The following is a 56,411-nucleotide window of genomic DNA, read 5'->3' on the forward strand; positions in this document are numbered from 1 at the left end:
CTTCTTGAACAGGTGACCGATGCCGCCCGACAATTGCTTGGCCACGCCGCGCGAGCGGTCGACGACCTTGTCGATGTCATAGCCGATCTTGTCGGCGGTCAGGCCGAAATCCTTGGCGCGTTCCATCAGGTGGAACACTTCGGCGCTGCGCAGCAGGGCCTTGGTCGGGATACAGCCCCAGTTCAGGCAGATACCGCCCAGATGTTCACGCTCGACACAGGCCACCTTCAGCCCCAGCTGAGACGCCCGGATCGCGGCAACATAGCCGCCCGGTCCTGCGCCGATCACGACCAAATCGAAATTCTGGGCCATCTTTCTTCCCCCGTATGACAGACGCTAACAATTGGTTTAGCGTTAAACAAATTACTTTAGGTCAGCAAGCGACAGCTTGCCACTGACCAGCGCGCCATAGCCGCCGGCCTCCATCACCTTGGTTTCCGCTGCGGTCGGTTCACGCCCCAATGCCTCGTTTCGCCAAGGAAAACGGCCAAAATGGGCGATCGTGTCTCGGTGCCATTTGGCATGCAGCAGGTTTTCGCCGGGCATGCGTTCGGTGAACAACTCGACGGCGCGGTCCTGATCGGCCAGTTCCTCGGAATGCTCATATGGCAGGTAAAAGAACTGCCGCTGAGGTTCTGGCGTGTCCATGTCGAAGCCCTGCTCGATGGCCTGATCGGCGATCCGGCGCGCCAGAGGATCGGTGGCAAAGCTGCGCGGGTCGCCGCGAAAGATATTGCGCGGGAATTGATCCGTCAGGATCAGCGCGGCCAGCGCACCCTCGGCATTGACCGACCATTCCGCAGCCAGAACATCGGCGCGTTCCCATGCCGACATGAAGCGGTTGCGGATCGTCTGATCGACCGCATCGGATTGCTCGTACCAGCCCTTTGGGCCGATCTCGTCCAGCCAAAAGGCGTTGACCTCTTCTGAAGTGACCATATTTCGCTGCTCCACCAGACATCGTTCTCGTGATGATTGCAGATGCCCCGCGGGCAGACAAGCGGCGCTTGCATCCCTGACGCCACCGAATTGGTTGACCTTGATCGCCAAGACCCTCTTGATGCGCAAAAGACCTTTCCCGATGGAGAACACAGTCATGAGCAAAACCATTCTTGGCCTCTCAGGCAGCCTGCGGCGCGGATCGTTCAATGCGGCGCTGCTGCGCGCAGCCGCCGACCTCGCGTCAGAGGGCACGACAGTCCAGATCGGCGCAATTGACGAGGTGCCGCTTTACAATGCGGATGAAGAGGAGGCCAACGGCCTGCCGGCTGCCGTTGAGACACTGCAGGCGCAATTGCAGGCGGCCGATGGATTGCTGCTGGTCACGCCGGAATACAACAACGGCATTCCCGGCGTGTTCAAGAACGCCATCGACTGGATGTCGCGCGGGCCGGGGCTGAAAATGTTCGTGGGCAAGCCAGTGGCCGTGATCGGCGCGTCGCCGAGCGGGTTTGGCACGCTGCTGGCGCAGACCCAGTGGCTGCCGGTTCTGCGCACGCTGAAAACGCGGCCCTGGTTCGAGGGGCGGATGACGGTGTCGCGCGCGGGCGGTTTGATCGATGAGAACCACAAGCTGACGGATGATGATACCCGCGAGCAGTTGTCCAAGTTCATGGCGGGGTTTTCCAAGGTCCTGTGACGCGGTTGCGGCGGTCCCGTGGATGGTTCGGGCCGGCGCAGGCTCGGCCCGAACCGCCCGTCACTCGGTCCCCAGACGCGGCTTTTCACCGGGTTTCGAGGTAAACAGTTCCTGCCATTCGGGATGCCGGGCATATTGCGCCCCGACGAAGGGGCAGATCGGGATGATCCGAAACCCGCTGGCCCGCGCGTCCTCGAGCATGAACGCCAACAGCGCCTTGGCCACGCCCTTGCCGCCCATGTCATCGGGCACGCCGGTATGATCGGCGCTGATGATATCCGGCCCGCGATGGGTAAAGGTGATCTCGCCCTCGGCGTCGATACCCTCGATGCGCGCCACGTAGCGCCCGCGGCGGTCGCCGTCCTCTTTGGTGATGGTGATATCGCTCATGATTTGTCATCCTTTCCATGGGCGGCCAGCCAGGTGGTGGCCACGGTCAGATCCTCGTCGGCCAACTCATGACCGGCGTTGATGGTTCGCGCGTCCAGATCAGCGCCGCCTTCGGTCAGCGCCTGTTCCAGCGCCGGGGCCATTCGCGCAAAGGGATCGCGTGCGCCGGTCAGCAGCAGTATCCGCGCATCGTTCAGGTCTGCCTCGGGCGGTTGTTCCAGCGCCTGAATGCCGCGCAGCAGGATCGCGCGCCGCACGACATCCGGATGCAGTTGCAAGATCGCGCCCAGCAGGTTGGCCCCGTTGGAATAGCCAAGATAGGTCATGCGCCCCGCGTCAAGCCCATAGCCGCGCACGGCGCCCGCCACGAAACCGGCAAAGGCCTCGGCCTCGGACCGGATATCGGCCTGATCATAGGTGACGGCATCAAAGCGGCGGAACCAGCGATTTATGCCCTCTTCGCTTGACCGGCCCCGCACCCCCAGCAGCGTTGCACGCGGGTTCAACCGGGCGGCCAGCGGCATCAGATCGGCTTCGTTGCCGCCGGTGCCGTGCAGCAGGACGATCACCGAGCCATCGGGGTTTTCGGGCGCGTGAAAGCGATGGGTGAATGGCAGGTCGCGCATGGGCATCCTTTCCTCGCCCGGTCGGGCAAATTGCGGCAGCATGGTTTTCAGATCTTCGGCGCGGGCGGCATCGCCGGGCGGTGCCATCAGGGTATCGCCCAGATGCCCGGCCTCTTCGTCGACGGTAAATCCCGGCGCATCGGTGGCGTATTCAAACAGCGTGCCCGCAGGTTCACGCACGTAAAGCGACAGGAAATACTTGCGATCATGCACATTGGTCAGCCCGTCATGTTCACGCAGATCCAGCCGCATCTGCCGGACCGAACCCGCATCCGCCGCCCGAAAGGCAACGTGATCGAAGGTGCCGGTGCCGGGAATGGCGGGGAAATAGCCCTTGGCATCCCGGATATCCAACACATCGCGATCCGATTGCAGCCGCCGGATCGCACCCTCTTCACGAAAGGGGCGATAGCCGAACCGGGCCGCGAAATCAGCGGTGGCGGCGGCGTCTTCGGTCAGGATTGTCACGCCACGGATGCGGGTTGGCGCGAGCGGGTCCGGCAGGGGCGCCATGGCCGGCAGGTCCACGCCGACCAGCTTGACGATCACGCCATCCGGATCGCGCAGGCGCAGTACCGTCTCGCCCATCTCACGGGTAGGACCTTCGACCGGAACGCCAGCGGCCATGGCCCGTTGCAGCCAGTCGCCGATGCTGTCCGGCGGCACCGCAAACGCGATCTCACCCAATTGGCCATGGCCCACGCGGCCCGGCGCACCGTCCTGCCAGACCAGAAACGTGACAACCGATCCGGGGCTGCCCAATTGGTCGCCATAGAACAGATGCAACTGCTCGGCATCCTCATAGCCGCCGGTCTGCTTGACCAGCCGCAGCCCCAGAAAGCCCGCGTAGAAGTCGACATTCTTCTGCACATTTCGCGTGATGGCGGTGACGTGATGGATGCCGCTGGTCACAACGCGGCCTCGCGCGATTGGGCCGCAGCTTGCAGCGCCGCGACAGGCATACTGACCCATTCGGCGGTGATATGTGGGGCAACCGTCGCAAGATCACGGGGGTCACGAGAATCACGGTGCAAGGTCATCTGGTTCTCCTTCTGCTTGTGTGAATGTCGGGCCGGCGCGCGGCAATGTCCAGTTGGCTGAGCCGAAACCTGCGTTCGATCAAAGCGAACGATATCGGTATTGTTCGTTCTGTATCTCTGACCTATCATGCAGGTTGAACAGGAGGCTATGACATGAGCTGGAACCCCGCCCTTTCCCCCGGAAATCCCGATGAAATCGGCATGGATGCGATTGAAACGCTGATCATTCCGCGCGCCCGCGACCTGGGCGGGTTCGAGGTCAAGCGCGCCCTGCCCGCCCCACAGCGGCAGATGGTCGGGCCGTTCATCTTTTTCGATCAGGCCGGCCCGGCCGAGTTCCTCACGGGTCAGGGCATCGACGTGCGCCCGCATCCGCATATTGGGCTGGGAACCGTGACCTATCTCTATCGCGGCGATTTTCATCATCGCGACAGTATTGGCACCGATCAGGTGATCGAACCCGGCGCGGTGAACTGGATGGTGGCGGGCAAGGGCGTGACCCATTCCGAACGCACCAGCGCCACGGCGCGCAGCGGGCCGCATAGCCTTTATGGCATCCAGACCTGGATTGCCTTGCCCGAAGAGCAGGAGGAAATGGAGCCGATCTTCGAAAACCACGGCAAGGACACCCTGCCCGAGATCGAGGCAGAGGGCATCAATGCCAGGCTGATCCTGGGGCATGCCTACGGTGAAAAGGCCCCGGCGACGCTGTATTCCGATACCTTCTATCTGGATGTGACGCTGATCCCCGGCGCGCGGTTTCCGCTGCCCGATGATCACGAGGATCGCGGCCTTTATATCACCGAAGGCTCGGTCATGATCGCGGGCCAGACCTTCGAGGCCGGGCAGATGATGGTGTTTCGCCCCGGCGACAAGATCACCGTCGCCGCCGGTTCACAAGGCGCGCGGCTGATGGCGCTTGGCGGTGCGACGCTGAACGGGCCGCGCTATGTCTGGTGGAATTTCGTCGCATCTTCGCGCGAAAAGATCGAGGCTGCCAAATCGGAATGGCGCGCCGAGAACTGGGGACAGGGCCTGTTCGATCTGCCGATCGACGACCGGGACGAACACACGCCGTTGCCGTGATCGTCTTTGCCAGCGCCGCGGTGCGGAGTCGGGCCTAGATCACCGAGCGTTCAAGGAAGGGTCTGTTTTCCAGCACCCTTTCGACGCCAAGCGGCGCCAGATCCAGCGTGCGATAGCCGCCATGGGCAATCAGTTCGGACACGCCGCGCCCGGTGGCCGGGGCCTGTTGCAACCCGTGGCCGGAAAAACCGTTGGCAAAGATGAAATTCGCCACCTCGGGATGGCGGCCCACGATCAGGTTATGATCCAGCGTGTTATAGGCGTAATGGCCCGCCCACATGCTGACCAGCTTGATCGCCTCGAATGCGGGGGATCGTTCGGCCAGGACCGGCCAGATGATATCCTCGAATTCCTGATGGCGAGGGGCAAAGTCGTCATAATCGACCGCAGGATCGTCCTGCGGCGGGCAGCCGGTCAGGAAACAGCGCCCCTCTGGCCGGACATAGACACCGCTTGGGTCGATCATCAGAGGCAGGCGGCCCTCGTTCACCGCAGCCGATCCCTGCGGCGAGTTCGCGCAGTCAAAGACAAAAACGCTGCGTTTGCGCGGCTGCACCGGGATCGTCAACCCCGCCATCTGGGCGACCTGCGCCGCGCGCGGCCCGGCTGCATTGACCACGGTTCCGGCGGCAATCTGACCGGCGCTGCGCAAGGTGACACCCGTCACCACGCCGCCCTGCCGCGTGATGCCCGTGACCTCATCGGCGACGAAATCGGCCCCCAATGCGCGCGCCTTGGCCCGAAACCCGTTCATCAGCCCGGAATTGTCGAACCATCCCTCGCCGGATTGCCCGTAAGAGGCCAGCGCCACATCATCGACCCGCAAATGCGGAAAGGCGCGGGCAAGCTGGTCGGGCGACCACAGCACGACATCTGCACCGCAATCGCGCTGCACCTGATGATTGGCGCGCAGCGTTTCGGCCTGCGCCTCGCTGGCCGCCAGAAACAGGTAGCCGCCGGGCTGAAAGCACAGATCGGGGCGCTGATCGCCAACCGCCATCAGATCGGCGAAATCGCGAATGACCTGCGCCCCGTACTGGCTGATCTGCACATTGATCGCGTTCGAGAATTGCGTGCGGATCGAGGCGGCTGACAGCGAGGTCGAGGCAAAGGCAAAGCTGGGGTCGCGCTCGACGATCAGCACCTTGCCGTCGAAATCCGGATCGGCCATCAGGTAATATGCGACAGCCGAGCCGATCACGGCCCCGCCCACGATCACCACGTCGTAATGTCCCTGCATCGCACCCGCCCGATGACGCCCCTCAGCCCCGGCGTAACACCCTGATGCGGCCTAGGCCATAGGGTTCGATCAGGCCCTCTAACCGCGCGCAACACGGCGCATAGGCAAGCCCCGATCAGGCGATGCCAAGCCCTGCATCGCCCTCCACCGCGCGACCGATCACGGCGGCCTGTGCAAAGCCGTCCGCGTGAAAGCAGCCCATCACCGCATCCAGGGCCTCGGGGTCACAGGCGACCAGCAGGCCACCGCTGGTTTGCGGGTCGCTTAGCAAGGCCCGGTCGAGATCGCTGATGCCATCGCCCAGCCGGACGCCATCGCGATAGCTGGCCCAGTTGCGCCCCGAGGCGCCGGTGACAAAGCCGCCCTCGACCAGCGCCCTCGCGCCCTCGATCAGCGGCACCGATGACCAGTCGATCTGCAGCGCCAGTCCCGATCCGCGCGCCACCTCCAGCGCGTGCCCGGCCAGCCCGAAGCCGGTGACATCGGTCATCGCATGCACCCCGTCGATCTGCGCCAACGCCGGACCGGGCGTGTTCAGCCGCGTGGTCGTGTCGATCATGCGGTCATATCCGGCACGGTCCAGCGCGCCCTTTTTCAGCGCCGCCGACAGCACGCCCACGCCAAGCGGCTTGCCCAGCACCAGGAGATCGCCCGGCCTTGCGCCTGCATTGCTGCGGATGCGGGCCGGATCGACCAGACCAAGTGCGACCAGACCATAGATCGCCTCGACCGAATCGATGGTATGACCGCCGGCCACCGGGATCCCCGCCGCTGCGCAGACCTCGGCCCCGCCGGCCAGGATCGCGCCGATGATTTCGGGCGACAGCTTGTCCACGGGCATGCCCACCAGCGCCAGCGCCATGATCGGCTGGCCGCCCATCGCATAGACATCAGAAATGGCATTGGTCGCGGCGATGCGTCCAAAATCACGTGGATCATCGACGATGGGCATAAAGAAATCGGTCGTTGCCACCAGCGCCTGCTGATCGTTCAGCCGGTAAACCGCGGCATCATCGGCGGTCTCGTTTCCGACCAGCAGATCAGGCGGCGCCGGAAAGGACGGCGTCTGCGCCAGAATGCGTGACAGCACCGCCGGCGCGATCTTGCAGCCACAGCCGCCGCCATGGGACAGCGACGTCAGCGGCGGCTCGGCCTGCACCTCTGTGGCACCGGGTTGAGTGTGATCTGCCATCCGATTTCTCCTGTCGCCGAGCCTTAGGCAAATCTGCCTAGGCAAAGGCACGCATATACGAATGACATGCGGGATTCTATGTTGTCCGAGTGGTGTAAAAAGTGATTGTTGAAGATCCTCGTTCCTTTCGGTGCCGGACCACCGGGCCAAAGACATTTGAGTAACGAGTGACTTTTTTTAAGGCGATTTTCATAATCTTCTGATCAGGCCGCCGAGAGGTTCCTTCCTCCCACCATCTCGGCGGCCGGTTCGGTCTGAAATTACCGCCGTTGCCTCTATCTCGACCTTGGCGCGATCCTCGATCAGCGCAACGACCTGCACCATCGCCATGGCCGGGTATGTCCTGCCGATCACCTCGCGATAGGCCTGTCCGATCTGCTTGAGCGAGGCCAGATATTCCTGCTTGTCAGTGACGTACCAGGTCAGCCGGACCAAGTCCTCGGGCCCTGCTCCGCCCTCGGCCAGAATCGCCACGATATTGCGCAGCGCCGTTTCCACCTGATCGGCAAAATCGTCGCTTTCAAATTCCTGCTGCGCGTTCCAGCCGACCACGCCCCCGGTAAAGACCATCCGCCCCGAGGCCGCGATGCCATTGGCATAGCCCGGTGTCGCCTTCCAGCCGCTTGGGTGCAGGATGTCATGCGTCATTGCCGTGTTCCTTCATGATGTTTTCGCTGCCGGTTCCGGCAGGTTGCGCGCAATCACCAGCCTTTGCACATCGCTGGCGCCTTCATAGATGCGCAGCGCGCGGATCTCGCGATACAGCTCCTCGACCTTGACGCCGTGGCGCAGGCCATCGCCGCCATGCAGTTGCAGCGCCATGTCGATCACCTCCTGCGCGGATTCCGTTGCATACAGCTTGGCCATCGCCGCCTCGCGGCTGATCCGCGCGGCGCCCTGATCCTTGGTCCAGGCGGCGCGGTAAACCAGCAGCGCGGCGGCATCGATCTTCAGCGCCATGTCCGCAAGGTGTCCCTGAACCATCTGCAAAGAGGCCAGCGGCTGTCCTTGTATCTTGCGCTCAAAGGCACGGGTCAGCGCCTCATCCAGCGCCCGCCGCGCCATGCCCAAGGCCGCCGCGCCGACGGTCGGGCGAAACACATCCAGCACCGACATGGCCACTTTGAAGCCCTGCCCCGCCTGTCCGATCAGGGCACTGTCAGGCAAAAAGACGCCCTCCATCCGCAGGGTCGCCAGAGGATGCGGGGCGATCACCTCGATCCGTTCGGTCACCGACAACCCCTCGGCATCGGCAGGCATCAGAAAGGCTGACAAGCCGCGTGCGCCCGGTGCCTCGCCGGTGCGGGCAAAGACGACATAGACATCGGCAATGCCACCATTCGAGATATAGGTCTTGTCGCCGGTCAAGCGATACCCGCCATCGACCTTCCGGGCCAGACTGGTCGTCGCCGCCACATCCGAACCCGATCCCGGCTCGGTCAGTGCAAAACCCGAAATCGCCTTCCCGGCGCGCGTCTTGACCAGCCATTCCCGCTGCAAATCGGTCCCAAACAGGCTGACCGCACCCATGCCCAGCCCCTGCATCGCAAAGGCAAAATCCGCCAGCGCATCGTGACGCGCCAGGGTCTCGCGGATCAGGCACAGGCTGCGCACATCCAGCGCCGCGCCGCCGGAATAATCCAGCCAGCCGCCGGCGCCCAGATCAGCCACCAACCGCCGACAGGCCGCATCGACATCGGTATGGTCCACGGGCAGATGATCGGTCGCCCATGCCTCCAGCCGCGCCGCTAGGTCGCGGTGCCGATCCTCGAAAAACGGCCAGTCCAGAAAGCTATGATCCATTCTTCTTCATCCAAATATCCCGGGGTCTGGGGCAGCGCCCCAGTCCAACCTCAGTCACCCTGAAACACCGGCTTCTCCTTGGCCACAAAGGCGCGGTAAGCGCGTTCGAAATCGCGGGTCTGCATGCAGATCGCCTGCGCCTGCGCCTCGGCCTCGATCGCCTGTTCAAGGCTCATGTTCCATTCCTGGTTCAGTTGCGTCTTGGTCATCCCATTGGCGAAGACCGGCCCGGCGGCAATCCGCGACGCCAGCGCCAGCGCCTCGGCCTCCAGCGCATCCGCGTCGTGCAGCGCGTTCCAGAAGCCCCAGCCATGCCCTTCATCCGCGCTCATCACACGGCCGGTATATAGCAGTTCCGCCGCACGTCCCTGACCGATGATGCGGGGCAGCATGGCGCAGGCGCCCATATCGCAGCCGGCCAGCCCGACGCGGGTGAACAGAAAGGCGCATTTCGCGGCAGGCGTCGCGATCCGCAGATCCGAGGCCATGGCGATGATCGCCCCCGCGCCCACGCAAACCCCGTCGACCGCAGCAATCACCGGCTTGGTGCAACCGATCATCGCCTTCACCAGATCGCCGGTCATGCGTGTAAACGCCAGCAGCTCTTTCATATCCATGTCGACCAGCGGCCCGATGATGTCATGCACATCGCCGCCGGAACTGAAATTCCCGCCATTCGAGGCAAACACCACCACATCCACATCGCCGGCATAGGGCAGCGCCCGGAAGGTGTCGCGCAACTCGCGGTAGCTGTCGAAGGTCAGCGGGTTCTTGCGCTCGGGCCGGTTCAGCCGGATCACGGCCACGCGGTCCTTGACCTGCCACTGGAAATGCTCGGGCTTCAGCCCGGCCATGTCGGTCATCTCGTCCTCCTCATAACTCGCCGCCCGCAATCGCGATGGCCTGCCCGTTGATGCTGTCCGACCCCGCCCCGCATAACCACAAGGCCGCGGCACTGACCTCGGCCGGCTGGATCAGTCGGCCCTGGGGATTGCCTGCGGTCAGCGCTGAGGTTGCCTGATTGCGGCTGCCGCCGGTCTTGTCCATGATATTGGCGATGCTGCGCTCGGTCATTTCGGTATCCAGAAAGCCGGGGCAAAGCGCATTCGCGGTCACCGGCCGTTTGGCGATTTCCAGCGCCAGGCTGCGGATCAGCCCCACCACGCCATGCTTTGCCGCCGCATAGGGCGCGACATAGCGATAGCCCTTGAGCCCGGCGGTCGAGGCCACCGCGATCAGCCGCCCCCAATCGGGCATCTGTGCCAGCCCCTCGCGCAGGGTCAGGAAGGTGCCGGTCAGGTTCACGGCCAGCATCCGGTTCCACTGTTCCAGATCGACGCGGTGAAAGGGCGCGCTATCGGCCGCACCGGCATTGGCGATGACGATATCGCAGGGACCGGCGGCTTCGAACATCGCCTGCACGCTGGCCTCGTCGGTCACATCGGCGGTGATCGCGCGCGCCCCCGTCGACGCGGCGACCTGCTGCAACGGTTCCGGGCGTCGGCCTGCGATCACCACGCGCGCGCCCTCGGCTGCAAAGGCACCAGCCATATCTGCACCCACGCCGGTGCCGCCGCCGGTGATCAGGACCTGTTTGCCGGCAAGCGTCATACCCGGATCGCCTCTTGCTCTTGCTCGCGTTCCAGCAGCCGCGCCATCTGGTCGCGCCCGCCCAGATAGGGCGCGGGCCATTCGGTGCCGGTATCGCCCTGTTCGACAGCGGCGTGAAGGGTCCAGTAAGGATCGGCCAGATGCCGCCGCGCCAGACAGACCAGATCGGCGCGTCCGGCCATCAGCATGCCATTCACCTGATCGTAATCGGTGACATTGCCGACGGCCATGGTCGGAATGTGCTCTTCGTTGCGGATCCTGTCGCTGAAGGGGGTCTGGAACATGCGGCCATAGATCGGGCTGGATGCCGGATCGGTCTGACCCGAGGACACGTCGATGATATCGGCCCCGGCTGCATGAAAGGCCTGCGCGATCGCGACGGCCTCATCAGGCGTCACGCCACCATCGATCCAGTCATGCGCGGATATCCTGACCGACATCGGTTTGGCCTCGGGCCAGACCGCGCGCATCGCGGCGAAAACCTCCAGCGGATAGCGCAGGCGGTTTTCCAGAGGGCCACCATAGTCATCGCCGCGCCGGTTGGTCACGGGCGAGATGAAGCTGGCGATCAGATACCCATGGGCGGCATGCAGTTCGACCATGTCGGCGCCGGCGCGCTCGGCCATCTGCGAGGAGGCCGTGAACTGATCGCGCACCCTGTCCATATCCGCCCGCGTCATTTCCTGCGGCACCGGGTTGCCGGGCTGCCAGGCGATGGCCGAGGCCGACATGACGGGCCAGCCCTGATCCAGCGGCGCGTCCATGCCACCGCCGGCCCAGGGCACGCAGGTCGAACCCTTGCGCCCCGAATGACCGATCTGGATGCACAGTTTTGCGCGCGTTTCGGCATGAATGAAATCAGCGATCCGCCGATACGCGGCCTCGTGTTCGGGCGCGTAGAGGCCGGGACAACCCGGCGTGATCCGGCCCTCGGGCGAGACGCAGGTCATTTCGGTAAAGACCAGCCCCGCGCCGCCCACCGCGCGGCTGGTGTAATGCGTGAAATGCCAATCGGTCGGGCAGCCATCGACGGCCTTGTATTGCGCCATGGGCGACACGACGATGCGGTTTTCCAGCCGCATGTCGCGCAGTTGAAACGGCGCGAACATCGGGCGGCGACCGACCTGACCACCGGCCTGACGCTGAAACCACGCCTCGGCCTCGGCCAGCCAGCCCGGGTCGCGCAGGCGCAGGTTTTCATGGCTGATGCGCTGGCTGCGGGTAAGCAGCGAATAGGCGAAACGCAGCGGCGGCATATCCAGGTAACGCTCGACCTCTTCGAACCATTCGAGGCTGTTGCGCGCGGCGGATTGCAGGCGCAGCACCTCGACCCGGCGTTCCTCTTGATAGCGTTCGAACGCCTGCTGCATCGAGGGTTCCGATTGCAGGTAATCGGCCAGTGCGATGGCGCTGTCAAAGGCCAGCCGGGTGCCCGAACCGATGGAAAAATGCCCGGTCGCCGCCGCGTCCCCCATCAGGACGACATTCTCGTGATACCAGTTTTCGCAGATCACCCGCGGAAACTGCATCCAGACCGCCGCGCCGCGCAGATGGGCGGCGTTGGACATCAGTTTGTGGCCGTCCAGATGCCGCGCAAAGATCTTGCGGCAGGTCTCGACGATCTGCTCTTTCGACATAGCCTCGAAACCCCATTTATCCCAGGTCTCGGGCAGGGTTTCGACGATGAAGGTCGCGGTGCTGTCGTCGAACTGGTAGACATGCGCCCAGACCCAGCCATGTTCGGTCTTTTCAAAGATGAAGGTAAAGGCGTCGTCGAATTTCTGGTGCGTGCCCAGCCAGACGAACTTGCATTTGCGCATGTCGATATCGGGCTGGAAGACACTTTCATATTCACCTCTGACCAGTGAATTGATCCCGTCCGAGGCAACCACAAGATCGTAGTCGCGGCGGTATTCCCCGGCGGATCTGAACACCGTCTCGAACTGCATATCCACGCCCAGTTCGCGGGCGCGGTCCTGCAGGATGGTCAGCATCTGCTTGCGCCCGATCCCGGCAAACCCATGGCCACCCGAAACCGTGCGCGCGCCATCATGGACAACCGCGATGTCGTCCCAATAGGCAAAATGGCTGCGAATCGCATCGGTGGATTTCGGATCGTTCTTCTGCATCCGTTCCAGCGCATCATCCGACAGCACGACGCCCCAGCCAAAGGTATCGTTGGGCTTGTTGCGCTCGATCACCGTGACCTGATGCGCGGGATCACGCAGCTTCATCGAAATGGCGAAATAGAGGCCGGCAGGGCCGCCGCCCAGGCACAGAATTTTCATCTCGGTCCGCCCTCCAGGACTTTGCATCAGATGCGACGCTGCCACAGATCTGATTTTATTTCAAACTTGAAATAAATGCCTCATGCTCGTTCCAGCAGCACTGCCGCGCCCTGCCCCACGCCGACGCACATGGTGGCCAACCCGTATCGACCGGCCCCGCGCGACAGATCCAGCGCGACCGATCCGGCGATACGCGCGCCCGACATGCCAAGCGGATGGCCAAGCGCGATGGCCCCGCCATTGGGGTTCACGCGGGCGTCGTCATCGGCCAGACCAAGGCCGCGCGTGACGGCCAGGGCCTGCGCGGCAAAGGCCTCGTTCAGCTCGATCAGGTCCAGATCGGCCAGTAGAACGCCGGCCCGATCCAGCAGTTTCCGCACGGCGGGCACCGGGCCATAGCCCATGATGCGCGGCGCGACGCCCGCCGCGGCGCCGCCTGCGATGCGCGCCAAAGGCGTCAAGCCATGGCGGCGCGCGGCCTCTGCCGAGGCAATGATCAAGGCCGCAGCACCATCATTCACGCCGCTGGAATTGCCCGCAGTGATCGACCCGTCGGGCCGGGTGATCGGCCGCAGCCGTGCCAGATCATCGGCGCTTACCGCGCGGGGATGTTCGTCTTGCGTAACCGTATCCGTCTTGCCGCGACCAAGCGGCACGGTGACGGGCATGATCTCTGCCGCCAGACGGCCGTTGTCCTGCGCCGCTGCCGCGCGGCTCTGCGAGCGCAGGGCAAAGGCATCCTGATCGGCGCGGCTGATGGCTTGCTCATCGGCAAGGTTCTGCGCGGTCTCGGGCATGGAATCGGTGCCATATGCCGCCTGCATCTCTGGATTGACGAAACGCCAGCCGATGGTCGTGTCATGAATCTCGGGGCCGCGCGACCAGGGCGCCGCGCCCTTGGGCATGACGAAGGGTGCGCGTGTCATGCTTTCGACCCCGCCCGCGATCGCCAGATCCATATCGCCTGACTGAATGGCACGGGCGGCGGCGATCACGGCCTCCAGCCCGGACCCGCACAACCGATTGACGGTCACCCCGGGCACGGTTTCCGGCAGCCCCGCCAGCAGCAGCGCCATGCGCGCCACGTTGCGGTTGTCCTCGCCCGCCTGATTGGCGCAGCCCAGCCAGACCTCGTCTATCGCGGCCGGGTCCAGCCCCGGATTGCGGGCAATCAACTCGGCCAAGGGCAGTGCGGCCAGATCATCGGCGCGCAGATTGGCAAGCGCCCCGCCATATCGGCCAATCGGCGTGCGGATATAATCGCAGATATAGGCGTCGGTCATGCATCCCCCATTAGCGTCTTTAGCCCGTCCCCATCTGCCACCAGCCGGCGCAGCACACCAGGAACAGTCCAGGTTACCGGGTCAGCCTCGCTATAGGTTTCAATGCGTTTCAGCAGCGCCGACTGTCCCTGCCGCTCGGCATAATGCATCGGGCCGCCACGCCAGCGCGGAAATCCGTAGCCGTGGATCAGCACAAGGTCGATATCGGCAGCGCTGTCGGCAATGCCCTCATCCAGAATACGCAGCCCTTCGTCGAACATTGCCGTGGTGGCACGGTCCACGATCTCGGCATCCGTGAATGCCCGCCGGGTGATGCCCGCGCGCTCGCTTTCCTGCGTCACGATGCCCTCGATCAGCGCCGATGGCAGGGGCTTTCCCTCATCGTAATCATACCAGCCCGCGCCGGTCTTGCGCCCCAGCCGCCCGGTTTCCTCGACAATCCGATCCGCAATCGGGATATAGCGGATATCCGGGCGCGCGGCCCAGTTCAGCCGCTGGCGATTGGCATGGGCGATATCCAGCCCGGAGAGGTCCTGCACCTCATATGGCCCCATCGCCATGCCAAATTCGCGCATGGCGGCGTCGATCTGCGCAGGCATTGCCCCCTCGATCAGCATCACGTCGCAGATCTGGCGATAGCGGGTGAGAATGCGGTTGCCGATAAACCCGTCGCAGACCCCGGCGGGTACGGCGATCTTGCCCATCCGCCGGGTCAGGCGCAGCACCGTGGCCAGCGTTTCCGGCGCGGTATCCTGCGCGCGGATCACCTCGACCAGTTTCATCAGATGGGCGGGGCTGAAGAAATGCAGCCCCAGAAAGCGCGCCGGATCGCGCAGCCCGTCGGCGATGCTGTTCGGGTCCAGATAGGAGGTGTTGGTTGCCAGAATCGTGGTCCGGGGCAGCGCCGCGTCCAGCGCGGCAAAGACCTCGCGCTTGACGCCCAGATCCTCGAACACCGCCTCGATGGCGATCTGGGCTGCAGGAAGGCTGTCATAGCCCGCCTGAAACGAATGGTTCCGCGCCAATGCCTGTTCCGCCGCCTCGGGCGCGATCTTGCCGCGCTGCACCGCCTGATCATAAAGGCCCGCCACGGTGTCGCGGGCGCGGGCGGCACCGGCGTCGTCGGTCTCGACCAGGGTCACGCGAACGCTTTGCTGCGCAAGCGCATAGGCGATGGCTGAACCCATCGTGCCACCGCCGACAACCACCGCCTCGGTGATCTCATCCCCGCCCTTGCGCCCGCGCGCCATTGCCGAGCGTTCGGCGAAAAAGACATGACGCAGTGCGGCTGCCTGATCCGAGGTCTTGAGGTCGAGAAAGGTCTGCCGCTCCAGCGCCAGCCCCTGATCCAGCGGCAGTTGCGTGGCAGCCTCGATCAGTTCGATTGCCTTTAAGGGCGCGATCTGGCCCTTGGCGCGTTTCGCGGCACCCTTCTGCGCGGCACTGGTGGCAGCGCAGTCCAGAACCGGCGCGGGCAAGGCGCCGGTCGCAGGACGGTCCGGCAAGACCAGCGCGTTTGCTGCAGCTACGGGATCGTCGTCCAGCGCGTCAATCAGACCGATCTGCAATGCCTTCTCCGCCGCAATGATCCGGCCTTCGGAAATCATCGCAACCGCCTCGCCAAAGCCGATCAGACGGGGCAGACGCTGCGTGCCGCCGGCCCCCGGTATGACGCCCAGTGTCACCTCGGGCAGCCCCAGCCGTGCCGTGGGCGCAGCCACGCGCGCAGCACAACCAAGCGTCAGTTCCAGACCGCCGCCAAGGGCAACGCCATTGATCGCGGCGACCACGGGAACATCGCTGGCCTCGATCCTGTCAATGATATCGGGCAGATGCGGAGGCTGCGGTGGCGCATCGAATTCACGCGCATCCGCGCCCGCGACAAAGGCCGTTCCTGCCCCGGTCAGCACGATCCGGCTGACCTGCGCCTCATCAGCCGCGTCCAGCGCGGCCATCAGCCCGGCGCGCACAGCCTGAGAGGTGACATTGACCGGAGGGTTGTCGATGGTGATCAGCGCCACCCCGTCATCCAGCGCAAACCGGACAAGATCGCTTGTGCCTGCCCCCAAGGCTACCTCCATGCCGCCGGCCTCGTTTATTGAGGGCAAGGGTTTCACAGATGGCACATTGCCTCAAGATAAATTTTAAACTTGAAACTTATTGGCCCACTCTGTGCGCGGGCACTGAAATGATGGCGGATGGCGCCGCAATCAAAACTCGTTCGTGAATTTGTAAAGGTCGATTATGGATCCGCAGAATACCGCCCTGGATCACCCTCATTGTATAAAATCGGGCCGACGTCCTTAGAGCCCAGACCTGTATATTGACAAGTTATCAACTTGCCGCCACTGTCCCGCCACGTAATGATCGCACCAACCTGACCTGAGGGAGCCCGTCGCCGATGACACGTAACGCCCATGTGGCCCTTGTGACCTGCTTCAACGACGACGAGACCGTCAATTATCAGGCCACCCGCGCACAAGCCCGTCGCCAGGTCGCCGCCGGCAATGACCTGATGGTCTGCGGCACCAACGGCGATTTCACCGCGCTGAACCATGGCGAAAAGATCCGCCTGATCGAAGAGGTGATGGACGAGGTTGCAGGCCGGGTGAAGGTCATCGCCAATATCGGCTGCCCCGCCACGTTCGAGACCCTGCAACTGGCCCGCGCCATCGACGGGCTGGGCCTGCATGGCACGGCGGTGATCACGCCCTATTTCATCGCCTGTACGCAGGACGGGCTGATCCGGCATTTCAGCACCATCGCCGATGCGGTCACAACGCCCGTCTACCTGTATGATATCCCCGCGCGCACCCAGAACCATATAGAGCCCGCGACCGCCAGGGTTCTGGCGCGGCATCCGAACATCGCGGGGATCAAGGATTCCGGCGGGTCTACCGAGACGGTCGAGGAATATCTGGCCGTGGCGCGCGAAGTGGACGGGTTCGAGGTCTACTGCGCCCCCGATCATCTGGTCCTCTGGGGGCTGGAACAGGGCTGCGCCGGCGTCGTCTCGGGGTTGGGCAATGTCGCGCCGCATCTGCTGGCGCAGATCGTTTCGGCCTTCAACACCGGCGATCTGGAAACGGCCAGGGACGCCCAAGAGAAATTCGCGGTACTGCGGGTCGATCTTTACAAATTGGGATACCCGCCCGCTTTGGTCAAACGAGCGCTATACATGAACGATCCTTCGGTCGGCCTGTCTCGTCAGCCGGCGCTGCTGCCTGATGCAGAGCAGGACAAGGCGATCCTCGCCATCCTCGAGGCACGGGGCCTGCGCGAGGGCTGAAGCGGCCCCGGACGGCAAGGCGATTTGCTGCGTCGCGCGCTGCACTTTGCAGGGCGGCCGGTGCAATTTCGATCATCCTGACCCTTTCGGCCATGCATCTATCTGTGCATTCTCTGCGCTTGCCCTTGAAATGGTGGACTTGATGCAAGCGACTGAACCCTCTGATCTGGCCATGGTGCCCTTTGTCAGCGTCGACAACATGATGCGGCTGGTCAATCGGATCGGGCTGCCGGAGATGCTGGTGGGCCTGGCGGGCTATATCGAGGATGACTTTCGCCGCTGGCAGTTGTTTGACAAGACGCCCCGCGTCGCTGCCCATTCCAAGGATGGCGTGATCGAGCTGATGCCGACCTCGGATGGCGAAAGCTATGGTTTCAAATATGTGAATGGCCACCCCAAGAACACGCGCGAAGGGCGACAGACCGTCACCGCCTTCGGGCTGCTGGCGGATGTGTCCAATGGCTATCCGCTGCTCTTGACCGAAATGACCCTGCTGACGGCGCTGCGGACGGCGGCGACCTCGGCGCTGGTGGCGAAATATCTGGCGCCCGAGGGGGCAGATACCATGGCCATGATCGGCAATGGCGCGCAGTCCGAGTTCCAGGCGCTGGCGATGCAGGCGATCTGCGGTGTGACCCGGCTGCGGCTTTACGATATCGATCCAAAGGCCACCGAAAAGGCCATGCGCAACCTGTCCGATCAGGGGTTCGACCTGACCGCCTGCACCAGCGCCGAACAGGCGATCGAGGGTGCGCAGATCATCACCACCTGCACTGCGGACAAGCAATATGCCACGATCCTGACCGACAACATGGTCGGCGCAGGCGTTCATATCAACGCCATCGGCGGCGACTGTCCGGGCAAGACCGAACTGCACCCCGATATCCTGCGCCGGGCGGATGTTTTCGTGGAATATCCACCCCAGACCCGCATCGAGGGCGAGATCCAGCAGATGCCCGAGGATTTCCCGGTCACCGAGTTCTGGCAGGTCGTCACAGGCGTCGCCAAGGGCCGCCGCGAGCCCCGCCAGATCACCCTGTTTGACGGCGTCGGCTTTGCGACCGAGGATTTCTCGGCGCTGCGCTATATCCGCGATCAACTGCAGGGCACCGGGCTCTTTCAGCCGCTGGACATGCTGGCCGATCCCGATGATCCGCGCGATCTCTTTGGGATGCTGCGCCGCTCGCAGGTTGATGCCGTCGCCTAGACGGTCTGATCCGCGCGACGCAGCAGATAGATATCCATGATCCAGCCATGGGCTGCGCGTGCCGCTGCCCGCGCGTCCACGATGCGCGGACCTGCCAGTGATAGCGGGCCGTGGTCCAGCAGTTCCTGCGCCATCCCGACATAGCCGCCCCACCAGATCTGCAGCCCATCAGGCGGCAGATGGCGGAACGAACAGTCGCCGTCCAGCATCACCACGACCGTATCCGCGCCCTCGGGCCAGCCATGGTCGCGCAACCGGCGACCCGTGGTGATCTGGATCGGCGCGCCGACGCGGTTCAACGGAATGGCATGGGCCGCGCAGAGCGCCTGAATGGCGGTGATGCCCGGAATGACCCGCCGTATGACCGGCAATTCAAGCCGGTCGGCAATGCGCAGGGTGCTGTCGTAAAGCGACGGGTCGCCCCAGACCAACAGCGCCACACGCCCCGAAAGACCCGGCAGGTGTTCGCGGATCGCGGCCTGCCAGCTTGCAGCGATGGCATCATGCCATAGGTTGACGCCGCGCCGGTAATCGGGATCGGCGGCGTCGCGCTGCGGCATCTGGAATTCGACGATCCGCCGGCCATCATCCAGATGCCGCGCGCAGATATCGCGGCGCAGCCCGGCCAGATCGTCCTTGTCCGCGCCCTTCAGCGGGATCAGGGCCAGATCGGCCGCGCGCATCGCCGCGATGGCCTGCAAGGTCAGGTGATCGGGATGGCCGGTGCCGATCCCGATCAGGTCAAGTTCGATCATCCCCGATCAGACGAACAGCCGTGGCGTGACCACACCGCTGCCGCGCAGGCCGCGCAGCGATTTGGCCGCGGCCAGAACCGCCAGATCAATCAGCGGCTCGATCAGCACGACCATCATATAGGCCAACCCGAAGGTCACGACGCCCTGTGCGCCGGCCAGTCCCTGACCGTAGATCGCCCAGAACGCCACCCAGGCCACGACGCCACCCTGAAACGCGGTCGACAGCGCCAGCGCCTGACCATAGCGCAGATCGACATAGGCCGTGCCCGGCGCAATGATCCGACGCGCCAGTGCCGCGACGGCGAACAGCGGCACCAACAGCGTGGTGACGTTCATCCCGTATTGCGGCAGATCGAAGGGCGCAAAGAACAGCCCCTGCATCAGCAGGCCAAGCGCCAGACCAATCGCCGCCGGTGCCGCGCCGAAAATCAGGAACAGGGTCGAGCCAAGGATGAAATGCACCTCGGAAACGCCGACCGGGAAATGTGGCAGGATCTGGAAGAAGGCAAAGACCAGCGCCGTGGTCAGCAGGCTGCGGATCAGCAACGAGGCGCCGCCGCTTTCGCGCAGGCTGTCCCATGACAGCTTCAGCGTCCACAGGCCCGCGCCTGCCGCTGTGACATAGCTTAGCGCGAGCTTTGCGCCGGTGACGATTTCGGGTTCGATATGCATCTTGCTCTCCGTGTTTGCCGCGATATCTGGCGGCGGTTGATGATTGACCGGCTGGTCGGATGGTTGGGTAGCGGCGCGGCCATGGTCAGCCCGCCCCCGCCCGAGAAATCAGGTGAAAGAACGTCCCGGTGACGCAGCCGCCGCCGGGCATGGCGCGATGGGCACCGGTTTCCGGGACGGCATTGCCGCCGGCATCGGTGACCCGGGCCAGAGGCGCATCGGGCTGCGACAAGACGCTGGCATAGTGGAATTCATGGCCGCGCAAGGCTGTGCCGGGCGCAAGGCCCGGAAAGGGCGCGATCAGTTCTGCCCGGCGATAACCCAGATGCATCCGCCGTTTGTGATAGCTTGTCTCAAGCCCCAGCAAGCCGGCCATCTGGTGGCGCTGACCGTCCGCATCGACCAGCCCGGCGCCAAGCGCCATATAGCCACCGCATTCACCGTGCACGGGCCGGGTCTGGGCAAACCGGACCAGCCCGTCGCGAAATTTTGCAGCCGCTGACAGCCGCCCGGCATGAAGCTCGGGATAACCGCCGGGCAGCCAGCAGGCATCGGCACTGTTATCGGGGGGCTGATCGTCCAGTGGCGAGAACGGCAGGACCGTCGCGCCCTGTCCGCGCCATTCCGCGATCAGATGCGGATAGACAAAGCTGAACGCCGCATCGCGGGCCAGGGCAATCCGCTGGCCCGGCGGCGGCAGGGGGCGATAGGGTGGCGTATCAGACAAGGGACGCGCGGCCGCGGCGGCGATGATGGCGTCAAGGTCGCAATGCGCGGCGATGAACTCGCCCGCCTGCGCCAACAGCCGGTCCAGCTCGGTCGTTTCCTCGGCCTGAACCAGCCCCAGATGACGCTCGGGCAGTTCGACATTTCCCTGCCGGGGCAAGGCACCCAGCACCGTCAGCCCGGCATCGGCCATCCCCTCGCGGATCAGCGCGTCATGGCGGGGCGAGGCGACGCGGTTCAGCACCACGCCGGCAAAGGGCAGATCGGGCCGCAGGGTGGCAAAACCGCGCGCCACCGCCGCCGCCGATTGTGCCTGACCCGACACATCGAGGATCAGCACCACCGGCCAGCCCATCATCCGCGCGATCTCGGCGCTGGACCCGATCCCCGTTTCACCGGGCCGCGCGACACCATCAAACAACCCCATCGAGCCTTCGGCCAGGACCAGATCGGCATCACCAGACAGACCTGCATGGGCCGCGATCTGGCCGGCCCCCATCGACCAGGTGTCAAGGTTCAGCGAGGCCCGCCCCGATGCCGCCTGATGAAAGGCGGGGTCAATATAGTCGGGACCGGATTTGAAGGGTTGCACCGTCAGCCCCCGCGCCCGCAGCGCGACCAGCAGACCCAGCATCAGGATCGTCTTGCCGGTCCCCGAGGCCGGCGCGGAAATCATCAGTCCCGGCGTCATGCGGGAAACCTCGGCGCGTCACCCACCGGGCGATAACGGCGGTCGTAATCGGCGGCGTAAAGGCGGCTGTCGTCGAAACCATCGGCGGCCAGCGCCGGGCCGACCAGGATCAGTGCGGTGCGGTCGATGCCCTGCGCCTCGGCCTCGATCCGCGACAGGGGCGCGCGGATGATGCGCTGATCGGGCCAGCTTGCGCGCCAGACCACCGCCACCGGACAATCGGGCCCGTAATGGGGCAGCAAATCGGCCACCACCCGGTCCAGCGCCTGGATCGACAGATGGATGGCCAGCGTCGCGCCGGTGGCGGCGAATGCTGCCAGACGCTCGCCCTCGGGCATGGACGAGGCGCGGCCCGGCGTGCGGGTCAGCACCACCGATTGCGCCACACCGGGCAGCGTCAGTTCGGTTTCCAGCGCGGCGGCGGCCGCGGCAAACGAGGGAACGCCCGGCACCACCTGCACCGCAATTTCCAACGCACGCAGGCGGCGCAGTTGCTCGCCCATGGCCGACCAGACCGACAGATCGCCCGAATGCAACCGCGCCACATCCTGCCCCGCCGCATCGGCAGCCGCGATTTCTGCGATGATCTGATCAAGGCTCAGGGGCGCGGTGTTCACGACCCGCGCGCCCGGTGGGCAATGCGACAACAAGGCCTGCGGCACCAGCGAACCGGCGAAAAGACAGACCGGACAGGCCGCGATCAGGTCGCGCCCGCGCAGGGTGATCAGATCGGCGGCGCCCGGGCCTGCTCCGATGAAATGAACGGTCATTCGGGTTCTCTCTTTTCTGCAATGGCGGCGGTGGCGCGCCCGCAGGCGCTGATGACGCGCGGCACGGTGATCTGCGCGCCCGGCCCGCAAACGGACAGCGCGGCGGCCTCGGCGACCGATCCCGTGCCGTAAAGCGCCATTACGCGCGGCGAGGTGGTCGGCGTGCCAATGCCCTCGACACCTGCGAGCGACAGCGCGCGGCCAAGCGCCGTGACCTCTTCGGCGCGCGCCGCAATGGTGGCCAGCATGTCTGCCGCGCCGCCCTGCGCCTCGGCCTGCGCCAGCGCATCGCGCAATGCCGCGACCGGGGCGCCTGCCCGGCAACCGATCCCTGCCACCCTCATCGCACCACCTGCCATTGCGTCACAGGACGGGCCGGTTGCCAGCCGCGCAGACCGCCCAGTGGCGTGGCCTCACAGAGTTCCATCCGCAGCAGCCGTCCGCCATGGCTGGCATGGCGCGCAGCCAGCAGGGCTTCGGTTTCCAGTGTCACGGCATTGGCAACCAGCCGCACACCCTCAGGCAGCAGCTGCCAGAGCCGGTCGAACAAAGGCCCGCTTGCGCCGCCGCCGACGAAGACGGCATCGGGTTCCGGCAGCCCCTCCAACGCCTCGGGCGCGGCGCCGGGGCGCAATGTCATCCGGTCTTGCAGGCCGAATGCCTCGATATTCAGGTGGATATTGCGTTGCCGATCCTCGCGCGGCTCTATGGTCACGGCGCGCCCACCGGCCAGCGCCCATTCGACCGAAACAGCGCCCGATCCGCCCCCGATATCCCACAGCATCTCGCCCGCGCGCGGTGCCAAGGCCGCCAGCGTCATGGCCCGGATCGGCGATTTGGTGATCTGTCCATCATGGGCGAAATCAGCCTCGGGTCGGCCCGGCACAGCGGGCAAGCCCCTACCGCGCGGCAGGTCGCATCCATCCAGCGCCACGGCAACGGGCGCATCGGCCTTGACCCCGGTCAGGGCATCAGCGCGGTGGTCCCGGATGCGTTCGGAGGGACCGCCCAGCCCTTCCAGCACAACCATGCGCATGTCACCCATCCCCTGCCCCGCCAACCAACGGGCCAGTGCCGCCGGGGCATCGCCGTCACGCAGGGTCGCCACGATCCGGCAGCCGCGCACCAGATGCGGACGCAGACGTGCAAAGGGCGCGGCATGCAGGCCAAGGCAGACCGTCGCCTCGATCCGCCAGCCCAGACGGGCAGCGGCCAGCGAGAAAATACCGGGGCCAGGCAAGGCGCGCCATTCTTCCGGCTCAAGATGGCCGGCCAGACTGCCGCCCGCGCCGAACCAGAACGGATCGCCCGATGCCAGCACAGCCACGCGCTGTCCGCGCGCCGCCAGCGCCGGCTTGATATCAAAGGGCACAGGCCATTCCCGACCGCGCGCGCCGGCACCTGCCAGCGCCAGATGTCGCGGCCCGCCAAAGACCAGATCGGCGCCGGCCACGGCTTCGCGGCTTGCATCCGACAGGCCGGACAGGCCATCTTCGCCAATGCCGATGATGGTCAGCCAGGGATCCGCCATGTCACGCATCCTCCTTTTGGGCGGCACATCCGAGGCCAGCCGCACCGCACGGCTGTTGGCCGATGCCGGGCTGGATGCGGTGTTTTCCTATGCGGGGCGCACATCCGCGCCGGTGGATCAGCCGCTGCCGGTGCGGATCGGCGGTTTTGGCGGGGCTCAGGGGCTGACGGCGTGGCTGCGCGATCAGCGGATCAGCCATGTGATCGACGCCACGCACCCCTTCGCCGCACAGATCAGCCGCAACGCCATTGCCGCAGCGGCAGCGGCGCGCCTGCCGATTCTGTCTCTGCAGCGGCCGCCCTGGCAGCCGGTCGCGGGCGATCAGTGGAGCAATGTCCCTGATATCGCGGCTGCAGCGGCTGCGCTGCCCGAACAGCCCGCAAGCGTTTTTCTGGCCATCGGCAAGCAGAACCTGACCGCATTCTGCAATCTTCCGCATCGCTGGCTGCTGCGGTTGGTCGATCCGCCGCAGGGCGCGCTGCCCTTGCCCCGCGCGACCGCCGTAATCGCGCGCGGACCCTTCACGCCCCAGTCCGATGAGGCCCTGATGCGCGCGCATGTCATAACCCATGTCGTCGCCAAGAATGCCGGCGGCGAGGGCGCGCGCGCCAAGCTGACCGCCGCGAACCGCCTTGGCCTGCCAGTGATCCTGATCGACCGGCCCGCCTTGCCGCCACGCAAGACCGTTACCACGCCAGAGCAGGTGCTGGACTGGCTGCATCACACGCCCTCCACGCTGCGGGGCGTATAGACCCAGTTGCCGACGCGCCGCGTCGCTGCATTCCCCACCAGAACCACTGTTCGCATATCGGCCATCTCTGGCCGGGCCTCTGCCAGCGTGGTGATCCGCAGGGCCTCATCCAGGGTCGAAACCGCGCGGGCAAAGATGATCATCCGCTCGGGTCCGCATTCCTCGCGCAGGATATCCAGCACGCGGGAGAATTGATGCGGGCGGCTGGCGGATCGCGGATTATAGAAGCCCATCGCGAAATCGCCCCGTGCCGCGTGCCGCAACCGCTGCTCGATCAGGGCGAAAGGTTTGAGGTTGTCTGACAGGTTGATGGCGCAGAAATCATGGCCAAGCGGCGCACCTGCACGCGCCGCGGCGGCCAGCATCGCGGTAATGCCGGGCAGGATGCGAATATCCGTTTGCTGGTCCGTCCGGGCCTCAAGCGCCTCGAAAAGCGCCGAGGCCATGGCGAACACGCCCGGATCACCCGAGGACACGATGACCACGCGCAGCCCCTCGGCCGCCAGATCCAGCGCCAGATGCGCGCGATCCAGTTCCGCCCGGTTGTCCGAGCCATGCAATCGCAGCCCCGAACGCGGCGTGATGCGGGCAACGTAAGGGGCATAGCCGACCACATCCGTCGCCTCGGCAAGGGCCGCCCAGACCTCGGGCGTCACCAGATCGGTGGCGCCGGGGCCAAGCCCTGCAACTGTGACCCGACCGCTCATTCCGCTGCGCCCATGATGGCCAGTGGCCGGCGGCCATGACCGTGGACCATGACGATGGCGAAATAGGGGCAATCCGCATCGCCCACCTCATCCAGCCGCACGACCCGCTGGCCCGGCATGGTGCCGCGCTCGATCAGCCAGGCCGCATCCAGCCGACCTGCTGCAGCCAATGCGCGGCGGATCTTGGGCAGGTTGCGCCCGGTCTTCATGATGACCAGCGCATCGGCGGCGCGCATATGGCGGATCAGATCATCCAGCGGCAGCGTGCCCATCAGCACGGTCATCACATCATCGCCCCAGGTCACCGGCTGCCCGGTCGCGCCCCAGCAACCAGCCATGCCGGGAATGCCGGGGATCACCTCGATCCGCGCAACCTCGCGCAGGCGGATGTAGAGATGCATGAATGAGCCGTAAAAGAACGGGTCGCCCTCGCAGATCACCACCACATCATCCTGCTGGGCCAGCAACTCCAGCCGCGCGGCCCAGTCGTCATAGAATGCCGCCAGCAGCGCATTATAGGCCGGGCTGTCGAAAGGGATTTCCGTCGTGACCGGATATTCCATCGCATGTTCCTCAACGCCCGGCGCCAGCAGGTCCTGCACGATCCGACGGGCCTGCCCCTGACGGCCGGCCTTGCGGAAAAACGCCAGATGGCGCGCGCCCCTGATCGCGCGGTCGGCACGGACCGAGATCAGATCGGGATCGCCGGGGCCAAGGCCCGCACAGATGATCTTGCCCATGGTTATTCCTTTCGGCTGGCCAGCGCGTTGACGGCTGCGACCGTAATGGCCGAGCCGCCAAGCCGGCCCTTGACGATCAGCGCGGGCACCGGCGAGGCGGCCATCAACGCATCCTTGGATTCCGCCGCACCCACGAATCCCACCGGGCAGCCGATGATCGCGGCGGGGCGTGGGCAGGCGGGGTCCTCGAGCATATTGAGCAGATGGAACAGCGCGGTCGGCGCATTGCCGATGGCGACCACCGCGCCCGCCAGATGCGGTCGCCACAGGTCCAGTGCCGCGGCCGAGCGCGTATTGCCCATCCGGCGCGCCCGCTCCGGGACGGATGGCTCGTTCAGCGTGCAGATCACTGCATTGTCCCGTGGCAGGCGGGCGCGGGTGATGCCTTCGCTGACCATGCGCGCATCGCACAGGATCGGCGCACCGGCCTGCAAGGCGGCACGGGCAGCGGCGGCCATGCCGGGGGAAAACCGGATGTCGCGTTCCAGCCCGACCAGACCGGCGGCATGGATCATCCGCACGGCCACGGGTTCCTCGTCGGCGTCAAAGCGCGCCAGATCGGCCTCGGCCCGGATGGTGTGAAAGGACTGCCGATAGATCGCGGCGCCGTCCTTTTCGTAGTCATATGGCATCAGATCACCTCTGGCAGTTGGTCGGGTCGCAAGGCGCGCCGGACCGGCTGATCGCCGGCGCGGCCATTGCGGATCATGTCAAATCCCTGCGCGGTGGCGGTCAGGGTCAGGTCGGCGGGCCGGGGCCAGCCGCAGCCCTTGGCGCAGCCCGAAACGTGCAGAATCGCGCCCTCGGGCAAAAGGGCCGCAAGATGGCGGGCCAGTGGACGGGTCTGGGCATGGGCCTGCGGGCAGCTTGGCGCACCCGCACAGGCACGCAGCCTGCGACGGGGATCGCGCGGATCAAGGATCAGCCCCGCCAGCGCGGGCATGGCCGCGGCGCCCTCGATCAAGATCATGTGCCAGGGCGTCAACCGGACAGGCCCCGCCTGCGCAACGGCGATCAGGGTGTCCGGTTCGATCTGCCCGAATTCCAGCCCGACCAGCGCGCCTTGCACCACCAAACCGGGTTCCGGCACGGCCTCGGTGCGAGACAAGGGGCGGTCCGCATCGGGCCAGCGTCCCGCTGCAATCAGGGCGGCCATCCGTCCGCGTCCCGCGACCATGCCGCCCTGCTGCAAGAACCACGCCGCCAGTTCGACCGTCTGCGCAACATCGTGCAGCGGCTGGCCCTGCGACATCCCATCGGCCAGCAGGATCAATGCGCCGGTCGGATCACGTTCCAGCCGGATATCTGCGGGCACATCGCGCAGGATCGGGCGCGGTCCGGTATCGACGGCAAAGCCGAACTTGGCGGGCAGGCTCAGGTCGCTGGCGGCCAGACGCTCAGCAAGCGCCATTGCCAGCCGGTCGGTCGCGCCATCGGCAAAGGGGGTGACGATGATATTCCGCCGTGTCTCGGTCGCGATGTCGGGGTCGATCAGATCCAGCGCGGCCAACGTCTCGATCAGGTCTGCATGGGTGTCCGGTGTCACGCCGCGCAGTTGCAGATTGGCGCGGCCCGTCAGTTCGATCCGGCCATTGCCACAGCGCCGCGCGGCCTCGGCAATCGCGACCGCCTGCGCAGGCATCAGCCGTCCGCCCGGCGGCTTGATCCGCACCACCCAGCCATCGCCGGATTCCATCGGGCGCAGCGCGCCGGGGCACCATCCCCTGACCGCGCTCATGCCCCGACCTCAAGACTGGCAGCGATCGAGTTGCGCCGTGTCACCCACAGGCCCGCCTCGGCCAGCCGGTTGTAGAGGTCGCGCATGGCGGCCAGCGCAGCCGGGTTGGCGTCCTGCATGAATTCGACGACCTCGGGCCTGCCAAGCGTGGCATCGTGATAAAGGTCGAACAGATGTGGCGGCACGGTCTGGGCCAGATGGGCAAAAGCCGACAGATGGTCCAGGGTTGCCGCGATCTCGGCAGCACCGCGAAAACCATGCGCCATCATGCCATTGGCCCAACGCGGATCGCTGGCACGGGCGCGCACCGTGCGGGCGATTTCCGCGGTCAGCGTGCGGGCGCGGGGGCGGTCGGGCTGGGTGGCGTCAAGGTGATAAAGCGCGGGCCGGGGTGCACCGATGCGCGCCATGGCCGCCGCAAATCCGGCCTCATGCGCGGCGTAATCGGCAGCCAGCAGCAGATCGCTTTCGGGCAAATCCTGCGCATGGACGAAACTATCGGCACCGGCCAATCGCGCCTGCAATGCCCCGGGATCAGCCCGGACATTACCATCTTGTCCGATGGCCCAGCTGGACGCTGCCAGCCAGGCCTGACCGGCGGCCTGCCGCGCCGCGTCGCTGAAATCCTGCGCGGCCACGCCCATCCCCAGCCCGTATTGGCCGGGTTCCGGCCCAAAGACGCGCGGGCTGCGCGCCAGATAGGGGTTGTCGGACGGGTCCTCAACGCGTTCGGCAAGCGCCTGCGCGCCGGTTTCAAACAATTGCGCCAGCACCGGAAACACGTCGCGAAAAAGGCCCGAGACCCGCAAGGTCACGTCGATGCGCGGGCGATCCAGCAGCGGCAGAGGCACGATCTCGACGCCCGAAACACGGCCCGAGCCGTGATCCCAAACCGGCTTGAGCCCCGCCAAGTGCAACGCCATCGCGAATTCCTCGCCTGCCGTGCGCATGGTGGCGCTACCCCACAGATCGACGACCAGCCCCTTGGGCCAGTCGCCATGATCCTGCAAATGACGGCGCAGCAATTCCTCGGCCAGTTTCACGCCCTGCGCATGGGCATTGGGCGTCGGCACGGCACGGGGATCGGTGCTGAAGAGGTTTCGCCCCGTGGGCATGACGTCGCTGCGGCCCCGCGCGGGCGAGCCCGAGGGTCCGGGCGCGACATGCTGTCCGTCCAGCGCCATCAGCAGACCGGCGCGTTCGGCAGCACCGCAGGCGCCATTGCCAAAGACATGCAGCCCCTCGCCGAACTGGCTTTCCTTGATATCGCAGACAAAGCGGTCGATGCGGGTGATGGCCTCGGCGGCACTGGCCTGCCGGGGGATGCCCAGATCGGCCTCCAGCCCGGCGGCGCGCGCCTCGTCCCGGATCGCGCCGATCAGCCGGTCGCGGCGGGCCGGGTCCAGACCGTCGGCGGTGGAGTATTCGTCCAGCAGACGTTCCAGATGCGCCATGCCTTCGGGCACACGCCCCGCGACCATCGGCGGCGGCAAATGGCCAAGCGTGACCGCGCCCAACCGCCGCTTGGTCTGCGCGGCCTCGCCCGGATCGTTGACGATAAAGGGATAGACGACCGGCAATTTGCCCAGCAGCGCCTGCGGCCAGCACGCATCAGACAGCGCGACCGATTTGCCCGGCAGCCATTCCAGCGTGCCATGCGCCCCCATATGGATCATCGCGTGCAGGCCCTGCTGGCGCAGCCACAGGTAAAAGGCGACATAAGCGTGGCGCGGCACTCGGGTCAGATCGTGATAATCATCCGTCCGGCCTGCACGGTGACTGCGTTCAGGCTGCAGCGCCAACAGCAGCTTGCCGCGCCGGATCGCCGCAAAGCGGAACGCGCCACCCTGCAAATCCGGGTCGCTTTCCGCCGGCCCCCATGCGGTATGCAGATCGTCCCGCAATGCCTGCGGCAGGCATTGCAAGGCTGCCAGATATTCGCCCATCGGCCAGTCGATGGTCTGCTGCGCCAGTGCCTCGGCGCAGTCACCGGGGGCGACGTCATAGCCGGCACTGGCCATCATATCTGTGACCGCATCGGCGGATGCGGGCGCGTCCAGCCCCACGGCATGAGCCATCTGCCAGTCGCGACCGGGATAGGTCGACAGAATCAGCGCGATGGCGCATTCATCGCGCGGGGTTCGGGCCAGCCGATGCCAGGCAGCGACTTGCGCGACGGTGGCTTTGATACGCGCCGGATCGGCACGGTGGGCAAAGCGGCTGAATTGCAGGTCAGGATCGCGCGGCTCGGGTGCTTTGAAACTGACGACACCCCCAAAGATGCGCCCGTCGATCTCGGGCAGGACCACATGCATGGCCAGATCAGCCGGCGACAGCCCCCGTTCGGACCCCGCCCATTCGCCGCGCCTGTTGGTCGACAGCGCCACCTGAAAGACCGGGCAGCCATAGGCATCGAACGGCGTGGCACCGGTTTCGGCACGCATGGAAAATCCGGTGCAATTGACGATGGCCGCCGGCGCCACCGGCAGCGCGGTTGCCAGCCAATCGGCGAAACCCGGTGCCTTCAGCGAGGGGGCAAAGACACCGCAGGCGGCAAAGCCCGCCTCGCGCAGCGACCTGATCAGCGCATCGACCGGCCCTGTATCAGCCGCCGCCAGATAGCTGCGATAAAAGCTGACCAACGCCAGCGGGTGATCAGAGGCCGCGTCCGGCGCCGCGTCGATCACGCCCTGATCGGGATCGTAGAATCCCCAATCGGGCACCGCCTTCTTGCCCACAACGGGCCCGGCATAGATGCCCGCCGCCAGCGCCAACTGCGCCAGTGCCGCCTGCGCCGCAACCGCGCCGCCGGCATCACACAGCCGCCGCAATTGCCGCAGCACCGATGCCGGCACAGTCGAAAGCGCATCCAGCGTCGCATCATCGCGCCCATCGGCTGGCAGCACGGCAAGCGCGATCCCCTTGCGCCGCGCCAGATCCTGAACCGAGGCCAAACCGTAGGGCCAATAGGCCTGCCCGCCGATCAGGCGGATAAGGATGCCCTTGGCGCCCGCCAGCGTGTTCTCGACATAGGTATCAACCGAAACCGGATGCCGCAGTGCCACCAGATTGCAAAGCCGCAGCGAGGGCAATCCGTCTGCCCCACGACGCCAACCCGCCGCGAAAGCGCCCAGATCGCTGTCGGAAAACGACAGCACGACCAGATCGCCCGGCGTCTGGCCGGGGTCATAGGGTGTGTCGGTCTCGTCCAGACCGTGGCTTTCGCGAAAGACGACATGCATCAGGCGGGCACAGCCCCCAGCAATGCACCACGAATGGCGGTTTCGTTCACGTCGTCATGTTCCGCGATCACCACCAGTCGCGATGCGCGCGGCTGGCTGCCCCAGGCGCGGTCATATTGGTGCCGCACGCGCGCGCCCACCGCCTGCACCAGCAACCGCATGGGCTTGCCCGACACCGCGACATAACCCTTGACCCGCAGGATGTTCTGTTCGCGCGCCAGCCGTTCGATGGACGCAACCAGATCAGCCGGGTCGCCGATCTCGGGCAGGTCGATGACCACCGTCTCGAAATCCTCATGCTCGTGGTCGTCGGCGCCGTCGTGATGGCTGGGACGCGCGGCCAGATCATCCTCTGCGGCAGCGCCCACACCCAGGATAACCAGCGGATCGATGATGCCTTCGGTCACGGCAAGGATAGGCAGCGGACGCGGCGCCTCGGCCTCGATCACCGCGCGGGCCGCGTCCAGCCCCGCCCTGTCGACCAGATCGGCCTTGGTCAGCAGCACCACATCGGCGCAGGCGATCTGATCCTCGAACACCTCGGACAGGGGCGTTTCGTGATCGAGGCTGTCATCGGCCTCGCGCTGCGCCTGCACGGCGGCCTCATCCGGCGCAAAGCGACCCGCCGCCACGGCCTCGGCATCGGCCAGCGCAATCACGCCATCAACAGTAATGCGCGACCGGATCGCGGGCCAGTCAAACGCCTTGAGCAAAGGTTTCGGCAGCGCCAGTCCCGAGGTTTCTATCAAGATATGGTCGGGCTTTTGCGGCATCGCCATCAACTTTTCCAGCGTCGGGATAAAGTCATCGGCGACGGTGCAGCAAATGCAGCCGTTCGACAGTTCCAGAATATTCTCGGCCGGGCAGCTTTCATCGGCGCAGCCCTTGAGGATCTGGCCATCGACACCGACGGTGCCGAATTCATTCACCAGAATGGCCAGCCGCCTTCCCTGGGGATTGGCCATCAGATGCCGGATCAGTGTCGTCTTGCCCGAGCCCAGAAAGCCGGTGATGACGGTGACGGGGGTTTTGGTCAGATCGTTGGTCATGTTCACTCCTGCGGGGGAATACGGGCAAGGCTTTGCTTGCGGAAAATCACTGGCCGCTCGCGCCAGGGCACCAGCCCGTCAGCGGTGGCGGCATAGGCGGCGGCACCGGTCAGAATATCGGTGGCATTTTCGGGGGTCAGACGGCCATAGACATAAGTCCACTTGCCCGGCGCAGACAGCGCGACCGAACAGCCCTGCGAACAGGCCGACAGGCATTCGACCGGGCGCAGTTCCACGCCGTCGGGCAGCGCGGCGCCGGCCAGCGCGTCATGCAGCAGCGCGCCGGGGCGTGGATCATCGCCCGCAGCCGCCTCGGCGCGGCAGGTGGTACAAACATGCAAAATGGCGCGCATTGCGGCCCCTTCGTCGCTGGTGGCGTCGGGGGTGGGGCCAGTAGGACAGGATGGGGCACGCGACCAAGCATCCTGCCTGCCGGTCGCGAAACACCCCGTTCGCCCGTTAACACTCAGCGCTGGCAGGTCTCCCGGCTTGCGGATCAAACGGTCGTCCCGCCTTCCCAACCCGTCCTGTAGGGGTCAGTGGCCTGGGCGACCTCTCCGGTCACGGTCGCGGGGGCGGCTGCGTTCAGGCCATTGGCCCTTTGCATTCCCTCTTCGCCTGCCACGGATGGCAGGAACCAGCGCAGCGCCACATGATCCGGTCACCCCCCGGTTGTCAAGCGCTAGCCGCCACCTTGATCCTGCCCGGCTTTGCGACCATCGTGGGGGCTGTGTTTTCGCCCTGCCCGAGGCCCGGCCCGTGACATCCGACACCGCCACATCCGTTCCGATCGCCCTGCGCGATGCCCTTCGGCGCCACCCGCGGCTGGTGCTGGCGGTCAGCGGCGGGGTCGACAGCATGACGCTGGCGCATGCGGCGCACCATGTGTTGGGGGTGGATCGGGTGGCCGTCTGTCATGCCGTTTCGCCCGCCGTGCCCGATCTGGCGACCCGGCGCGTGCAGGACCACGCTGCCCGCAATGGCTGGCGCCTGCACCTGCTGGAAGCCGGTGAATTCGCCGATCCGAACTATCTGAAAAACCCCGTCAACCGCTGTTATTTCTGCAAGTCGAACCTTTATGACCGCATCGCGGCATCAGTGGCTGGCAGCATCGCATCCGGCGCAAACTTGGATGATCTCAACGACTTCCGCCCAGGACTTAAGGCCGCAGATGAACGTCGCATCTGCCATCCTTTCGTGGAGGCGGGGCTGCGCAAGGCTGATATCCGCGCGCTGGCCCGCGCCTTTGGCCTGGATGATATCAGCGAATTGCCCGCCCAGCCCTGCCTTGCCAGCCGGATCGAGACCGGCCTGACCGTCACCCCCGAAGATCTGGCCTTTGTCCAGCAGGTCGAGACCGCGCTGGACGCGCTGGCCCCGCGCGCGACACTGCGCTGCCGGGTCGTTGCAGGCGGCATTCGGCTGGAGCTGTCGCCCGACCTGATCGCCGATACGGGCCTGCACCAGCGGATGTCGGCAACGGCACGCGACCTATGCGACACCGCAGGGCGCGCGCTGCTGTCGGTGACGCCCTACCAACGCGGATCGGCCTTTCTGCATGGCTGAGCCGGACATCCCGCCGCAAGTCCGCTTTGACTGGCAACGTGAGGCGCGCACGGGCATCCCCGAGGCGGTGTTTTGCGACGGCAAGACCATCGAACATCTGCAAGTCATCCTGACCGAGGCGCGCGACCGTCAGGCGCGGCTGTTCATGACCCGCCTAGCCCCCGACACCCATGCGGCACTGGCCGGCACCTTCACGCTGGATTATTGCGCGCTGTCGCAGACAGCCATCTTCGGTGGCCTGCCGGACGGCCTGCCGCAACGCGACAAGGTGGCGCTGGTCTGCGCCGGCACCTCGGATCTGCCGGTGATCGAAGAGGCCCGCCGCGCCCTTGCCTTTCACGGCATCGAGGCGCCGGTCTTTGCCGATGTGGGCGTGGCTGGGCTGTGGCGGCTGATGTCGGTTGCCGAGGACCTGTCACGCTTTCCGGTGCTGATCGCCGTGGCGGGGATGGAGGGCGCGCTGTTTTCCGCCCTGGCCGGGCTGGTGCCGGGGCTGGTGATCGCGGTGCCGTCGCCGGTTGGCTATGGCGTCTCGGCTGGCGGTCAGGCGGCGCTGACGGCAGCGCTGGCCAGTTGCGCGCCGGGCGTGGTGACCGTCAATATCGGCAACGGGTTTGGCGCGGCCGCGGCGGCGCGCAAGATCATCGGCTAGATCCTGCGTGGTGTAGATTGGCACTGAGGCGCACCTCGGCGGAGGTGTAAAACCAAAGACTTCCCAAGATATTCGCGCACCGTTCATTCCCCGTTTTGCAAAGAACCCTTACCCCTCAGCCGATGTTCACTGCGCATCACATGAACAGGCGAGATCGGGGCGGAGCGGGAATTCGCCGAACCCAGCATGGAGGTTCACTATGACGGTAAGCTGCGGGAGATCGTTTTTTTGGAACTTCGAACTCCCCATCGAGTTTTGATATCAGCATTGCCCGTGATCTGCACGGCTCATGCGCCATCCAAGATGGAGAAAAGTGAATGACATTTCGTATCGCCGCCGCAACCTCAGTCCTTGCAATCGCGACATTGCCGGCTTTTGCGCAGGAAACCGAGACGCCTGATATGACCGGGCAGGCCGAACTCGTTGGCAATATGGGTAAGATCGAAGCAAACATCGCTGAAGCGCATGCGCGGCTCTTTACCCATATGCTCTTGCCGCAAGACGATGAAGAACGGCAGACCTACAGCGAGGCATTCAGCAACGATATTGCCTCGGTCGACGAATACCTCTCGCTGGTGCAAGACTCTGATCTGTCAGCCGAGGGTGCGGCCGAGATCGAGAATTTTGCAGCCGAATGGTCGGAGGTCAAAGACCTTGCAGATGGTCTGACCGACGCGTCCCGAGATGAGCTCGCATCGGTGGATGACATCAAGGCGTTCTCGAACGCCGTGCTTGAACTCGACGATTACATTGACGCGGCGCTCGAAGCGGCCGGGCTGCCAGACGACGATGACGCGCCGGAGTAAGGTTCTTGCCCGAACCACGTTCGCGGAACCCATAGGGCCAGTCGTGTGAGCCTTGGACTTCAGCGACTACAGTCAGCATGACGGTGAGCGCGCGGGCAATCCTGCGAAGGGGTCCGTTCTTTTGCAGCGGCGCTTGAGGCAAGACGACGTCGCTCGAGCCGAGCGGGATGATGGCGCGGCATTGTGCACCCTGAGTATGGGCACGCCGCATGGTTCCACGCAACGAACCTCGCTTGGCGTGACTATGCCCTCGGATGTGCTTTGGTCGGGCAGTACATGGATGCTCGTCCGGCCAAGACCTCCGATACCTCCATGCCCAAGCTTCACAATTTCGCGGAGTTGCCGGGTCGGCTTACAGTTGAGGCAAAAGAGGCGCGCTCGCAATGCTGTTTGCTGAGACGACATTCAATCCAGCCGCAGCATCGCGCGCCTTCGGGCTCTGACCCGGAATTGGCTGCGCGGGTCGTGAACGGCTGCTTCGCCGGACGGTCTGGCACTTTCCCAGCACAGATGATCCGAACGTGAGTTCTGCCGCCTTGGCGGGGGCGGTGCCGAGGTTTTTTCGGCGCGGCGGGCAAACCGTCCTCGGGGCGTTTCAGTCGCCTTGAGGACGAACAGTTGCCACTCGGGTAGATGTCAGTGGCAATTCACACATGGCCTAGCTGTCATCCGTGATCGCCCTGGCGCGGTCGCGCAGCACGAATTTCTGGATCTTGCCGGTCGAGGTCTTGGGCAACTCGTCAAAGACGAATGTTTTCGGCACCTTGAAACGCGCCATGTGCTGGCGGCAGAATTCCGTCATGTCATCGGCTGTCAATTCGTTGCCCGGCTTGGCCGTGACGAACGCACAGGGCGTTTCGCCCCATTTCTCGTCGGGGCGTGCGACGACGGCTGCCTCCAGCACGCCGGGATGGCGGTAGAGGACATCCTCGACCTCGACGGATGAGATATTCTCGCCGCCCGAGATGATGATGTCCTTCAGCCGGTCCTTGATCTCGATATAGCCGTCGGGATGGACCACGCCCAGATCGCCCGAGGCGAACCAGCCGCCGCAAAACGCCTTTTCGGTCGCCGAGGGGTTCTTGAGATAGCCCTTCATCACGACATTGCCGCGCATGAAGATCTCGCCGATGGTTTGGCCGTCAGGCGGCACCGGCTGCATGGTTTCGGCATCCGCAACCATCAGGCCCTGCAATGCGATGTTCGCCACGCCCTGCCGCGCCTTGATCCGGGCCCGCGCCTCGCCGTTCAACCCGTCCCATTTTTCCTGCCAGGCGCTGACAACCGAGGGGCCATAGGTCTCGGTCAGGCCGTAAACCTGAGTGACCTCGACGCCCATGGCCTCCATCTTTTCGATGACCGCGGCGGGGGGCGGGGCGCCGGCGGTCATGACCTTGACCTCATGGCTGAAATCCTTCAGCGCATCGGGTGCATTGACCAGCATGTTCAGCACGATCGGCGCGCCGCAGAAATGGCTGACCTTTTCGTCGCGGATCAGCTGGAAAATCGGCTCTGCCCTCACGGCGCGCAGGCAGATGCACAGGCCGGCATTCGCCGCAATGGTCCAGGGAAAACACCAGCCGTTGCAGTGAAACATCGGCAGCGTCCACAGATAACGCGCGTGCTGCGGCATCGACCAGGTCACGATATTGGACAGCGCATTCAGCGTTGCCCCACGGTGGTGATAGACCACGCCCTTGGGGTCGCCGGTCGTGCCCGAGGTATAGTTCAGGCTGATCGCATCCCATTCATCGCCCGGCAGTGACCATGCATGGTCGGGATCGCCCTCGGCCAGCAGCGCATCGTAGGTCAGTTGGCCGATAGGCCGCGTTCCCTCGAGGCTGGCATCCTCGATATCGACCACCAGCATATCGGGGCGTCCGGCGATCCGGATCGCCTGTTCCGCGACTTCGGCGAATTCGGCATCGACCAGCACCGCCTTGGCCTCGGCATGGCTGAGGATAAAGGCGATGGCTTCTGCGTCCAGCCGGGTGTTGATCGTATTGAGCACCGCGCCTGCCATGGGCACGCCGAAATGCGCCTCGAACATTTCGGGGATATTGGCGGCGATGATCGATACGGTATCGCCCTTGCCCAGCCCCCGTTTCGCCAGCGCACCGGCAAGGCGCCTGGTGCGGGCATAGGTTTCGCCCCAGTTTCGCTTGACCGCGCCATAGCTCACAGCGGGCAGATCGGGATAGATCGCCGCCGTGCGTTCGATGAAGGACAAGGGCGACAGGGCCACGAAATTCGCGGCATTGGCATCAAGCCCCAGATCATAGATATCGGTGGTCGCGGTCATGCGCTTGGCCTCCTCGGGCCGAATCATCGGTGACACAGGACCAGAAAAGCGCGTGTCGCCGCGCTTGACCAGCGTGGCGTTTGGTCTCAGGCGATCATCACGTTCAGCAGCGCGCAGCGGCGATCCTTCTCGACCGCCTGCAATGCCTGATCCAGCGCCGGTCGCAGATCGTCCGGGTTGCGCACCTCGGCGGTGAAGGCGCGCGAGGCCTGGGCCACCTTGCAGAAATCAGGGCTGGGTGTCAGGCCGGTCAACGGCATGGCATTGGCGCGCGCAGCGGCCCCGTCAGGGTAGAGGCCGGTCACGGACTGCCGCACCGCGCCCCATTCGCCATTGTTCAGCACAATGATCAGCACCGGCAGTTGCATTGCCTCGGCGATCTGGTGGCAGGCGACGGGGTTTGAAAACATGTAGCTGCCATCGCCCATGGTCGCGACGCAGAGCCGGTCGGGTTCGGCCAGTTGCGCGCCCAAAGCTGCAGGGAAGGACCAGCCCAGACCGCCCGAATGGGGTTCCTGAAACCAGGATCGGTGATCGCGGCGGGGCAGCGAGCCCAGCATCGTTCCCAGTTCCGAAAAGACCGAACTGGGCCGGCCCGTCGCATCCAGCGCCTCGCCCAGCACGCGGCTGACGGCCGCCTTGGTCAAGCGGTCGCCCTGAGGAACGGCGGCGCTGATCAGATCCGCACGATGCGCGGCAGTGCGCTCTGCCAGTGCCTCGCGACGCGTGGCAATGGCGGTTTCATCGCGCGGCAATCCCTGCATGGCCGCGATCAGCGCCGGAATGGTCAGGGCGTTTTCGCCAGTGATCGACAGATCGGACCGGAAGTTGCGCACCGGAAATCGCGAAAACAGCGGGTCCGGCCCCAAATGTGCGACCTTTGCCCCCGCACCCGGACCATGCGCATCGGGCATCCAGGGCGCCAGACAGTCCAGCACCAGCACCACATCGGCCTGCTCCAGCCACGGCCCCGGATCGGCGCCGACATGGCAGGGATGATCGGTGGCGATGGCCAGATGCGTGGCCCACCAGGAACAGACCGCGATCCCCCAATCCTGCGCCCATTGCCCAAAGGCGGCAAAGCTGGCCGCGTCGCCTGCGCCGCGCTGCGCAATGATCAGCGGTGCCTTTGCCTCGGACAACCAGCCAGCCAGTTGCGCCAGCGCCTGCGGATCCGGCGCCGTCCGCGCGGGCCGCATCGTGGGCAGGGCGCCAAGGCCCTCGCTGGCGATTTCCTCGCACAGCACCTCGCGCGGGATCGACAGATAGACCGGTCCCCTGGGGGTGCTATCGGCGATGGCATGGGCGCGGTCCAGCAGGCCCGCCACCTGTTCGGGGAACTTCAACTCGTATTCCCATTTGCAGGCCTCACGCACCAGTGCTGCCTGATCGCGCATTTCCTGACCCCAGCCGATCGGCACGGTGCGCGCGCCGAAACGGCCCGCTTCGGTCACGGGTGTGCGCCCCGACATCAGGATCATCGGGATATGTTCACAAGCCGCGTTGATCGCGCCGACAGAGCCGTTTGCAAGGCCCACATTGGTGTGCAGCATCACCGCCTGTGCACGGCCCGTCATCAGGTAATAGCCATGCGCCATGCCCATCGCGGCATGTTCATGCGGCATGACCAGCGCGCGCGGGAGGTCCAGCCCTTCGGCTGCGGCCTGTGCCAGCCCTTCGATGATGGGCGGAAAATCGGTGCCGGAATTGGCGAATACCACATCAACCCCAAGCGCCTTGAGCCGCGGAAAGATCGCGCCGCCTGCTGTCACCATCACCATGCTAACCCCCTATGAACCCCGGCAGCCACAACACCAGCGCCGGAAAGGCCAAAAGCAGTGCCACCCGGATCAACTCGGCCAGGAAGAAGGGGATGACGCCTTTGAAGGTCTCGATCATGGGCACGTCCTTCGCCATGGCCGAGATAATGAAAACGTTCATCCCTACCGGCGGCGTTATCAGCCCCAGTTCGACCACAATCAGCGCAAGGATGCCGAACCAGATCTTGAGATCATCCGTGCTCATCCCAAAGCCCGCGCCATCAGCGGCCTGGTAAAGCCCGCCATTGATCTCTGTCAGCATCGGCCAGAAGAACGGGATCACCAGCAGGATCATCGACAGCGAATCCATCAGGCAGCCCAGCAGGATCAGCGCGATCAGCAGCAGCACCATGACCATCATCGGTGCCATGCCGCTTTCGGCGATCCAGGCGGCAGCCTGCTGCGGCAGGCCGATGCGCGACATGAAGATCTTCATCAACTCGGCGCCCAACAGGATCAGATAGATCATGCCGCTGGTCCTGGCGGTGGCCAGCAGTGCATGCGCCAGTTCGCGACGACCAATCATCCGCCGGAGGATGCCGTAGACCCAGACCAGAAACACCCCGATTGCGGCAGCAGGCGTGGGGTTGAAAAACCCCGCATAGATCCCGCCCAGCACCAGGCCAAAGATGACCATCACCGGCAGCAGGCCAAAGGTCGCCTGCAGGAACTCGTCGCGGTCGGCGGCGCCACCGGGTGGGCCGGCCTCTGGGCGCAGGCGGACGTAGATGCCAATGGTCAGGATGAACAGGATCACCGCCAGAATGCCCGGCAGCAGGGCTGCGGCGAACATGGTGACGATATTTGCCTCGACGATGACGGCATAGACGATCAGAACGACCGACGGCGGGATCAGGATGCCCAGCACCCCGCCCGCGGCCAGCGATCCGGTCGCAAGCGCAGGCGAGTAATTATAGCGGCGCAGTTCCGGCAGCGCGACCTTGCCCATGGTCGAGGCCGTGGCCAGCGACGATCCGCAGACCGAACCAAAGCCCGCGCAACCGGCGATGGCCGCCATGGCCGTGCCGCCGCGCATCCAGCCCAGCCAGGCATTGGCGCCGCGAAACAGCGCCGTCGACAGGCCCGCCACCGTGGCCAGTTCGCCCATCAGCACGAACATCGGCACGACCGACAGATCGTAGATCGAGAACTGACCATAGGCCAGCGTCTTCAACTGGCTCAGCAGCAATTGCGGGCCGTTGAGCAGCGCAATGCCGGTGCCGCCCACAAGGATCATCGAATAGGCGACCGGAATGCGGATCGCGATCAGGGCCACCAGAATGACCAGCGAGACGATGCCAAGGGTGATCGGGTCGTTGATCATGCGCGGGCCTCACGCAGCGATTCCAACAGACTTAGCGCGGCGGCAGCGATCAGCAGCGCCAGTGAGATCAGGATCGGCACGAAGGCCCACCAGATCGGGATTTGCAGGATCGTGGTGGTATAATGATAGCCCTTCTGATCCAGCATCCCCAGTGACATCCGCCAGATCAGGATACAGGCAAAACCAAAGGCAATCAGCGAGGCAAGCGCGCGCAAAACCGCCAGAACCGTGGGCGACGCGCCCGAGGTAAAGATATCTGCAGACACATTGGCATCGGTCAACTGGCAATAGGGCAGAAAGGCAAAGACAGCGATGGCCACGCCCATTTCGGTCATCTCGAAATCGCCCGCCACGGCAAAGCCCATGATGCCGCCCAGAACCGACAGCACATTGACCAGCACCACGGCCAGCAGCAGCGCGCCGCCCAGGAGGGCCCAGCCCGTCACGGCGCGCGCGACCGCAGCAGCAAAGCCGCTGCGATCATCTGCTTCGGACCAGGTGCTCATTCGGTGTTGTCGGCGATCAGCCCGCGCGCGGTTTCCACCAGCGCGGCACCGTCAAGGCCCTGCCCCGACACATCGTCGATCCAGCGCTGCACCACAGGTTCCATCGCTGTCTGGAACGCGGCCGTTTCTTCCTCGGTCAGGGTGACGTGGTTGTTGCCCGCGTCCGTCGCGACCTTGATCCCCTGCTCGTCGATCTCGCGCCAGATGCGGCCGACCTCGGCCACCCATTCGCGATCAGAAGCATCGCGGAAGGCCTGCTTGATGTCATCGGGCAGCCCCTCCCACCGCGCCGAGTTCATCGAGACCTGAAAGGTCGTCGTGCCGAACCGGGCCTTGTCGAACCCTTCGATCTGATATTCGGTCTGGTCCTGGATCTTCAGTGCCGGAATGATCTCCCACGGGATCAGGGCGCCATCGACCACCTTCTTGGACAGGGCCTGCGGCAGATCTGGCACCGGCATCGAGACCGGCTGCGCGCCAAGCGCCTCGATCAGCCAGGCGCCGGTGCGGGTCGGGATGCGCAGCTTCATCCCGGCCATGTCGGCGGGGCTGCGGACCTCTTTGTCGACGGTATGGATACCTTGTCCGGCATGCACATGCAGGAACATCGGCTCAACGCCCTGATATTCGGGCGCGAGGTGTTCCTCGTACATGTCGAACAGCGCCAGATTGGCGCTGACCGGATCGTTGATGAAGACGTTGGGCAGCTCCATCACCTCGGTCCGCGGGAACAGGCCGGGCGTGTAGCCGTTAACCGTCCAGATCAGATCGACCACGCCGTCGCGCGCCTGGTTGATCAGCTCGGGCGGGCGGCCACCAAGGGTCATCGACGGATAGATCTCGATCTTGACCTGACCGCCGGAGTTCTCTTCGACCGCGCGGGCCCATGGCTCCAGCATCTGGGTCTGGGCGGGTGCGCCAGCGCCCAGGAAATGATGCAGCTTGAAGACATGTTCCTGCGCCCACGCGCCGCCGCTGGCGAACATCGCCACAGCGCTTGCAAGCGCCAGTTTATTCAGTTTTCCCATTCTTTCCTCCCTGTCAGATTGGATAGTGCAGATCGCCATCTTGCGTGGTGATCCAGCGTAAATCGGTGAATTCGTTGATTCCCCAACTTCCCCCGAAACGACCGTAGCCGCTTTCCTTAATCCCGCCAAAGGGCATTTGCGCCTCGTCATGGACCGTGGGGCCGTTCACATGGCAAATACCGCTTTCGATGCGGCGGGCGACGGCCATGGCGCGATTCTGGTCGCGGCCAAACACGGCGGCGGCCAGTCCGAAATCGCTTTCATTGGCGACGCGCACGGCCTCGTCCACGCTGGTCACACGGATGATCGCGGCGACCGGGCCAAAGCTTTCCTCGGAATAAAGCCGCATCGAGGGCGTCACCCCGTCCAGCGCGGCGGCGTTCAGTATGGTGCCCTCGCCGCCACCGCCCAGCAGGCGTGCGCCCTTGGTCACGGCGTCCTCGGTCAGATCGCGGATGCGGTCAGCGGCGGCGCGGTTCACAAGGCTGCCCAAGGGTGCTGCGGCGACGGATGGATCGCCGGCAGGCAGGCTTTCGACCTTGCGCGCGAAGGCTGCAACAAAGTCATCGGCAATGGCGTCCATGACGATGATCCGCTCTGTCGACATGCAGATCTGACCCTGATTCATATAGGCGCCAAAGCCCGCCGCCGCGACAGCCGCATCGATATCGGCATCGTCCAGCACGATAAACGGCGCCTTGCCGCCCAGTTCCAGCAGCGCGGGTTTCAGATGCCGCCCGCAGGTTTCGGCGATGATCCGGCCCACGCGGGTCGATCCGGTAAAGTTCACGCGGCGCACGGCAGGCTGAGAAATCAGCGTCTCGACCAGTTCGGCGGCGTCGTCGGGCGCGTTCGAGATTGCATTGACCACGCCCTTGGGCAGCCCGGCCTCGGCCACGGCCTCCAGGATCAGCGCATGGGTGCGCGGGCATAGCTCAGAGGTTTTCATCACCACCGTATTGCCGCAGGCCAAGGGTGTCGCGATGGACCGGACGCCGAGGATCACCGGCGCATTCCATGGCGCCATGGCCAGCACCACACCCGCAGGCTGGCGCACGGCATAGGCGGTCGAGCCGGGGCGATTGGTGGGCAGGATCTCGCCCTTGATCTGGGTGCACAGGCCCGCCGCCTCGATCAACATCTCGGCAGCCAGCATGACGTTGAACCGCGCCCAGGCCTCGGTTGCACCGATCTCGGATTTCATGGCGGCGACGATATCATCGGCGCGCCCTTCAAGCGCCTCTGCGGCCTTCAGCAGCATCCGCCGCCTTTGGCCCGGCGCGACCGCTGCCCATTCAGGAAAGGCCGCCGCCGCCGCGTCCACGGCGCGGATCGCATCGGCCTTGCTGGCCGCTGCAGCGCGAGTGGCGACCTCGCCGGTCACCGGATTGGTGCGCTCGAAATCGCGGCCATTTTCGGCGCTGACATGTTCGCCGTCGATGAACAGGTTTAGGCTTTCCATCTGTCGTCCTTTTCTTCAACTCGGGGCCGGTTCAGCGCCATTTGGAACGATCCGCTGCGTTCGGGCAGGCGTGCAGACAACGCGGGAATGTCGGCGTCAGGACCATCATCGGCGTCCGGATGCCCGCCATCCATCAGCACGCGGCGCGCTGCATGGGTCGATGGTGATTTTGATCCTCCCGCTGACGCCCAGGGCATCTTCAGCGGATCGTCACGCCCGCCCCCCTCAGAGCAATCGTGACGACCCTAGAGCGTAAGCCTATGTTTATTCCGCGCTTGATAAAATGCACTCTTGCTGGGATAAATTGTACTATTATGCCGCATAGACATACAGGTAGCGATGCAAGCCCGACACGGGCACCGCCCAATCGCAGCACCATGGTACCGATCCAGGTGCGCAGCCCCCTGGCCGAGGCCGTCTTTGGCATTCGCCCCGAGCTTGCCTGCCTTGTCGCGCTGGATGCAGGCCGCGGACGGATGTTGCGCAACGGCGACGAAATACGCTTTGAGGCACCGCGTTTGATTTGGCTGGCGCCTGGTCAGGCCGGCGAATTGCGGCTGCGTCCCGGCAGTAGGGGCGAGATCCTGCTGCTGGCGCAGGCGCCGCTGTCCCTCGCCCTGCCAACCAGCGCCTTTGGCCAGGAACTGGCCCGGCTGTTGCGAACGGACCTGTCCGTCCCGGCGGGCGCAGGCCAGGTGCAGGTCTCCCCGCGTATGGCCGATCTGCGCCAGGAACTGGCCAATGATGCGCCGGGGGCGCAAATGATGGCGCCGCATCTGTTGGCGCTGCTGCTGATACAGCTCTGGCGCGGGGTGACCGAAGGCCGCGCCCATCCCGACCGGGCAACGGGCGGGTTGGTGCAGGGCTTTACCCGGCTGGCCGGGCTGCACCTGCATGATCACTGGCAGATCGGCGATTATGCTCAGACACTGGGCGTCACCCGTGACCGGCTTGGCGCGGCGGTCAGGCGGGCAACCGGCAAGGCCCCGCAGATCTGGCTGCATGAGGCGCTGCATCGTGAGGCGGTCGAGTTGCTGACCCATTCCGGCCTGCCGGTATCGCAGGTTGGCTTTCGTCTGGGCTTTGCTGATCCGGCCTATTTCAACCGCTTTTTCAGCCGCATGCAGGGCGAGCCGCCATCACGGTTTCGCCGCAGGGTCGCACGCCGCGCTGAACCAGCCCCATCCTATGCGGCATGGCCCTAGGTTCCGTGCGGGACGCTTACCTGTAGTGCTCCAGCCAGAACACTGTGGTCAGGATGACAGCCATGCCTGGTAACAGGGACAGGCGACAGTTGGCGTCCGTTTTCGCTCATCCGGGTCAAGATCGCGGCGGCCCTGCTCTAACCCATCGTAATCGTTGAAAGTGAATTCTGAATTCGCGGGATTGCCAAGCCTGCGCGACCCGGCTTTCATGGCGCGGCACATCCACCGCCCGGAGAAAACCATGCGTTACAGTCGTGATTTGCGCGGATATGGCGAAGAGACGCCAGATCCGCAATGGCCGGGCGGCGCACGCATCGCCGTGCAAATCGTGGTGAATTACGAAGAGGGCGGCGAAAACAGCATCGAGCACGGGGACGCGGCCTCAGAGGCGTTCCTGTCCGAGATCATCGGCGCGCAGCCCTGGCCCGGCCAGCGTCACTGGAACATGGAATCGATCTATGACTACGGCGCGAGGGCCGGTTTCTGGCGGTTGCACCGTTTGCTGCGCGATGTGCCAGTCACCGTCTACGGTGTTGCCACCGCGCTGGAACGCAGCCCCGGACAGGTCGCCGCCATGCAGGATGCGGGCTGGGAAATTGCGACGCATGGGTTGAAATGGATCGACTATCGCGACGTTCCGCGCGAGGTCGAGGCAGAGCATATCGCCCGGGCAGTCCGGCTGCATACCGAGGTCACCGGCGAACGCCCGCGCGGCTTTTATCAGGGGCGGACCTCGATGAACACGGTCGCGCTTGGCTGCGAAGAGGGCGGCTTTGAATATCTGGCCGATACGATTGCCGACGACCTGCCCTATTGGCATCTGCATCAGGGCCGACCCCAGTTGATGGTGCCCTATACGATGGACGCCAATGACATGCGGTTTTCATCCGGTCAGGGGTTTGGCACCGGCGGCGAGTTCTTTGACTATCTGCGTGACAGTTTCGACGTGCTTTACGCCGAAGGCGCTGCCGGGGCGCCGAAGATGATGTCGATCGGCTTGCATTGCCGGCTGGCGGGCAGACCAGGCCGGGCCATGGCGATCAAGCGGTTTCTGGATCATGTGCGGGCGCGTGAAGGCGTCTGGTTCGCCTCGCGTCTGGATATTGCGCGCCATTGGGCAAGGGTCCATCCGTTCAGGCCGCAACAGGTGCAGCCTTCACAGATGGAGCGCGACGAGTTCGTCGCGCGGTTCGGCGGCATCTACGAGCACTCTGCATGGATCGCCGAGCGGGTCTGGGACGCAGAGATGGGCGCCGCCCATGACAGCGCCGCCGGGCTGGCCGCACGCATGGCACAGGTATTTCGCGCCGCCAGCGACGACGAACGGCTGGCCGTTCTGCGCGCGCATCCCGATCTGGCCGGCAAGCTGGCCGAGGCCAAGCGTCTGACGGCCGACAGCACCAGTGAGCAGGCCAGCGCCGGGCTGGATGCGCTGACCGACGCAGAACGCGCCGAGTTCACCCGGCTGAACGACGCCTATACCGACAAGCACGGTTTTCCCTTCATCATTGCCGTGCGCGATCACGACAAGGCCGGCATCCAGCGCGCCATGACCCGGCGCCTCGAGCATGACACCGCGACCGAGCGCACCGAGGCCGAGCGTCAGGTCGCGCGCATCGGTGAACTTCGCCTGCAAGAGGCCCTGAAATGACCGATACCCCACCCAAAGGCGCGCCCATCGGCGACCCCGTTGATCTGCGCCAGCCCCGGTTGGATGGCCCCTATGCCGGCCCCGTAGCGGGCCTGCCGCCGCAGACCGGGCTAACCACGGATACCGCCGTCTTTACAGAGGCTTACGCCGTCATTCCCAGTTCAACCATGCGCGATATCGTCACCAGCTATCTGCCCGGCTGGACTGGAATGCGGATGTGGATGCTGGCGCGTCCGCTGACCGGATTTGCCGAGACGTTCAGCCAGTATATCGTCGAACTGGCCCCCGACGGCGGCAGCGACGCACCCGATTATGACCCCGAAATCCAGCACGCAATCTTTGTGACCGGCGGCGCATTGGACGTGTCGATCGACGGCACGGATCATCACCTGACGCCCGGCGGCTTTGCCTATATCCCGGCGGGCACTGACTGGTCGGTTCGCAATTCGGGCGACGGCAATACCGGCTTTCACTGGTGGCGCAAGCGGTGGCAGCCCAGCCCCGGCATCGAAAAACCGCAGGCCTTTGCCGCGCAGGAACAGGACATTGCGCCCTCGCCCATGCCCGATACCGATGGTGCCTGGGCCACGACGCGGTTCATGGACCCCGCGGATCTGCGCCATGACATGCATATCACCGTGGTGACGTTCAAACCCGGCGGCAGCATTCCCTTTGCCGAAACCCATGTCATGGAACACGGGCTGTTCGTGCTGGAGGGCAAGGCCGTTTACCGCCTGAACCGCGATTGGGTCGAGGTCGGCCCCGGCGATTTCATGTGGCTGCGCGCCTTTTGCCCGCAGGCCTGCTATGCGGGCGGGCCGGGACCATTCCGATATCTGCTCTATAAGGACGTGAACCGGCATGCCGGTCTGTGGCCAAACCGCTAAGCAGTCAGCAAAACCGATCCAAATCGCTAAGAAGAGCCCATTCCCGCCACGCGATGGACGACGGGAATGCACGATTTGTCAGGCCCTTGCGTTTTCGACCTAAATCTCGCCGTTGGCGCGATGCCGGACCGCCAGCTTTTTTCGCCCCATGCGGCCAGAGGCCAGGATCCTTGCACCATTCGCGCCGGTGGTTCCGTTCACTTCTGTTATTGATACTCGTTTAAACTGATATATATATTTCAATGGCCTAGCAAGATTGGCCGCACGTTTCGTCCGTCGCAAGGACCGCGCCTGGTCACCTGTTGGTTCAACAATTTCCTCGTCGAAAAAGACATGTGACAAGATGCAGGCTCGCCCGGATCAATAGCCGCAGGCCCGCCTGTGGTCTGCCGGCAAAGGCCGTTTCGTCCAGTTCTAGGCCTTGGTCGCGCTGGCGATCGGCGTCTTGGTGCGCACCCGCAGTCGGGCTTCGCGCCAGGTAATATAGCTGATCGCGCCGATCATCAGCCCGCCGCCCAGCAAAACCCAGCTATCCACCGGCTCGGCAAAGATCAGCGCACCCACTAGACTGGCCCAGATCAACTGCAGGAATGTAACCGGCTGCGTGACCGTCATCGGCGCGGCAGCAAAGGCCCGCGTCATGGTGTAGTGCCCTGCTGTGGCAAACAGCGCCACCAGCGCCAGCCACGCAATCTGCCCCAATGTCGGCGGCACCCAGACAGCAATCGCGACCGGCGCCAGACCGATTGCAACCGTCAGTGACAGCATCGCCACGACCGTGCTGGCCGGCACCCGCTCGGCCAGCGTCTTGGCAACGATATACGAGGCGCCGAAACAGATCGCGGCCAGAACCTGCGACAGGTGCCCCGGATCCAGCGGGCGCAAGCCCGGCCGCAGCACGATCAGTGCCCCCAGCAGCGCCACCGCAATAGCCGCGGCCCGTCGTCCGGCCAGCTTTTCACCCAGAAACAGCGCCGCGCCCACGGTCACGATGATCGGGTTGAGAAAACCGATTGCCGTCGCCTCGGCCACGGTGATCCGCGACATGGCGTAAAACCAGGCGATCACCGCCGCCATATGCAGCACGCCGCGCAAGGCAAACATTCGCCAGACGTCCCGTGGAAAGCCCTTTCGCAACACCGGCACAAGCATCGGCAGCAGAAAGACCAGCCCGATGACAAAGCGGATAAAGGCCGCCTGTGGCGCAGGCAGCGCCCCCTCCAGCCCGCGCACAATCGCGTTGACGGCGACAAAGCACAGCCCTGTCACCAGCATCCAGCCAATGCCGGTCAGATCCCGGCGTGTGGTTGCGTCGATTTGCATTATCTGCAGATGCCGCGTTTTCGCACCAGCCGCAAGCGCCAAGCATCACCCCAGCAGCAGGCTGAGCGCAATCGCCCACATGACACCGCCAACGCCGAATTCCAGAACTTGCCATGCGCGCGGCCTTGCGAAAACCGGGGCCAGCAGCCTTGCGCCATAGCCGAGCGCAAAGAAAAACAGGAATGAGCCGCTAATGGCGCCTGCGGCAAAGGCCTGCTTGTCCTCGAACCGTGCCGAGACAGCGCCCAGCAGCACAACCGTATCCAGATACACATGCGGGTTGGCCCAGGTCAGCAAGGCAATCGTGCCCATCGTCGCCGCCAATCCAGCCCCGCGGCCATTCGCAGCGGCCTGCAAGGCCTCGCCTCCGCGTGCCGCCGCGCGAAATGACCTCAAACCATACCAGATCAGAAAAGCCGCGCCGCCATAGCGCATGACCGGCATCAGCCAGGGCAGGTTTTCACCGATGGCCCCGGCACCGCCGACGCCAAGCGCGATCAGCACCGCGTCCGAAACCGCACAGAACAGACAGACGGCAAAGACGTGCTGGCGCATCAGCCCCTGACGCAGGACAAAGGCATTTTGCGCGCCAATGGCAAGGATCAATGACAGCCCGGTGCCCATGCCGGCGAGGTAGGTTTGCATGTTCTGCCTTCTGCAATTGCTGCCGGGGATTGCCATTTCCTGGCCTATAAGTAAAATTTAATTCACTAAATCGAAATTAGACGATCTAATACTCATGCTGGATTATCCCGCCCTTGCAGCACTGGCGCAGGTCATACGCACCGGCTCTTTCGAGGGTGCCGCCGCGGCGCTTGGCGTCACCCAATCGGCAATCTCGCAACGCATCAAGACGTTGGAGGAACGCACGGGCGCCGTTTTGATCCATCGCGGCCCGCCGCCCGAACCGACGGAACAAGGGGCGCGGCTGATCGCGCATTACGATCAGGTGATGCTGCTAGAGGCAGACCTGCACGGGGCATCCGGCCCGCAACCTGTTATCCGCGTCGCCGTCAATGCCGACAGCCTTGCCACCTGGGCGATGCCGGCGCTGGCGGCGGCGCCAGGGCTGTTGGATCTGGTGATCGACGATCAGGATCATGCGGATCAATGGCTGCGCGCCGGTCAGGTCGCGGCGGCGATCACGGCTGATCCCGGCCCCGTTCCCGGCTGCGACAGTTTTCCCCTTGGGGCGATGCGGTATCTGGCCGGGGCGTCAGAGGATTTCATGGCCCGGCATTTTCCCAATGGTCCCACGCCGCAGGCCCTGTCCCGCGCGCCGATGCTGACCTTCAACACCAAGGACGCGTTGCAGTTGCGCTGGTTGCGGCAGGTGACCGGAAGGCGTCTGTCACCACCACCGCCGACGCATCTGATCCCGTCGACACAGGCCTTTGTCAGCGCGGCGCGGTTGGGGGTCGGTTGGGGGATGAACCCCGAGGACCTGCATTGCGACCCGGCCGATGGCGGGCCTCTGGTCGCGTTGTTTCCCGATCATCCGCTGGACATCCCGCTGCATTGGCAGGTCGCGCGAATTGCCGCAGGTCCGCTTGCGCCTCTGACCCGCGCGATCAGGGCTGCGGCCGCGCGCGCATTGCGGCCCATCGACCGATAAGGCTGCATGCCGCGCAGCGCGGCGCGGCTGACCGGATCGACTTTTCTTGAGACGGCATCTGCTCTATCAGTCGGGCAAGGTTTTTTCAGGAACGAACAGATGCGCTACGAATATACAGTCGTGCCGGCACCGAACCGGGGCGAGAAGGCCAAGGGCGCCAAGACGCCGACCGATCGCTATGTCATCGCCATGACAGAAGAGCTGAACCGGATGGCGGCAGAAGGCTGGAACTATGTCCGCGCCGAAACCCTGCCCTCCGAGGAACGCAGCGGCATCGCGGGACGCAGCACTGTCTATCACAACATGCTGGTGTTCCGTCGTCCGCTGGCCGCGCTGGAGGATACCCCGCCAGCAGCAACCGCCGACACGCCGCAACCGGAATACCCGGCCTCGGCCACTCCGCCTGCGGCACCGGTGCCGACGCCTCCATTGCCTGACGCCGCCGCGCCGAAAAAGCTGGACGACGGCACCAAACCCATCGCCAACCCGGTCGCGAACGAGGGCAGTGACACCCAGCCCGACATGCAGGCAGATCAGGAAAAGCGCCCCTTTTCCAACCCCACGATCGAACCGGCGGTGCCGCCAAAGCCACGCCAGCCCGAGAATAAAGACTAAAGGTCGGGCTTAGCTTTCAGCCGTTTCTTCGACGATAACCAGATCGCGCTTGGCCGCACCCCGTGCGTGTTCCAGCGCGGCCTGGTATTCATCGCTGCGATAGCAGGCTTCGGCTGCCTCAAGGCTGGGAAACCGCGCCACGACATTTCGCGCGCGGTCGTTGCCTTCAAGCTGGATATAGCGGCCTGCCCGTGACAGGAACACGCCGCCATGCGCGGCAATCGCCGGGCCGGCCAGCTTGGCATAGCGGCCATAGGCCTCGGCATCGGTCACATCGACATGGGCGATCCACAACGCGGTCATGCCGCACCTCCTATCAGTTTCTCGGCTTCGGCAATCGCGGCATCCGCGGCCTCCAGATTGGGCGCGCCGCCCTGTGCGCGGTCAGGCCGGCCACCGCCGCCCTTGCCGCCAAGCGCGGCAACCGCCGTCTGAACCAGCGCCACCGCACTGATGCGATCGGTGAGATCCGGCGTCACGCCAGCGGCGACCGTGGCCTTGCCGTCAGCCTCGGCCAGCACCAGCACCGCGCCGCTGCCCAGTTGCGCCTTCATCTCATCGACCAGCGGTCCCAGTTCCTTGCCGCTGACACCGTCAACACGGCGCCCCATGAATTTGACGCCACCAATATCCTTGGCCTCGGCTGCGCCACCGCCGCCCATGGCCAGTTGCCGTTTCAGAACCGCGACCTCGGCGGCCAGCGCCTTGCGCTCGTCCGACAATGCACGGACCTTGTTGACCACATCGCCGGATTGCGCCTTCAGAATGCCCGCAACTTCGGACAGCTCCGCATCGACGCGGCGCAATTCGGCCATCGCCGCCTGCCCGGTCAGTGCTTCGATCCGGCGGATGCCAGCGGCTGATGCCGCCTCGCTGCTTAACGCGAACATGCCGATATCGCCGGTGCGGGCGACATGCGTGCCGCCACAAAGTTCCAGCGAATAGGTCTGCCCGTCAGAGCCCTTGCCCGACTCGGGCGAACGCCCCATCGACACCACCCGTACCTCGTCACCGTATTTTTCGCCAAACAAAGCCTGCGCACCAATTGCGCGGGCGTCATCAGGCGTCATGATCCGGGTCTCGACCGGGCTGTTCTGGCGGATGTAATCGTTTACATCACGCTCGACCTGAGCGATTTCGTCCGGCGTCAGCGCCTTGTTATGGCTGAAATCGAAGCGCAGCCGATCATGCGCGTTCAGGCTGCCCCGCTGCGCGACATGATCGCCAAGCGCACGGCGCAGCGCCTCGTGCAGCAAATGGGTCGCCGAGTGGTTCGCGCGGATGTCACCACGCCGGTCGTGATCGACCGACATCTGCGCGGCCTGCCCCTTGGCGATCTCGCCAAGCGTCACCTCGGCCACATGCAGATACACGCCCGCCACCTTGCGGGTATCGGTCACGCGCGCAGCGCCGGTCTCTGTCTTGATCAGACCGGTATCGCCCACCTGACCGCCGGCTTCGGCGTAAAAGGGCGACTGGTTGACCACAATCTGGACCTTGTCGCCCTGTTTGGCGCCGGCCTGTTCGGCGCCGTCGCTCACCAGTGACAGGATCTGGCCCTCGGCCTCTTCGGTGTCATAGCCCAGAAATTCGGTCACGCCGTGCTGTTCGGCCAAATCATACCAGATCGCGGCATCCTTGGTCTCGCCACTGCCGGACCATGCGGCGCGTGCCTTGGCCTTTTGCTCGGCCATGGCGCTGTCAAAACCCGCCACATCCACCGCGCGGCCCTGTTCGCGCAGCGCATCCTGCGTCAGATCCAGCGGAAAACCATAGGTATCGTAAAGCTTGAACGCCGACTCGCCCGGCAGGTTGGCACCCTCGGGCAGTTTTGCCAGTTCGTCATCCAGCAGGCGCAGACCACGATCCAGCGTCTGGCGAAAGCGGGTTTCCTCGCTTTTCAGCGTTTCCTCGATCATGGCCTGACCGCGGCTGAGTTCGGGATAGGCGGCGCCCATCTGGCGGACCAGCGCCGGCACCAGCTTGAACATCACCGGGTCCTGCGCACCCAGCATATGCGCATGGCGCATCGCCCGACGCATGATCCGGCGCAGCACATAACCGCGCCCCTCATTCGACGGCATCACCCCGTCCGCAATCAGGAACGAGGTCGAGCGCAGGTGATCCGCGATCACCCGGTGGTGCACCTTGCCCGGACCGTCGGGATCGCTGCTGGTCGCATTGGCGCTGGCCTCTATCAGGCTGCGCATCAGGTCGGTGTCGTAATTGTCGTGCTTGCCCTGCAACAGCGCGCCGATGCGCTCCAGCCCCATGCCGGTGTCAATCGACTGCGCCGCCAGATCCTTCATGCTGCCGTCTTCGAACTGCTCGAACTGCATGAAGACGAGGTTCCAGATCTCGATAAAGCGGTCGCCATCCTCATCGGCAGAGCCCGGAGGCCCGCCCCAGATCTTGTCGCCGTGATCGTAGAAAATCTCGGTGCAGGGCCCACATGGCCCGGTCGGCCCCATCTGCCAGAAGTTGTCATTGGTCGCGATGCGGATGATCCTGTCATCCGACAGGCCGGCGACCTTCTTCCAGATAGACGCGGCCTCATCATCGGTGTGATACACCGTGACCAGCAGCTTATCCTTGGGGATGCCGAATTCTTTGGTCAGCAACTCCCAGGCATAGGGGATCGCCTGCTCTTTGAAATAATCGCCAAAGCTGAAATTCCCCAGCATCTCAAAGAACGTGTGGTGACGCGCGGTGTAGCCGACGTTGTCCAGATCATTGTGCTTGCCGCCTGCCCGCACGCATTTCTGCGAGGTCGTGGCGCGGGTATAGTCGCGCGTCTCGACGCCGGTGAACAGATTCTTGAACTGCACCATGCCTGAATTGGCGAACATCAGCGTCGGATCGTTGCGCGGCACCAAAGGGCTGCTGTCCACGATCCGGTGGCCGTTCTTTTCGTAAAAGTTCAGAAATGTGGAACGGATATCGTTCAGGCTGGGCATCTTGGGCCTTTTTCGCAGAAGGGTACAGGGTCGTGCCGGCCTTGCCGGTTCGCGCTTTGGTCTAGCCGCAGCGCGCGCGCCTGTCCAGCAACCCTGCAGTCATCGCCCGCTGTAGAGTAATTCGGGGTGCGGCCATGCCTTCGGGCGTATTCGCCTGCCCCCGGCCGTCAAGGGACGAAAAGGCGCAGGTTCGCCTGCGCCTTTTCACCAGATCAGAATGCGAAGCTCGGATTAGTCTTCCGACAAAAGCTCGTCACCGGCGCCCTCGCCCGTGCCGAAATCCAGACCGTGGCTGGCTCGGATCTTGTCCTCGATCGCATAGGCGATATCCGCGTGATCCCTCAGATATTGCTTGGCGTTCTCGCGGCCCTGGCCGATGCGCTCGTCGCCATAGGAATACCATGACCCCGATTTCTCGACCACGCCGGCCTTGACGCCCAGATCGACCAACTCGCCCATCTTGCTGATGCCCTCACCATACATGATGTCGAATTCGACCTGCCGAAAGGGGGGCGCGACCTTGTTCTTGACGACCTTGACCCGCGTGGTGTTGCCCACCACCTCGTCGCGATCCTTGATCGAGCCAATGCGGCGGATATCCAGGCGGACCGAGGCATAAAACTTAAGCGCGTTGCCGCCAGAGGTGGTTTCGGGGCTGCCGAACATCACGCCGATCTTCATCCTGATCTGGTTGATGAAGATCACCATGCAATTGCTGCGACCAATGCTGGCGGTCAGTTTGCGCATCGCCTGGCTCATCAAGCGGGCCTGGGCACCAACCTGATGGTCCCCCATATCGCCCTCGATCTCGGCTTTCGGGGTCAGCGCGGCGACCGAATCGATCACCACCATGCTGACCGCACCCGAACGCACCAACGTATCCACAATTTCCAGCGCCTGTTCGCCCGTATCGGGCTGGCTGATCAGCAGCTCGTCAAGGTTCACACCCAGCTTTCGTGCATATTGCGGGTCCAGCGCATGTTCTGCGTCAACGAACGCGCAAACCCCGCCTTTTTTCTGTTCTTCTGCCACCGCGTGCAGCGTCAGCGTCGTCTTGCCGCTGCTTTCAGGCCCATAGATCTCGACGATGCGCCCTTTTGGCAGCCCGCCAATGCCCAGTGCGATGTCCAGCCCAAGCGATCCGGTCGAGGTCGCCTCGATCTCGGTCACCGGGCTGTCCTTGCCCAGTTTCATGATCGAACCCTTGCCGAATTGCCGTTCGATCTGCGCCAGGGCGCTGTCCAGCGCCTTCTGTTTGTCCGCGCTGCGTTTATCGTTCATGTCCAGAATACTCGCCGTCGCCATCATATCCTCGCCCGTTATTTCATACGCCCCGCTGATGGGCAATCTGCCTCGACTTCACAGGCATGTTCACCACCTGTTCTCACACTCATGCGCGAAAATAAGGCCTGACGCAAGCCTCATCTGCATCCGATCAGCCAATGCTTGGGCGATCCTGGCACGGCGAATATTAAGAAACGGTTTACAGCGCCCAACCCGCCGGTTATCCCCTCAAGGCTTTGACGCGAGGAAGGGAAACAGGACCCTATGCTGATTTTCTGGGAACCCAGGCTGGTCTTTCTGGCGACACCAAAGGCCGGCTCGACCGCCATCGAGGCCGCGCTGGAGCCGCTGGCCGCTGTGGCCATGCAGCGACCAGCCGCGCTGAAGCATGTCGACAAGGCGACCCTCGACGCCCATGTGCTTCCCTGGCTGGAATCAGCAGCGGGCAGCACGTTTACAACCGTCGCGCTGATGCGCGAGCCGGTCGAATGGCTGCGCAGCTGGTACCGCTTCAAGCTGCGCGACGATCATGAGGACCCGGAACACCGGATGGAGGGCGTCAGCTTTGCGCAGTTCGCGCACGACTATGCCAGCCCCGATGGCCCGCAACATCTGAATCTTGTGCCTCAGCATCGCTTTCTTTCAAGCCAAGGGCGGACGGTTGACCGCATTTTCCGCTATGAAGAGATGCAGAATTTTGTCGATTTCCTCGAGGATCAGCTGGATTGCGCCATCAGCCTGCCCCGGCTGAACGTGCCACCGACCGTCGATGTCGATTTGGCAGGCCCGGATGAACAGGCGCTGCGGCAAGCAATGGCCGCCGATATCGCCTTGTACGAAACCATCTAGCGCCACGCGCTGGCCAATCAGGCCGTTGGGCAACGGACCAGCCATTTGCGCGCATTGCGGCATCATCGGGGGATCACCAAAATCATGCGCAATGTCCGGCGGGCAATTTCGGGCCGACACGGATCACGTGTCGTCATTGTCTCCGGCCAGATGACGCGCGACCGTCTGGGTCAGTTCGGCCAGCGAAAAGGGCTTGGCCAGGAACACCGAATTTGGCACCGGGCTTTGCCCTTCGGCAAAGATCTCTTCGCTATAGCCCGAGATGAACACGACCCGTGTCTCTGGCCGGTCGCGCAGCGCGCTGCGGACCCAGCTGGGGCCATCCATCCCGGGCATGACCACATCGGTTACAAAGACATCGATCTGGACGTCGCTATCCGACAGCAGCGCCAGCGCGGCCTCGGCGTTCTCGGCCTCTAGCACTTCATAGCCCTTCAAACGCAAGGCCCGTGCCGCGAAGGCACGGACCGGTGCCTCATCTTCGACCAGCAGG

General features: G+C 64.7%; 53 protein-coding genes and 1 riboswitch (2 of these 54 running past the window's edge). Of the genes, 14 read left to right on the forward strand and 39 right to left on the reverse strand.

Features of this window, described 5'->3' with window-relative positions:
- Nucleotides 1-312: the 5' portion of a dihydrolipoyl dehydrogenase gene (lpdA, locus tag CUV01_RS00570; protein ID WP_101458773.1), read on the reverse strand. The gene continues 1,080 nt to the left of window position 1, outside the view; only the first 312 of its 1,392 coding nucleotides appear in the window; the start codon lies at nt 310-312; its stop codon lies beyond the left edge, outside the window.
- Nucleotides 313-363: 51 nt separating this feature from the next.
- On the reverse strand, nt 364-939 hold the full coding sequence (locus tag CUV01_RS00575) for a DUF924 family protein (RefSeq protein WP_101461753.1): 576 nt from the start codon (nt 937-939) through the stop codon (nt 364-366).
- Between the two features lie 157 nt (nt 940-1,096).
- On the opposite strand from CUV01_RS00575, the gene CUV01_RS00580 reads away from it, so the two are divergent.
- Nucleotides 1,097-1,639, forward strand: coding sequence for an NADPH-dependent FMN reductase (locus CUV01_RS00580; RefSeq protein WP_101458774.1), 543 nt, complete (start codon nt 1,097-1,099; stop codon nt 1,637-1,639).
- Nucleotides 1,640-1,699: 60 nt separating this feature from the next.
- Here the strand turns inward: CUV01_RS00580 and CUV01_RS00585 are convergent, their stop codons facing one another.
- The 3 genes from CUV01_RS00585 to CUV01_RS20195 are packed head-to-tail and all read right to left on the reverse strand — an operon-like array spanning nt 1,700 to nt 3,695.
- Nucleotides 1,700-2,029 (reverse strand): GNAT family N-acetyltransferase, encoded by a 330-nt coding sequence (locus CUV01_RS00585; protein ID WP_101458775.1) that lies wholly within the window; start codon nt 2,027-2,029, stop codon nt 1,700-1,702.
- On the reverse strand, nt 2,026-3,567 hold the full coding sequence (locus CUV01_RS00590; RefSeq protein ID WP_101458776.1) for a VOC family protein: 1,542 nt from the start codon (nt 3,565-3,567) through the stop codon (nt 2,026-2,028). The genes CUV01_RS00585 and CUV01_RS00590 overlap by 4 nt, the downstream gene beginning before the upstream one ends.
- Entirely contained in the window at nt 3,564-3,695 is a 132-nt protein-coding gene (locus CUV01_RS20195; protein ID WP_277869383.1) for a hypothetical protein, read from the reverse strand. Before CUV01_RS20195 ends, CUV01_RS00590 begins: the two co-directional genes overlap by 4 nt.
- A 153-nt stretch (nt 3,696-3,848) precedes the next feature.
- Between CUV01_RS20195 and CUV01_RS00595 the strand changes: the two genes are divergently transcribed.
- A complete protein-coding gene (locus tag CUV01_RS00595) occupies nt 3,849-4,781 on the forward strand; it encodes a pirin family protein (RefSeq protein WP_101458777.1) in 933 nt (310 codons plus the stop codon).
- Between the two features lie 34 nt (nt 4,782-4,815).
- On the opposite strand, the gene CUV01_RS00600 is transcribed toward CUV01_RS00595, so the two are convergent.
- The 9 genes from CUV01_RS00600 to CUV01_RS00640 form a co-directional block, all read right to left on the reverse strand.
- Entirely contained in the window at nt 4,816-6,021 is a 1,206-nt protein-coding gene (locus CUV01_RS00600) for an NAD(P)/FAD-dependent oxidoreductase (RefSeq protein WP_101458778.1), read from the reverse strand.
- A 115-nt stretch (nt 6,022-6,136) separates the two neighbouring features.
- Nucleotides 6,137-7,213 (reverse strand): selenide, water dikinase SelD, encoded by a 1,077-nt coding sequence (selD, locus tag CUV01_RS00605; protein WP_101458779.1) that lies wholly within the window; start codon nt 7,211-7,213, stop codon nt 6,137-6,139.
- A 189-nt stretch (nt 7,214-7,402) separates the two neighbouring features.
- Entirely contained in the window at nt 7,403-7,861 is a 459-nt protein-coding gene (locus CUV01_RS00610) for a RidA family protein (protein WP_101458780.1), read from the reverse strand.
- Nucleotides 7,862-7,873: 12 nt separating this feature from the next.
- Nucleotides 7,874-9,016 (reverse strand): acyl-CoA dehydrogenase family protein, encoded by a 1,143-nt coding sequence (locus tag CUV01_RS00615; protein ID WP_101458781.1) that lies wholly within the window; start codon nt 9,014-9,016, stop codon nt 7,874-7,876.
- Between the two features lie 50 nt (nt 9,017-9,066).
- A complete protein-coding gene (locus tag CUV01_RS00620; protein WP_101458782.1) occupies nt 9,067-9,879 on the reverse strand; it encodes an enoyl-CoA hydratase family protein in 813 nt (270 codons plus the stop codon).
- 10 nt (nt 9,880-9,889) lie between these two features.
- A complete protein-coding gene (locus tag CUV01_RS00625) occupies nt 9,890-10,627 on the reverse strand; it encodes an SDR family NAD(P)-dependent oxidoreductase (RefSeq protein WP_101458783.1) in 738 nt (245 codons plus the stop codon).
- Nucleotides 10,624-12,915, reverse strand: a complete 2,292-nt coding sequence (locus tag CUV01_RS00630; protein ID WP_101458784.1) for a bifunctional salicylyl-CoA 5-hydroxylase/oxidoreductase — start codon at nt 12,913-12,915, stop codon at nt 10,624-10,626. Before CUV01_RS00630 ends, CUV01_RS00625 begins: the two co-directional genes overlap by 4 nt.
- A gap of 80 nt (nt 12,916-12,995) precedes the next feature.
- On the reverse strand, nt 12,996-14,198 hold the full coding sequence (gene pcaF / locus CUV01_RS00635) for a 3-oxoadipyl-CoA thiolase (RefSeq protein WP_101458785.1): 1,203 nt from the start codon (nt 14,196-14,198) through the stop codon (nt 12,996-12,998).
- Entirely contained in the window at nt 14,195-16,279 is a 2,085-nt protein-coding gene (locus CUV01_RS00640; protein ID WP_101458786.1) for an FAD-dependent oxidoreductase, read from the reverse strand. The genes pcaF and CUV01_RS00640 overlap by 4 nt, the downstream gene beginning before the upstream one ends.
- Nucleotides 16,280-16,599: 320 nt before the next feature.
- Here CUV01_RS00640 and CUV01_RS00645 point away from each other — a divergent pair, with 320 nt between their 5' ends.
- Nucleotides 16,600-17,487 carry a dihydrodipicolinate synthase family protein gene (locus CUV01_RS00645; protein WP_101458787.1) on the forward strand — a complete coding sequence of 296 codons (888 nt, stop codon included), beginning with the start codon at nt 16,600-16,602 and terminating at the stop codon, nt 17,485-17,487.
- Between the two features lie 142 nt (nt 17,488-17,629).
- Nucleotides 17,630-18,694 carry an ornithine cyclodeaminase gene (locus CUV01_RS00650; protein WP_101461754.1) on the forward strand — a complete coding sequence of 355 codons (1,065 nt, stop codon included), beginning with the start codon at nt 17,630-17,632 and terminating at the stop codon, nt 18,692-18,694.
- On the opposite strand, the gene cobF is transcribed toward CUV01_RS00650, so the two are convergent.
- From cobF to cbiE, 6 genes are all read right to left on the reverse strand, one after another.
- Nucleotides 18,691-19,449, reverse strand: coding sequence for a precorrin-6A synthase (deacetylating) (cobF, locus tag CUV01_RS00655; RefSeq protein WP_101458788.1), 759 nt, complete (start codon nt 19,447-19,449; stop codon nt 18,691-18,693). The genes CUV01_RS00650 and cobF overlap by 4 nt on opposite strands.
- Nucleotides 19,450-19,455: 6 nt before the next feature.
- Nucleotides 19,456-20,121: an energy-coupling factor ABC transporter permease gene (locus CUV01_RS00660; protein ID WP_101458789.1), complete on the reverse strand. Its 666-nt coding sequence runs from the start codon at nt 20,119-20,121 to the stop codon at nt 19,456-19,458.
- 85 nt (nt 20,122-20,206) lie between these two features.
- The gene (locus tag CUV01_RS00665) at nt 20,207-21,538 is read right to left on the reverse strand and encodes a cobyrinic acid a,c-diamide synthase CobB (protein ID WP_101458790.1); all 1,332 of its coding nucleotides are present in this window, start codon (nt 21,536-21,538) and stop codon (nt 20,207-20,209) included.
- A complete protein-coding gene (gene cobM, locus CUV01_RS00670; protein WP_101458791.1) occupies nt 21,535-22,308 on the reverse strand; it encodes a precorrin-4 C(11)-methyltransferase in 774 nt (257 codons plus the stop codon). The genes CUV01_RS00665 and cobM overlap by 4 nt, the downstream gene beginning before the upstream one ends.
- Complete coding sequence (locus CUV01_RS00675) at nt 22,305-22,652, reverse strand: cobalamin biosynthesis protein (RefSeq protein ID WP_101458792.1); 348 nt, start codon at nt 22,650-22,652, stop codon at nt 22,305-22,307. The genes cobM and CUV01_RS00675 overlap by 4 nt, the downstream gene beginning before the upstream one ends.
- A complete protein-coding gene (cbiE, locus tag CUV01_RS00680; RefSeq protein WP_101458793.1) occupies nt 22,649-23,839 on the reverse strand; it encodes a precorrin-6y C5,15-methyltransferase (decarboxylating) subunit CbiE in 1,191 nt (396 codons plus the stop codon). The genes CUV01_RS00675 and cbiE overlap by 4 nt, the downstream gene beginning before the upstream one ends.
- Here cbiE and CUV01_RS00685 point away from each other — a divergent pair.
- Nucleotides 23,838-24,590, forward strand: coding sequence for a cobalt-precorrin-6A reductase (locus CUV01_RS00685; protein WP_101461755.1), 753 nt, complete (start codon nt 23,838-23,840; stop codon nt 24,588-24,590). The two genes, cbiE and CUV01_RS00685, sit on opposite strands and share 2 nt — an antisense overlap.
- Here CUV01_RS00685 and cobJ read toward each other — a convergent pair.
- The 7 genes from cobJ to CUV01_RS00720 are packed head-to-tail and all read right to left on the reverse strand — an operon-like array spanning nt 24,560 to nt 32,419.
- Entirely contained in the window at nt 24,560-25,297 is a 738-nt protein-coding gene (gene cobJ, locus CUV01_RS00690; RefSeq protein ID WP_101458794.1) for a precorrin-3B C(17)-methyltransferase, read from the reverse strand. The two genes, CUV01_RS00685 and cobJ, sit on opposite strands and share 31 nt — an antisense overlap.
- Complete coding sequence (cobI, locus tag CUV01_RS00695) at nt 25,294-26,037, reverse strand: precorrin-2 C(20)-methyltransferase (RefSeq protein ID WP_101458795.1); 744 nt, start codon at nt 26,035-26,037, stop codon at nt 25,294-25,296. Before cobI ends, cobJ begins: the two co-directional genes overlap by 4 nt.
- Before the next feature lie 2 nt (nt 26,038-26,039).
- The gene (locus tag CUV01_RS00700; RefSeq protein WP_101458796.1) at nt 26,040-26,669 is read right to left on the reverse strand and encodes a precorrin-8X methylmutase; all 630 of its coding nucleotides are present in this window, start codon (nt 26,667-26,669) and stop codon (nt 26,040-26,042) included.
- On the reverse strand, nt 26,669-27,775 hold the full coding sequence (gene cobG, locus CUV01_RS00705) for a precorrin-3B synthase (protein ID WP_101458797.1): 1,107 nt from the start codon (nt 27,773-27,775) through the stop codon (nt 26,669-26,671). The genes CUV01_RS00700 and cobG overlap by 1 nt, the downstream gene beginning before the upstream one ends.
- The gene (gene cobN / locus CUV01_RS00710) at nt 27,772-31,017 is read right to left on the reverse strand and encodes a cobaltochelatase subunit CobN (protein ID WP_101458798.1); all 3,246 of its coding nucleotides are present in this window, start codon (nt 31,015-31,017) and stop codon (nt 27,772-27,774) included. The genes cobG and cobN overlap by 4 nt, the downstream gene beginning before the upstream one ends.
- On the reverse strand, nt 31,017-32,066 hold the full coding sequence (gene cobW, locus CUV01_RS00715; RefSeq protein ID WP_101458799.1) for a cobalamin biosynthesis protein CobW: 1,050 nt from the start codon (nt 32,064-32,066) through the stop codon (nt 31,017-31,019). The genes cobN and cobW overlap by 1 nt, the downstream gene beginning before the upstream one ends.
- 2 nt (nt 32,067-32,068) lie before the next feature.
- The gene (locus tag CUV01_RS00720; protein WP_101458800.1) at nt 32,069-32,419 is read right to left on the reverse strand and encodes a DUF1636 family protein; all 351 of its coding nucleotides are present in this window, start codon (nt 32,417-32,419) and stop codon (nt 32,069-32,071) included.
- A gap of 104 nt (nt 32,420-32,523) precedes the next feature.
- A riboswitch (cobalamin riboswitch) is annotated at nt 32,524-32,723 on the reverse strand.
- Nucleotides 32,724-32,825: 102 nt separating this feature from the next.
- On the opposite strand from CUV01_RS00720, the gene larE reads away from it, so the two are divergent.
- From larE to CUV01_RS00735, 3 genes are all read left to right on the forward strand, one after another.
- On the forward strand, nt 32,826-33,632 hold the full coding sequence (gene larE / locus CUV01_RS00725) for an ATP-dependent sacrificial sulfur transferase LarE (RefSeq protein WP_232962368.1): 807 nt from the start codon (nt 32,826-32,828) through the stop codon (nt 33,630-33,632).
- Nucleotides 33,625-34,284: a nickel pincer cofactor biosynthesis protein LarB gene (larB, locus tag CUV01_RS00730; RefSeq protein ID WP_101458801.1), complete on the forward strand. Its 660-nt coding sequence runs from the start codon at nt 33,625-33,627 to the stop codon at nt 34,282-34,284. Before larE ends, larB begins: the two co-directional genes overlap by 8 nt.
- A gap of 317 nt (nt 34,285-34,601) precedes the next feature.
- A complete protein-coding gene (locus CUV01_RS00735) occupies nt 34,602-35,090 on the forward strand; it encodes a hypothetical protein (RefSeq protein WP_101458802.1) in 489 nt (162 codons plus the stop codon).
- 658 nt (nt 35,091-35,748) lie between these two features.
- Here the strand turns inward: CUV01_RS00735 and CUV01_RS00740 are convergent.
- The 6 genes from CUV01_RS00740 to CUV01_RS00765 all read right to left on the reverse strand — a co-directional run bounded on the left by CUV01_RS00740 (nt 35,749) and on the right by CUV01_RS00765 (nt 43,532).
- Entirely contained in the window at nt 35,749-37,392 is a 1,644-nt protein-coding gene (locus CUV01_RS00740; protein WP_101461757.1) for an acyl-CoA synthetase, read from the reverse strand.
- Between the two features lie 86 nt (nt 37,393-37,478).
- Nucleotides 37,479-39,173 carry a thiamine pyrophosphate-requiring protein gene (locus CUV01_RS00745; protein ID WP_101458803.1) on the reverse strand — a complete coding sequence of 565 codons (1,695 nt, stop codon included), beginning with the start codon at nt 39,171-39,173 and terminating at the stop codon, nt 37,479-37,481.
- A gap of 1 nt (nt 39,174) precedes the next feature.
- Nucleotides 39,175-40,536 carry a TRAP transporter large permease gene (locus tag CUV01_RS00750; RefSeq protein ID WP_422385857.1) on the reverse strand — a complete coding sequence of 454 codons (1,362 nt, stop codon included), beginning with the start codon at nt 40,534-40,536 and terminating at the stop codon, nt 39,175-39,177.
- Nucleotides 40,533-41,042, reverse strand: coding sequence for a TRAP transporter small permease (locus tag CUV01_RS00755; RefSeq protein ID WP_101458804.1), 510 nt, complete (start codon nt 41,040-41,042; stop codon nt 40,533-40,535). Before CUV01_RS00755 ends, CUV01_RS00750 begins: the two co-directional genes overlap by 4 nt.
- Nucleotides 41,039-42,070, reverse strand: a complete 1,032-nt coding sequence (locus CUV01_RS00760) for a TRAP transporter substrate-binding protein (protein WP_101458805.1) — start codon at nt 42,068-42,070, stop codon at nt 41,039-41,041. Before CUV01_RS00760 ends, CUV01_RS00755 begins: the two co-directional genes overlap by 4 nt.
- 13 nt (nt 42,071-42,083) lie before the next feature.
- The gene (locus CUV01_RS00765) at nt 42,084-43,532 is read right to left on the reverse strand and encodes an aldehyde dehydrogenase (RefSeq protein ID WP_101458806.1); all 1,449 of its coding nucleotides are present in this window, start codon (nt 43,530-43,532) and stop codon (nt 42,084-42,086) included.
- Between the two features lie 377 nt (nt 43,533-43,909).
- On the opposite strand from CUV01_RS00765, the gene CUV01_RS00770 reads away from it, so the two are divergent.
- The 3 genes from CUV01_RS00770 to CUV01_RS00780 all read left to right on the forward strand — a co-directional run bounded on the left by CUV01_RS00770 (nt 43,910) and on the right by CUV01_RS00780 (nt 47,275).
- Nucleotides 43,910-44,737, forward strand: coding sequence for a helix-turn-helix domain-containing protein (locus CUV01_RS00770; RefSeq protein ID WP_157994742.1), 828 nt, complete (start codon nt 43,910-43,912; stop codon nt 44,735-44,737).
- 241 nt (nt 44,738-44,978) lie between these two features.
- Nucleotides 44,979-46,388 (forward strand): allantoinase PuuE, encoded by a 1,410-nt coding sequence (puuE, locus tag CUV01_RS00775; RefSeq protein ID WP_101461759.1) that lies wholly within the window; start codon nt 44,979-44,981, stop codon nt 46,386-46,388.
- Nucleotides 46,385-47,275 carry a bifunctional allantoicase/(S)-ureidoglycine aminohydrolase gene (locus CUV01_RS00780; RefSeq protein WP_101458808.1) on the forward strand — a complete coding sequence of 297 codons (891 nt, stop codon included), beginning with the start codon at nt 46,385-46,387 and terminating at the stop codon, nt 47,273-47,275. Before puuE ends, CUV01_RS00780 begins: the two co-directional genes overlap by 4 nt.
- A gap of 414 nt (nt 47,276-47,689) precedes the next feature.
- Here CUV01_RS00780 and CUV01_RS00785 read toward each other — a convergent pair whose 3' ends face one another.
- Complete coding sequence (locus CUV01_RS00785) at nt 47,690-48,598, reverse strand: DMT family transporter (protein ID WP_232962370.1); 909 nt, start codon at nt 48,596-48,598, stop codon at nt 47,690-47,692.
- A 45-nt stretch (nt 48,599-48,643) separates the two neighbouring features.
- Nucleotides 48,644-49,243 (reverse strand): LysE/ArgO family amino acid transporter, encoded by a 600-nt coding sequence (locus CUV01_RS00790; protein WP_101458809.1) that lies wholly within the window; start codon nt 49,241-49,243, stop codon nt 48,644-48,646.
- A 94-nt stretch (nt 49,244-49,337) separates the two neighbouring features.
- On the opposite strand from CUV01_RS00790, the gene CUV01_RS00795 reads away from it, so the two are divergent.
- Both CUV01_RS00795 and CUV01_RS00800 read left to right on the forward strand, forming a co-directional pair.
- Nucleotides 49,338-50,213, forward strand: a complete 876-nt coding sequence (locus CUV01_RS00795; RefSeq protein ID WP_101458810.1) for a LysR family transcriptional regulator ArgP — start codon at nt 49,338-49,340, stop codon at nt 50,211-50,213.
- A gap of 99 nt (nt 50,214-50,312) precedes the next feature.
- The gene (locus tag CUV01_RS00800; RefSeq protein ID WP_157994743.1) at nt 50,313-50,828 is read left to right on the forward strand and encodes a DUF4177 domain-containing protein; all 516 of its coding nucleotides are present in this window, start codon (nt 50,313-50,315) and stop codon (nt 50,826-50,828) included.
- Nucleotides 50,829-50,837: 9 nt separating this feature from the next.
- On the opposite strand, the gene CUV01_RS00805 is transcribed toward CUV01_RS00800, so the two are convergent.
- From CUV01_RS00805 to recA, 3 genes are all read right to left on the reverse strand, one after another.
- Nucleotides 50,838-51,131 carry a DUF1330 domain-containing protein gene (locus CUV01_RS00805; protein ID WP_101458812.1) on the reverse strand — a complete coding sequence of 98 codons (294 nt, stop codon included), beginning with the start codon at nt 51,129-51,131 and terminating at the stop codon, nt 50,838-50,840.
- Entirely contained in the window at nt 51,128-53,785 is a 2,658-nt protein-coding gene (gene alaS, locus CUV01_RS00810; protein WP_101458813.1) for an alanine--tRNA ligase, read from the reverse strand. The genes CUV01_RS00805 and alaS overlap by 4 nt, the downstream gene beginning before the upstream one ends.
- Nucleotides 53,786-54,016: 231 nt before the next feature.
- A complete protein-coding gene (gene recA / locus CUV01_RS00815; protein ID WP_101461761.1) occupies nt 54,017-55,090 on the reverse strand; it encodes a recombinase RecA in 1,074 nt (357 codons plus the stop codon).
- A 243-nt stretch (nt 55,091-55,333) separates the two neighbouring features.
- Here recA and CUV01_RS00820 point away from each other — a divergent pair, with 243 nt between their 5' ends.
- Complete coding sequence (locus CUV01_RS00820) at nt 55,334-55,918, forward strand: sulfotransferase family 2 domain-containing protein (RefSeq protein ID WP_101458814.1); 585 nt, start codon at nt 55,334-55,336, stop codon at nt 55,916-55,918.
- A gap of 123 nt (nt 55,919-56,041) precedes the next feature.
- On the opposite strand, the gene CUV01_RS00825 is transcribed toward CUV01_RS00820, so the two are convergent.
- A protein-coding gene (locus tag CUV01_RS00825; protein WP_101461762.1) for a hybrid sensor histidine kinase/response regulator crosses the window boundary here: on the reverse strand, nt 56,042-56,411 show its 3' end. It continues 1,697 nt past the right edge of the window; 370 of the gene's 2,067 nt are visible here — the last part of the coding sequence; its start codon lies off the right edge, out of view; its stop codon occupies nt 56,042-56,044.

The organism is Paracoccus tegillarcae (assembly GCF_002847305.1).
Classification (GTDB): domain Bacteria; phylum Pseudomonadota; class Alphaproteobacteria; order Rhodobacterales; family Rhodobacteraceae; genus Paracoccus; species Paracoccus tegillarcae.

Excerpts from the sequence above, each read along its gene's own strand:
- CUV01_RS00740 (WP_101461757.1), bottom strand. The coding sequence starts at position 37,392 with ATGACCGCGACCACCGATATCTATGATCTGGGGCTTGATGCCAATGCC.
- pcaF (WP_101458785.1), bottom strand. The coding sequence starts at position 14,198 with ATGACCGACGCCTATATCTGCGATTATATCCGCACGCCGATTGGCCGA.
- CUV01_RS00785 (WP_232962370.1), bottom strand. The coding sequence starts at position 48,598 with ATGCAAATCGACGCAACCACACGCCGGGATCTGACCGGCATTGGCTGG.
- cobG (WP_101458797.1), bottom strand. The coding sequence starts at position 27,775 with ATGAGCGCGGTCAGGGGATGGTGCCCCGGCGCGCTGCGCCCGATGGAA.
- CUV01_RS00685 (WP_101461755.1), top strand. The coding sequence starts at position 23,838 with ATGTCACGCATCCTCCTTTTGGGCGGCACATCCGAGGCCAGCCGCACC.
- CUV01_RS00770 (WP_157994742.1), top strand. The coding sequence starts at position 43,910 with ATGGTACCGATCCAGGTGCGCAGCCCCCTGGCCGAGGCCGTCTTTGGC.
- CUV01_RS00645 (WP_101458787.1), top strand. The coding sequence starts at position 16,600 with ATGACACGTAACGCCCATGTGGCCCTTGTGACCTGCTTCAACGACGAC.
- CUV01_RS00780 (WP_101458808.1), top strand. The coding sequence starts at position 46,385 with ATGACCGATACCCCACCCAAAGGCGCGCCCATCGGCGACCCCGTTGAT.
- CUV01_RS00700 (WP_101458796.1), bottom strand. The coding sequence starts at position 26,669 with ATGCCATATGACTACGAAAAGGACGGCGCCGCGATCTATCGGCAGTCC.
- CUV01_RS00600 (WP_101458778.1), bottom strand. The coding sequence starts at position 6,021 with ATGCAGGGACATTACGACGTGGTGATCGTGGGCGGGGCCGTGATCGGC.
- CUV01_RS00795 (WP_101458810.1), top strand. The coding sequence starts at position 49,338 with ATGCTGGATTATCCCGCCCTTGCAGCACTGGCGCAGGTCATACGCACC.
- CUV01_RS00650 (WP_101461754.1), top strand. The coding sequence starts at position 17,630 with ATGCAAGCGACTGAACCCTCTGATCTGGCCATGGTGCCCTTTGTCAGC.
- CUV01_RS00630 (WP_101458784.1), bottom strand. The coding sequence starts at position 12,915 with ATGAAAATTCTGTGCCTGGGCGGCGGCCCTGCCGGCCTCTATTTCGCC.
- cbiE (WP_101458793.1), bottom strand. The coding sequence starts at position 23,839 with ATGGCGGATCCCTGGCTGACCATCATCGGCATTGGCGAAGATGGCCTG.
- CUV01_RS00735 (WP_101458802.1), top strand. The coding sequence starts at position 34,602 with ATGACATTTCGTATCGCCGCCGCAACCTCAGTCCTTGCAATCGCGACA.
- CUV01_RS00790 (WP_101458809.1), bottom strand. The coding sequence starts at position 49,243 with ATGCAAACCTACCTCGCCGGCATGGGCACCGGGCTGTCATTGATCCTT.
- cobF (WP_101458788.1), bottom strand. The coding sequence starts at position 19,449 with ATGATCGAACTTGACCTGATCGGGATCGGCACCGGCCATCCCGATCAC.
- cobN (WP_101458798.1), bottom strand. The coding sequence starts at position 31,017 with ATGCATGTCGTCTTTCGCGAAAGCCACGGTCTGGACGAGACCGACACA.
- CUV01_RS00720 (WP_101458800.1), bottom strand. The coding sequence starts at position 32,419 with ATGCGCGCCATTTTGCATGTTTGTACCACCTGCCGCGCCGAGGCGGCT.
- CUV01_RS00585 (WP_101458775.1), bottom strand. The coding sequence starts at position 2,029 with ATGAGCGATATCACCATCACCAAAGAGGACGGCGACCGCCGCGGGCGC.
- CUV01_RS00765 (WP_101458806.1), bottom strand. The coding sequence starts at position 43,532 with ATGGAAAGCCTAAACCTGTTCATCGACGGCGAACATGTCAGCGCCGAA.
- CUV01_RS00805 (WP_101458812.1), bottom strand. The coding sequence starts at position 51,131 with ATGACCGCGTTGTGGATCGCCCATGTCGATGTGACCGATGCCGAGGCC.
- CUV01_RS20195 (WP_277869383.1), bottom strand. The coding sequence starts at position 3,695 with ATGACCTTGCACCGTGATTCTCGTGACCCCCGTGATCTTGCGACGGTT.
- CUV01_RS00800 (WP_157994743.1), top strand. The coding sequence starts at position 50,313 with ATGCGCTACGAATATACAGTCGTGCCGGCACCGAACCGGGGCGAGAAG.
- cobI (WP_101458795.1), bottom strand. The coding sequence starts at position 26,037 with ATGGGCAAGATCATCTGTGCGGGCCTTGGCCCCGGCGATCCCGATCTG.
- cobM (WP_101458791.1), bottom strand. The coding sequence starts at position 22,308 with ATGACCGTTCATTTCATCGGAGCAGGCCCGGGCGCCGCCGATCTGATC.
- CUV01_RS00620 (WP_101458782.1), bottom strand. The coding sequence starts at position 9,879 with ATGACCGACATGGCCGGGCTGAAGCCCGAGCATTTCCAGTGGCAGGTC.
- CUV01_RS00640 (WP_101458786.1), bottom strand. The coding sequence starts at position 16,279 with ATGGAGGTAGCCTTGGGGGCAGGCACAAGCGATCTTGTCCGGTTTGCG.
- recA (WP_101461761.1), bottom strand. The coding sequence starts at position 55,090 with ATGGCGACGGCGAGTATTCTGGACATGAACGATAAACGCAGCGCGGAC.
- cobJ (WP_101458794.1), bottom strand. The coding sequence starts at position 25,297 with ATGAGCGGTCGGGTCACAGTTGCAGGGCTTGGCCCCGGCGCCACCGAT.
- CUV01_RS00615 (WP_101458781.1), bottom strand. The coding sequence starts at position 9,016 with ATGGATCATAGCTTTCTGGACTGGCCGTTTTTCGAGGATCGGCACCGC.
- CUV01_RS00665 (WP_101458790.1), bottom strand. The coding sequence starts at position 21,538 with ATGACGCCGGGACTGATGATTTCCGCGCCGGCCTCGGGGACCGGCAAG.
- CUV01_RS00745 (WP_101458803.1), bottom strand. The coding sequence starts at position 39,173 with ATGGTGATGGTGACAGCAGGCGGCGCGATCTTTCCGCGGCTCAAGGCG.
- CUV01_RS00595 (WP_101458777.1), top strand. The coding sequence starts at position 3,849 with ATGAGCTGGAACCCCGCCCTTTCCCCCGGAAATCCCGATGAAATCGGC.
- CUV01_RS00675 (WP_101458792.1), bottom strand. The coding sequence starts at position 22,652 with ATGAGGGTGGCAGGGATCGGTTGCCGGGCAGGCGCCCCGGTCGCGGCA.
- CUV01_RS00750 (WP_422385857.1), bottom strand. The coding sequence starts at position 40,536 with ATGATCAACGACCCGATCACCCTTGGCATCGTCTCGCTGGTCATTCTG.
- CUV01_RS00580 (WP_101458774.1), top strand. The coding sequence starts at position 1,097 with ATGAGCAAAACCATTCTTGGCCTCTCAGGCAGCCTGCGGCGCGGATCG.
- CUV01_RS00760 (WP_101458805.1), bottom strand. The coding sequence starts at position 42,070 with ATGGGAAAACTGAATAAACTGGCGCTTGCAAGCGCTGTGGCGATGTTC.
- CUV01_RS00660 (WP_101458789.1), bottom strand. The coding sequence starts at position 20,121 with ATGCATATCGAACCCGAAATCGTCACCGGCGCAAAGCTCGCGCTAAGC.
- CUV01_RS00575 (WP_101461753.1), bottom strand. The coding sequence starts at position 939 with ATGGTCACTTCAGAAGAGGTCAACGCCTTTTGGCTGGACGAGATCGGC.
- puuE (WP_101461759.1), top strand. The coding sequence starts at position 44,979 with ATGCGTTACAGTCGTGATTTGCGCGGATATGGCGAAGAGACGCCAGAT.
- CUV01_RS00610 (WP_101458780.1), bottom strand. The coding sequence starts at position 7,861 with ATGACGCATGACATCCTGCACCCAAGCGGCTGGAAGGCGACACCGGGC.
- larB (WP_101458801.1), top strand. The coding sequence starts at position 33,625 with ATGGCTGAGCCGGACATCCCGCCGCAAGTCCGCTTTGACTGGCAACGT.
- CUV01_RS00625 (WP_101458783.1), bottom strand. The coding sequence starts at position 10,627 with ATGACGCTTGCCGGCAAACAGGTCCTGATCACCGGCGGCGGCACCGGC.
- CUV01_RS00755 (WP_101458804.1), bottom strand. The coding sequence starts at position 41,042 with ATGAGCACCTGGTCCGAAGCAGATGATCGCAGCGGCTTTGCTGCTGCG.
- cobW (WP_101458799.1), bottom strand. The coding sequence starts at position 32,066 with ATGACCAACGATCTGACCAAAACCCCCGTCACCGTCATCACCGGCTTT.
- selD (WP_101458779.1), bottom strand. The coding sequence starts at position 7,213 with ATGGCAGATCACACTCAACCCGGTGCCACAGAGGTGCAGGCCGAGCCG.
- CUV01_RS00820 (WP_101458814.1), top strand. The coding sequence starts at position 55,334 with ATGCTGATTTTCTGGGAACCCAGGCTGGTCTTTCTGGCGACACCAAAG.
- alaS (WP_101458813.1), bottom strand. The coding sequence starts at position 53,785 with ATGCCCAGCCTGAACGATATCCGTTCCACATTTCTGAACTTTTACGAA.